Consider the following 54,845-nt stretch of genomic DNA (forward strand, 5'->3'; position numbering starts at 1 on the left):
GGACTCATCGACAAGGTCATGGTTCCGATGATGATCGAGGACGCCTGGGGTGTCGCGATCACCGAGTTCGGCAAGGAGTCCGTCGACAACCTCCTCGCAGCACTCGAGATGTACCAGAAGCGGGGGCTGGCGCGCGACCGGCAGCTGCTGACCGTCACCCGCGTCCAAGGCTTCACCCCGGACGACGCAAACGGTGTCGAGCGCAAGTTCGGACGCTACGCCCGGTTCGCCGGCACCACCACCGTGTCCTCCTACCTCAAGGACCAGCTGGACCGCGGGCAGATCATCTCCGACGACCCCGCCGTCAGGCCGCTGCTCGACAACGTCCTGTTCCAGGTGACAGGCAACTCCGTCTTCGACGAATCCGCGCAGAAACCCAAGAAGCGCGGCCTGTTCGGAGGTGGCAAGCGATGAGATCCCGTGGATTCCCGCAGCTGCGCACCCTCATCGAGGGCATCGACCGCATCCTCATCGGCAAGACCGCTGAGCAGACAGACCCCGGCGTCCGGGAAGGCGTGAACTTCATCGTCCGCCTCCCGACCTGGACGGAGCTTCCTCCGGCGATCAACGTCGGCATGAAGGCGAAGAAGAACGAAGACCTCGTCCTTCCTGCCCGTATCGAGTGGAACGTCCCGCCGCTGGTAATGGTCACCCCCGGCGAGTCCGTCGAGGTCGAGTGGCGCATCACCAACATGGGCCACCGCAAGAGCGGCACCATCACGCTGACCGAGCTCGGTCAGTCGGAGTTGATCCCCGGACAGCTCGACGGTGCGGTGATCGGCACGTTCTCGTCCCGCGACCTGAACCGGAAGCTGACGAAGCTCGTCACCGACGGGCAGTCCGCGAAGTGGGAGGTGCTGAACTCCTTCGAGGAGTACACCCGCTCGAAGATCACCGAGGCTTCCAGGATCCTGGCGCAGGAGTTCTCAGAGCTCTCTGGCCGCTCAATCCCGGGAGTCCTCGACGAGAACGCCATCGACGCACTCCTCGCGGAGATGCTCTTCGGTGAGCGTGAATCGAAGAAGGACAGCTCGATTGTCTCCCGGATGGTTGACAAGGCTCTCGACCCGAACGCGTTCAACGACTACGACCCGGCTCGGTTCTTCACTCTCAACTTGAAAGCCCGAGCGCTCGGAGAAGTCAAGCGCGTCATCGGCGACCCGCACATCGGACCAAAGATCCGACGGGTTCACCGCATGAGTGGGGCCACGACAATCGAAGCGGTTGTCGCGGCGTACAACGAACAGTACCCGAAGGAGCACCTCGGCGCAAAACGGGCGATGGCTGCCCTGACGGCCGGCCACCAGCTCGAGGTGATGGCCGGAGCACTCGCTCCCGACGACGAACTCCGCGACTGGGCCCAGTCCGAACTCGACGCGGTCGAGCCGGATGAGACTCCCGAGACGGAGTCCGACGCATGAGCGCGCCGGTGACTTCGCTCGCTGACGCGAAGACCGCACGGGTCGCTGCGGACCACGAACGAGCCGAGTGGCTCGTGTCTCTGGCGGACGGGTTCAACTCCCAGGCGGACCTCTTCCAGCGTGCCGGAACACTCGGCGGGCGACCCCTGCTGCGCATCCCGTTGCGTCAGGTTCTGCTCGCCACGAAGGGCATCGGAGACCAGAAGGCGGCGCACATCTTGGCGCGCGTCCAGACGGTCCTCGGGGTCAAGATCCCGGTCCGAAAGATGACGGTCGGCTGGCTCCTGGACTCCCGCGCCGGCGGCCGCCGAGCGATGGCGTGGCAGGACGTGACGACCTCTCTGCGGTCAGAACCGTGGCCCGGCTTCCCCTATTCTTCTCGGCTCGTAAACGCCGTTGGGGGACATCAGTCCTCCGCAAACCGAGGAGAACACCTGTGAGCATCGACGTCGCGACCTATTTCGCTGAGCGCATCGAATCCCTGCGCGGTCTGGATGGGGGACACCGCCAGATCGGCTCGTCTCCGCTGGAACGCGGGGTCCACCGTGTGCTGCGTGATTTCAACGGTCACATTTGGGGGTGGTCGAACCAGGCGTGCCGCGCGCACGGTGACCGCGACCTGCTGTTCGCCGAGGATGTGCGCAGCACCATCTCGCTGAAAGTGTGGCAGGCGATCATGAAGGAGCTGACTGACCCGGCCGATCCGGCGATTGTCAACTATTACTCCTACTTTCAGAAAATCGCTCAGCGCACTGCGTTCGCGTTTTTCCACACGTCGGAGCGGTCCGGATTCAGCAACGTGAACGGTGCGTTGCGCCGCACGTCGAAGATCAACAAGACCCGCGGCGAGATGACCATTTCGATGGGCCGTGAGCCGTCGGACGAAGAGGTCGTTGCGGAGGTGAACCGGGTCATGCACGAGACCCGGAAGAACCCGGAGAAGCAGGGTGCCCTGGTCAGCCTTCAGGATGTGCGTGTTGCCACGTCTTCATCGCTTGACGGCATGGTCGCCGAGTACGGCGATTCGATCTGGGAGCCCGTCGTTCACGACGAGGCCGAGCTGTCCTCTGTCGAAGCTCCGTCGTTGATCGAGAGGATCATCGATGAGTGTTTCGACGAGTCTTCGGAGCTGGGCGAGATCGCTCAGCTGTGGATCGGGAACGCTGTTTCCGAGCCGCCGGTGATCCGTACGGAGGTGGAGATTCGTGATCTCGTGTCCCCGAGGGTGGCGTCTGTTGCTGCGCTGATGATCGAGGTGAAGGAAGTGGCACAGCGTGTGTGCATCGACGACTTCGGCATCGACTCTCCCTTTCTCTGATCATTCCGGTCATCACTGACCGGGTCCCGTCACCCACTAACTGGGGGCGGGATTCATCATGCCCGACAGAAGCCGGGAAAACAAATCGCCCCCGAAAGGGGTGAAGCTCGTGGTGTAACCGCTTCGTTGCGGGCACGAGTACATAACTTACACCCCCACAGCGAGGGTAAGTCAAATCAGCCCCGGAAAGGGGGCGCGCAGGGGTGTAACGACGAGGCGGGTCAAGCCGGCCTGCGCATTACACCCCCCCGATCGGGATTACGCCTCGGCGGGGTAGAAGACCGCGACGCCCTTGGAGTTCTCCAGCACCTCCACGTAGGGCTCGACGTCGCCGAACTCCTCATTCAGGGCCGAGTGCGGGTTGCCCTGCTCCTTCGCGTACTCCTCCTCGGAGGCGTACGTCTCGAACAGCCACTCCCCGAACTCCGCGTCGTCCGCCTGCGGGTTCCACGACTGGAACAGCTGCTTCGCCTCCAGGTACGTGTCCGAGGAGCTGATCGCAGCGCGCTGCTCGTTGTGGCCGAAGCCCTCATAGCCGTCGGTGACAGCAAGGGAGAACTCAGGAGCGTCGGAGCGCAGGTGCTCAGGGATCGGCTCGAACTGCTTCGTGAACGGGTTGCGGTGCTGGTCGCGGAGGTGGGCCTTGGCTGGGTCGATGGTGAGGTTGCTCATACCACCTAGGTGTGCGGCTGCTACGAGCCCGGGTTCAGTCGCTCTCTGATCTCGCGGGCCTTCTCCAGCAGGGCGATGACAGTGTCCAGCTGGTGCGGGAAGATCGCCACGTACTGACCTTCGTCGCCGTTATCGACGAGCTGGACGACACCGTCGCCGTTGTCGTCGATCGCGACCACCACCGCGAAGTCCTCAGGATCGCCGCTATCGATCGTGGTGCGGGTGACGATCTTCGTCTGCACCTCGTACGTGTTCACGCTCATTTGGACTCCCCCGGTGTTGTGCTGATGTAGGGGTTAGACATGTGGCGAGGCAGCGCCAGTCACATCGCCTTCATGAGCTCGTCGACCTCGATGACGGAGGATGCGATGTATGAGTTGATTCGAGCGACATGGTCCAGGTGGGTGTCAATGAGGCGTTTGCCGACGCTCATCCCGTTGTCCATGACCCGGGTCCTGTACGCGATCCTCTGGGCGCCTTCGCCGGCGACCACGTTTCCCTGGTGGATCTCGCCATATGCACCGCGGACCTTCTGGTGCAGCCCTGTCAACGTCGCCTTGTCTGCACCGTCGGCGTACTGTTCGAGGAACTCGGCTGCCGCCTTCTCCAACTTCTTGTCGTTCTCGGCGAACTGCGCCTGGATGGTGTCGACGATGGCGACGACGGTCCGCGGCTCGGCGTTCTTGTTCCCGACGACATTCATCTTCGCCTGGTAGCCGCCGTGGGTCGCCGCGAGCTCCAGTGTGGCTGCGTTAGCCTCTCGGGAGTGTCCGATCGCGGCCGCGAGCTCCTGGTTGACGGGGTGGCCGGCGCGGAGTTCAGCGTTCGCGATGGTCCAGAGCGCTCCGGTGCCAGCCTGGTGGATGGCGCGGAGCTTCGACTCTCGCGACCCGGCGGGGTCATAGACGGCCGGCCCGATCTTCGAGGCGCTGACCATGTAGCGCATCTCCGTGGCGGGGTTGCCGTCGTCGTCGAGTTCCTGGATGACGATCTCGCCGGTCGCTTCATCGGTGTACGTCTTCTTGTGCTTGCCGGCCAGGGACACCCAGGAGCCGTCGATCGCGACTGCTCCTTCGGTTCGGCTGTCGGTCACGGCTCGAGGGATTCCGATCATCCGGTTCCGGGTGATGGCTGTCGGCTCTCCGTTGGTGAAGCCGACGTGGGAGGTGAGGATGACGGTGCCGGCCTCCTTCAGTGCGGCGAACGCCTTGGTCTTGGGGAGGTCGGTGAGCGGGTTCCGGACGGGCTCGTCCACCGGGGCGGGCGCTTCAGGCTCGTCCCACGACATCGGCTTCGGGAAGTCTTCGTCGTGGTAGCTGTCCTGGTCGTCGAAGCGGTGGCCGGTCTGTGCTGCGATAGCGGCGATGACCAGGTTGTGGTCGCCGGAGTTGAGCATCGACGCGGACAGGTTCGATACGGCGAGCGGGTGCTCGGCAAGCAGTCGCTCGGCGACCTTGTCTGCCGGCAGGAGAGCACCGTCCCAGAGGTAGTCGTTGATGTTGTCGACGGCGACGTAGTTGGCCTTGATGTCGTCGGCGGAGATCTTGTCGGTGAGGAATCCCGGGGTGTTGAAGTAGACGGCGAACCGTCCGGCGTTACCGCCCCATCCGAGGTCTCCTCGGCGCATCAGTGTGGCGCCGTTCTGCATCTGGTATTCCATGCAGAGTAGGTGTGTGGCTTGGCTACCGGCCGAGGGTCTGGTGCAGGCCCATCCGCAGGAGCTCTGCCTTGAGGCTCTCCTTGCCGCTCAGTGCGGCCAGGGTCTGTGATGTGAGAGCTGCGAACGCCTTGCGACTGCCGGAGAGGTAGGTGAACCCTCGGGGCCCTGTCGCCCAATGCCGGAGGGCGTCGTCTCCGAGCTCGTGCAGCGCCCAACCGAACACCGGTCCCGCAAGCCAGACGGTCTCGCCTGCAGCGATCGGGGCTCGGCCGTCCAGTCGCCAGACGAACTCCTCATCGGAGGGGTGGAGCGGCTGAAGGCTGGCGCGTGTCCAGTTGAGTCCTGCCGCCACGAACTCCCGGCCGCCGATCGAGAGGACCGGGGTTCGCTCCGTGAGTCGGTGCTCGTCTCCGACGATGTCGCCGACGAATCCGGTCAGACTGGCCCTCATGCTCAGTACCAGCCGGAGGACTCAGAGTGAGCCCATGCACCGCAAGGGTCTCCGTAGCGCTCCTGGATGTAGCCGAGCCCCCAGATGATCTGGGTGGCCGGGTTAGTCTCCCAGTCGGCGCCGGCGGAGGCCATCTTGCTGCCAGGCAGCGACTGCGGGATCCCGTACGCGCCTGACGAGCTGTTGCTCGCGGCGGCGTTCCAACCGGACTCCCGGTCCCAGAGGGCGACAAGGCATCCGAACTGGTCCTCGCCCCAGCCGCGGGGAGCCATCATGTCGTGGGCGATCGCCTGCGCACTGCCCGGGTCGGGGGCGAACACCGGCGGGGCCGCGTAGATGGCGACCGGATCCGGCTCGGGCGATGGTACCGGCTCGGGCTTGGGCGCAGGTGGCGGCGGTGGCGGTGGGACGTAGGCGACGACGGTGTAGTTGTCGCGCACCACCTCGGTCGGCGCGGCGCCGGTCGGGACGGTGATCGTCTGCAGTGGTCCGTGGTCGACGGTCGCGACGGTGGTCGGCTGCGAGGGCGCAGCGAACGCCATGGGGGCGAGGGCGATGGTGGCGCCGAATAGGGCGACTGCTGCCAGCGCGCCAGCTTTTCTGGGGTTCACTGCGGGTGCCGGGCGGCGGCTTGTGGTGACGGCGCGGTGCCGTGAGGTTGAGGGCATGAAGTCTGCTTCCGGTCGCGGGGACGCCTCGGCGTGTTCTGTCTGTTGTGTGGGCATGTGGCGGAAGGCGGGTGCCCCGCCTAAGCGGGGCACCCTTGGTGGCCAACGATTTGGGTCGGTCAGCTTTGGTGGGCGATGCTATTGAGAATTGTTCGCAATAGGAATCTGAAGTCCCAATCGCTGTCCCCCAAATGGGGGTCAGAAGTCCCAGTCGTCGTCCTCAGTGGCCTCGGCCTTACCGATGACGTAGCTGGATCCGCTGCCGCTGAAGAAGTCGTGGTTCTCGTCGGCGTTCGGCGACAGGGCGCTGAGGATGGCCGGGTTCACGTCGGTGACGTCCTTCGGGAACATCGGCTCGTAGCCGAGGTTCATCAACGCCTTGTTGGCGTTGTAGTGCAGGAACTTCTTCACGTCCTCGGTCAGGCCGACCGGGTCGTAGAGGTCCTGGGTGTAGTGGATCTCGTTCTCGTAGAGCTCGAACAGCAGGTCGTAGGTGTAGTCCTTGATCTCCTGCTTCCGCTCCTCGGACAGGCCCTCCAGGCCCTTCTGGAACTTGTAGCCGATGTAGTACCCGTGCACAGCCTCGTCGCGGATGATGAGGCGGACCAGGTCGGCGGTGTTCGTGAGCTTCGCCTTGGACGACCAGTAGATCGGCAGGTAGAAGCCGGAGTAGAACAGGAACGACTCCAGCAGCGTGGAGGCGACCTTGCGCTTCAGGGGGTCGTCGCCGCGGTAGTAGCGGGTGACGATCTCAGCCTTCTTCTGCAGGGCGACGTTCTCGGTCGACCAGCGGAACGCCTCATCGATCTCCTTCGTCGAGCAGAGCGTGGAGAAGATCGAGGAGTAGCTCTTGGCGTGCACCGACTCCATGAACGCGATGTTCGTGTACACAGCCTCCTCGTGCGGGGTGATGGCGTCCGGGATCAGGCTGATCGCGCCGACGGTGCCCTGGATGGTGTCCAGCAGCGTCAGGCCGGTGAATACGCGCATGGTGAGCTGCTGCTCCTCCGGCGTGAGGGTCGCCCACGACTGGACGTCGTTGGACAGCGGCACCTTCTCGGGCAGCCAGAAGTTGTTGACGAGGCGGTTCCACACCTCGACGTCCTTGTCATCCTGGATCTTGTTCCAGTTGATGGCCTGGACGAGCTTGTTGTCAGTCATAGGTGGGTTCCTTAGTTGGTCAGGTTGATGCGGAAGGCGACGGTCACCGCGACCGTGATCTGGACGGTGGCGGGCTTGCGGTTCTTGTGGACACGGACGCGGCTGACGTCCAGGTGCTCCGCACCGACCCTGGGCTCGCCGAAGGTGACCCCGTCGGCGAGGAAGGCGGCGGCCTGGGAGCGGGCGTCGACCATGGCGGCGCCGAAGGTGGCAGCGCTCATAGGGCCGAAGTCCTTGGCGTGGATCGTCGGGTGCGCCTCGTCCCAGTCGAATCCGAGGTCGTCGAGCTGGTGGCGCAGCTCCTTCAGCTTGCCCGCCTGGATGAGGAACGTGCTGACCGTGTCGTCGTTCTTGTACGCCGGGTCGGTGCTCACGGGGACGCGCGTGGCGTACGCGCGGCCGGCGTCACCGAGAAGGGTGAGAAGGACGACGTGATTGTCGCTCAGCTCGAAGACCTCCGAGCGGGTGGCGGTGGTGGTGATGTGAGTCATGGAGGCTTTCTGTGGCGGGAGGTCGGGGTCTGAAAGACATGTGGCAAAGCTCGCCTGGTGTCTGCTGACCTGGACCTTGTAGGTGTGTGGCTACGCGGCGTCCACGACGGAGCGGCGTGTCCCCGCGAGGACGGCGGCCAGGTCGATGTACCAGGCGGTCGGATCGTCGGCGAACCCGGGGACCAGGCGGATGACGAGGTCGGAGTCGACGGCGGCGAAGTCGTCGACGGTCTGGCGGGTGACGTAGGCGGAGAGCAGTCCGAGCCCGACATCGGCGACGGTGGATGCTCCGCCGTCCCAGTCGCTCAGGTACGCGGCGGCGTTCTCCGCCGCAACCTCGGCAACCTTTCCGGAGTGGGTCTCGAGCGCCCAGATCTGCGGGTAGATGTCACGGATGCTGACGTGATTACCGGCGGCCTCCGCGACGGTGTTGGTGAGGGCGAGTGCCGTTGCGCGGTCAGTGTCGATGTAGTCGAGGCCTGTCGCTGCGGCAGCCAGAAGGTCGCGGATGTACTCGGGAGCGTCGGTGGCGCCGGCTTCAGCGAGACGTCCGGCGATGGTGCGAGGGAATGCAGTCATACAGTTCTATGCGCGACGGGAGTAGCCGGCTGCTTCCAGCAAGGGTGGAGCCTCGGGCCGCGCCGACACCGAGTAGCGCGGCCCGAGGGGTTCAGGGGGTCAGGGCTTCGGTGACATCTGTCCTGAAGCGACCAGTTGGGCCCAGGCTGCGAGGGTGATGCCGCAGGTGATGACACCGCTGGTGACGAGGCTGGTGAGTGTGCCGTCGTTCACCCACAGCTGCTTGGCGCCGGACTTCTCCTCTTGGAACAGCATGTTCTCCTGAGGCTTCGTGTCGAACAGGTACACCACGACCGCGGTGTCCATCAGGCCGGGCTCCGGGTAGAAGCCGCCGAGCCGGACCGGGTCGGGAAGCACTTCGCAGCCGACCTCCTCTTCCAACTCGCGCTGAGCTTCCTCGACGGTCAGGGCGGTCGCCCAGCCGCGGGGGAACTCCAGAGTGAACGAGTTCGACGCGGGACGGTGCTGCTTCACCAGCCCGTAGTAGGAGACGCCTTTCGCTGTGGCTCGAGGGATCGCGACGACGCCGAGACCAGTGCCGGGACGGACGATCGTGACGGTGCCGGGACGCCCGTCAGGTCGGATGACCGGGGTCTCGTCGACACGCATCTTGTCGTTCTGAAAACGGGTCTCGCTCGGTCCGGTGGGGGTGAAGCCAGGCTCTGTGACGCCGAAGCTCATGGTGTTCCCTCCTCACTGGTCCGGGATTGGTTCAGCTGTCAGACATGTGGCGAATCAGAGCGCGCTGATGTTCCGGCCGGTGGCGACAAGCTGCGCCCAGGCGGCGATCGTGAACCCGCAGGTGATCTGCCCGCGAGAGATGAGCCCCTGCAGGGTTCCGCCGTTCACCCAGTGGTGGATGGCGCCGGAGGACTCCTCGCGGTACGAGTCCTGGTCGAGGAAGACTGCGTCCTCGGTGGTCGTGCAGGCGGCAAGGTAGGTGGCGACGGTAGTGGTGAGCAGCCCGGTGTCGGGGTGGATCGTGCCGATCCGCAGCGGCTCACCGTTCACCTCGCAGCCGACCTCCTCGACGACCTCGCGGGCGGCGCTCACGCTGTCCAGATCCTTCGTAGCTCCACGCGGGAACTCCAGAGACTGACCTCCGATGGGCGGCCGGTGCTGGCTGACCAACGCGAAGTAGGGCAGGCCTCGGATGAAGGTGCGCGGGATGACGACGACACCGTTGCCGGTCCCCGGAGTCACCGTGGTGAAGAAGCCATCCTCGCCGTCCGGACGGACGACAGGGGTCTCCTCCACACGGATGAACTGGTTCGCGAAACGTGGCTCAGCTTCACCTTTGGGGGTGAATCCGTAGTGACGTGTCATGGGCTCGGTGCCTTTCGTTGTGGGCAGGCGGTGAAACCTGTCACACCTCAGGCATGTGGCGAATAACACTCGGTTCTCGCTGTTCCGTCAGTGCAGGTGGGCTGCCGCTGCAAGGAAGCCGAAACCTGCAGCCTCTCCCCTGTACTCGGCGATGAGCTCCGCAGCGACATGTGCGTTCGTCTGAACGTCCGCGATGCGACCTTCCCCGAGATTGCGCAGGAACCAGGCCGAGATTCGCTGCTTGGAGCTGGTCGCGTCGATGATGTTGCCCGGTGCGTTCCTCGCGATAATGGCCGCTGCCGCCTCGGTTTCCGCACGGGCGACCAGCTGGTGACGCTCATTGATGACCATCTTCCCGACCGCCGTCCATCGCATGCCGGCTGAGGGAGCTAGCGCTTCAGCTTCCGCCTGCTCCGCCTCGAAGCGGGTGACAAGTTCACGAAGGCCACCGTCGACCTGGGCGTGTGCTTCTGTGATGTCCACACCCCAAAGGCATGTGGCGGAGAGTCAGTGGTTCACGGGTTCGGATCGTCGTGAACGACGACCCGCGACAACTCCACTGTGCCGTCAGGGAGTCGCCAGAAATGCAGCCGGCGGGCAGCGGCGACGTTCGTCTCCACGCTCACCCGGAAGCACACGGCACCGTCCTCACGGGACCATGGTGCGTTCGCTCCGCCTTCCCCTCGGCGAAGCGGGTGCAGCTTCCGGTGAGCTTGCACCCGACCGATCAGGACATCTACGACGCAGCGAAGCGCTTTCGATCTCAGCTGCGGGTCCAGCTCGTCGACACTGTCGGCGAACATCGGGCCGATCCGGTACTCCGGCAGTGGGGCTTCCGTCTTCTCCGATGACGGCACCCGGTCCACCCAGGCGCCCAGAATCGCATGCCGCACAGCCTCTCCAGCATCTTGGAATGCGTCCGGCCGCCACGTCGTGACGGCCTCGCCGGCGTCCTGCCGGTCGATGCGTCGTGCTCGCGTCGCGGTTGTCCTCAGCCTCTCGCTGAGCTCTGAGACTTTCGTCTGGAGTTGGGCGGCGAGGATCAGGGCTTCTCTGGCTTCTTCGGACCGTTGGGATGAGCGGTTCAGTTCGTTGGTGAGCCCGATGGTTTTCAGTCGCCAGCTGTCCCGGTCGGTGGTCATCACCCTGAGGTCCCGTTCCGCTTTGGACAGCTTGGAGCGGAGCGTGGCGAAGATCTCGTCGGTGCTCTCGACGACCGGTTTTGCAGGTTCCGGGTCGGGTGCCGGGGTTGGTGCGGGTGCCGGCGGCGCTTTCGGTTTGGCGGTGGCTATCCGCTGCATCGCGGTCATGGCGTCGGCCGGGGTTTTCAGCGGTGCGTGGAACAGGAGCGAGTTGTGTCTGGGGAGCCTGGCGGCGGCGTCCTGCAGGTCGAGGATGTCGTCACGTCGGGCTGCGGCGAGGACTGACCAGACCAGCTGTTGGTATTTCTGGCCGGCTTCGTCGGCGTCATGGGCGAGGAACAGTTTCGCTTCGGAGCGGTTGAACTTCCACGCGAGTCCTGCCGGGTAGACCCGCACAGCTCCGCCCCACACCTTGCCGTTGTCGGGCATGTGGTCGGTGAACAGGTAGTTCGGTTGGCCGGCCGGGAGGACGCATACATCAACGTCTGTGCCGCATCCGTCGACGATGGCTCCGGGGTCGAAGAACGGCCCGTGGGCGCGCAGGGATTGCGTGATCACCACGGTGACCCGATCTCGTCCTGGATGCTGAAGATGTTCCGCTAGTTCGCGGACATCGTCCGCCGTCTTGACGAACCCCATGCCCCACATTCTTGCACTGGGGTGTCTGCCGGTGGGGGTGGATCTGTGCGGCGCGTCTCAGGTTGCCGTTCAGTCAGCCCAGACGCGTTCCGGGTGTGCCGGGTAGATGATCTTCCCGTTGAACCAGTTGCCGATCTTCTCCCCGTCGGGGGTGGTGCCGAGCCAGTGCTTGTACCGCCGGTCCTGGTCGAGATTCCGGCCGGTGAACACACCCCATGTCTGGTTGCAGGTGGGGCACTGCCACAGTGCGCCGACGGGGTTGCTGTCCAGTGGCGGGACGGCGCATGGGTGCGGTGTCGGTGTTTCAGGTGTGCTCATCGGGCGTCTCCAGGTCGGCTTCTGGGGTGAGGCATGTGGCGGACGCAGAACCGCCCCGGCGGTTGAGGCTGCCGGGGCGGTTCGTGTGGAGGGGTTCTACTCTGCCGGGGTCTCCGGGTTGGTGGGCTCCTCCGGGTTGGTCGGGCCATCGCCCGGGTTGTCGCCGGGTTCGGTGGGCTCGTCTCCGGGCTCGTCGCCGGGGTTTTCGCCCGGGTTGTCGCCGGGCTCCTCGCCGGGCTCTTCGACGGGGTCAGCCGCGATGATCTGTCCGGTGGTGGCGAAGTACCGGTTGACTTCGAGGTGGCTGTTCACGAGGGCGGTGATGACGTGGCCGATGTCGTCCTCGTCGAGGACGTAGTTCGGACCGTCCTGCCAGTCGATGAGCTCACCGTCGCGGAACCACCGGTAGGTCTGGCCTTCGGGGTTCGCCTCCGGGTCCTCCCAGATGCTGAGGACCTCGCCTGCCTGCTCGGTTCCGTGGAAGCTGGACGCCTCGAGGCTGCCGTCGAACTGGGTGGTGCCTTCGGTGTCGGAGTACCAGGAGCGCTGCTGGTATCCGTCCTTGTTCGCTGTGACGACCACAAACACCGGGTATCCGACGTCGTCGATCGTCTGCGTGTAGGTAGCGGCGTCGGCGCCGGGGATCAGCGTCTCGTAGCTGCGGTACCACTGGTAGGTCAGGGTTGCCCCTTCGACTGCCCAGTCGATTCCGATGACTGCGGTGAGCTCAGCGCCCATGATCCGCTCGCCGGCCGGTGTGGTCTGCTCGTCGCCGACGAAGTACAGCAGCTCGTCGCCGGGGTCGCCTTCGCCTTCACCCTCGCCCTCGCCTTCGCCTTCACCTTCGCCGGGCTCAGCGGCCACGGTCGGGTCGCCGCCTTCGGACGCCCAGGTCTGGGTTTCGTACCCGTCGCGGACTGCTGTCACGGTGGCGGTGATGACGTGGTCGATGTCGGCTTCGGTCTGGAAGTAGCTGCTGTCGTTGTAGGGCGTCTCGTCTTCGGTGAGGATCGGCTCGCCGTCTCGGAACCAGGCGACGTTCAGTTCGTCCGGTGACGGCTGGATCGCTTCGGGCAGTGCGACGTACAGGTCCTCGCCGACGGCACGGACACCGTTGACGTTGGGGGTCTCACCGCCGGTGAAGATACCGGCGAGGGTGTCGACCGATCCGCCTGACACCCAGGACTTCGTGACGTATCCGGCCTTGGCGGCTGTGACGGTGACCTTGATCACGTGGCCACGGTCGGCGGCTTCGAGGGTGTAGCGGGACGTGGTGGCTTCAGCGACCGGCAGGCCGTCTCGTGTCCACTGGTAGCTGATCGTCGGGGTTCCGGCGATGGGGCTGACCGATGCCGTGAGGAGCTCACCGACGCGGTGCTCGCCGGTGATCCCGATCTCGGGGGTGGCGAACACGGACAGGCCCGTGGTCTTCGCGGTCGACGTCAGAGCGAACACCGCGGTTGCGTGCCCGGTCCTCGCGACGGTGACCTTGGCGGTGGTGACGGTCCCGATGTCGGTTTCGGTCTCCGTGTACGTGGCCTTGGTGGCGCCGGCGATGGCCTTCCCGTCTCGGTACCACTGGTAGGCGACGCTGGTGGCTGCCGGGGTGAACACTCCGGGGGTGATGGTGAGGGTGGAGCCGATGATCCGGTTTCCGGCCCAGGTGGGCTTGCCTGTGACGGCCGCTCCTGCTGCTGCCTTCGACTTGTTGGTGGTCGACCATGCACGGGAGACGTAGTTCGCCTTGGCGGCGGTGACCTTGACGTTCACGACAGCGTTGTAGTCGGCGGCGGAGAGGACGTAGGTGGTCTTGGTGGCTCCGGGGATGGCTACGCCGTTCCGGGTCCACTGGTACGTGAACGCGGGAGTGGGGGCGAGCTTGGCGGGTGCCTTGGCTGTCAGGGTCTTGCCGACCTGGAGGGTGCCGGTGAGGCTGGGGACGGTGGTGCCGGCGATCACGCCGTAGGTCTTCACCTTGGGGGACGTCCACGACTTGGAGGCTTTGCCCTTCTTCGCAATGACGCGCACCTGGAGCTGGTGTCCGATGTCGGCGGTGGTCTGCTTGTAGGTGGTCTTCGTCGCCTTCGAGATCGCCTTGCCGTCCCGGTACCACTGGTACGTGGAGACGTAGCCGGCCGGGGTCCACTTGCTGGGCTTGGCGGTGAGCGTGGAGCCGACGGTGTGGCTGCCGGAGACAGTGGGGGTGAGGGCGGCTGCGGCAACGAGGCGCACTTCTGTGTGCTGGTCGCTGGTCTCGGAGTGGATCACGAGGCTGGCATGGGACGGCTGCGGTGTCGCGGCGAATGCTGGTGTGACTGTGCATGCAAGGACGGCTGCGACGGCGGTCGTTGCGACCCCCACCTTCCAGTTCCTGCTGCGTGGCTGTGTGCTAGATGGGTGCATATCGGACGGACATGTGGCGAAAACCCTTTTGTCCCTTGTGGGGACGGAAACGCCCCGGTCAGCCGAAGCCAACCGGGGCGATCCTTGTCACGCCCTAGGTCACAGGGCGCAGGAGACGCATCCGTCGATTTCTGTCCCTTCGAGGGCCATCTGACGGATCCGGACGTAGTAGATCGTCTTGATCCCGGACTGCCAGGCGCGGATGTACGCCTTGTTGAGGTCGCGGGTGGTGGCGGTGTCGGGGAAGAACAGGGTCAGCGAGAGGCCCTGGTCGACGTGCTGTGTCGCGGCGGCGTACGTGTCGATGATCTTCTCGTAGCCGATCTCGTACGAGTCCTGGTAGTAGTCCAGGTTCTCGTTCGTCATGAACGGCGCCGGGAAGTACACGCGGCCGAGCTTGCCTTCCTTGCGGATCTCGATCTTCGCGGCGATCGGGTGGATCGACGCGGTCGAGTTGTTGATGTAGGAGATCGAGCCGGTCGGCGGGACCGCCTGCAGGTAGGCGTTGTAGAGGCCGGTCTTCTTGACCTTCTTCGCCAGCGCCACCCAGTCGTCCTGCGTGGGGATGTCGATGCCGGCGTCCTTGAAGAGCTTGACGACCTTCTTCGTGGCCGGCTTCCACTCCTGCTCGGTGTACTTGGTGAAGAACTCACCGGATGCGTACTTCGAGTCCTCGAAGCCGAAGAACGTCTCGCCCTTCTCCTTCGCGATCTTGTTCGACGCGGAGAGCGCGTGGAACAGGACCGTGTAGAAGTACATGTTGGTGAAGTCGATGCCTTCCTCGGAGCCGTAGTAGACGTGCTCGCGGGCGAGGTAGCCGTGGAGGTTCATCTGGCCGAGGCCGATCGCGTGGGACTTGTTGTTGCCGTTGACGATCGAGGGGACCGAGTTGATCTCCGACAGGTCGCTGACTGCGGAGAGGCCACGGATGGCGACCTCCACCGTCTTGGCGAGGTTGCCGCCGTCCATCGCGAGGGCGATGTTCATGGAGCCGAGGTTGCAGCTGATGTCGCGGCCGACCTCCGAGTAGGAGAGGTCCTCGTTGTAGCTGGACGGGGTGTTGACCTGGAGGATCTCCGAGCAGAGGTTCGACATGTTGATGCGGCCCTTGATCGGGTTCGCAGCGTTCACGGTGTCCTCGAACACGATGTACGGGTAGCCGGACTCGAACTGCAGCTCTGCGATGGTCTGGAAGAACTCGCGGGCGTTGATCTTCGATTTCTTGATGCGGCCGTCGTTGACCATGTCGTAGTAGTTCTCGGTGACCGGCACGTCGGCGAACGGCTTGCCGTACACCTTCTCGACGTCGTAGGGCGAGAAAAGGTACATGTCCTCGTTCTTCTTCGCGAGCTCGAACGTGATGTCGGGGACGACGACGCCGAGGGACAGCGTCTTGATGCGGATCTTCTCGTCAGCGTTCTCTCGCTTCGTGTCGAGGAACCGCATGATGTCCGGGTGGTGAGCCGACAGGTACACGGCGCCGGCACCCTGACGTGCGCCGAGCTGGTTCGCGTAGGAGAACGAGTCCTCCAGCAGCTTCATGATGGGGATGATGCCGGACGACTGGTTCTCGATCTGCTTGATCGGAGCGCCGGACTCACGGACGTTGGAGAGGAGCAGGGCGACGCCGCCGCCGCGCTTGGAGAGCTGCAGGGCGCTGTTGATGCCGCGGCTGATGGACTCCATGTTGTCCTCGATGCGGAGCAGGAAGCAGGAGACGAGCTCGCCGCGCTGCGCCTTGCCGGCGTTCAGGAACGTCGGGGTGGCGGGCTGGAAGCGGCCGGAGAGGATCTCCTCCATGAGGTACTCCGCCTGCTTCTTGTCACCCTGGGCGAGGAAGAGGGCGGTCATGACGACACGGTCCTCGAAACGCTCCAGGTAGCGCTTGCCGTCGAACGTCTTCAGCGTGTAGCTGGTGTAGTACTTGAACGCGCCGAGGAACGACTCGAAACGAGCCTTCTTGTCGTACGCCTTCTTGGTGAGCTCCTTCACGAACGGGACACCGTAGGTGTCGAACGTGCCGGGCTCGTAGTACTGCTTCTCCAGCAGGTATTCGATGCGCTCCTCGAGAGAGTGGAAGAACACCGTGTTCTGGTTCACGTGCTGCAGGAAGTACTCCCGCGCAGCCTCGCGGTCCTTGTCGAACTGGATCTTTCCATCGTTGTCGTAGAGGTTGAGCATCGCGTTGAGCGAGTGGTAGTCGAGCTGTGTGCGATCGGGTGCAGCGATCACGGCTGTTGTTTCCAAAAGGCTTCCAATCCTTCGAGGACGGCCTGTCGGTCGTCCGGGGTTCCAAATACTTCGAATGTGTAGAGCAACGGGACGTTGCATTTCTCTGCGACGATGCGGGCTGCCAGGCAGTACGCTTCGCCGAAGTTTGTGTTGCCGGCGCCGATCACTCCGCGGAGGAGGGCCCGGTTGTCGGGGTGGTTGAGGAACTTGATGACCTGCTTCGGGACGGCTCCTCCGTCGTTCCCTCCGCCATACGTCGGGAGGATCAAGACATGTGGCGACTCCATGACGACGGTGTCGTCCTTCGTCATGACCGGGAGACGGGTGGCGGGCAGGTCGAGGGATTCGACGAACCGGTGGGTATTTCCGGAGACGCTGGAGAAGTAGGAGATGGTGCTCATGCGGGGGCTGAGGTTCTGGGGACGCTTACGCGTCGAGAATGGTGGGGTCGCGGAGGATCTCCAACTCGCGCTCGTCGAACGATCCGGGACGGTACTTGGCGACCATGTTGTCCACGACCTCGTCACGAGTCAGCTCCGGTGCCGCTGCAGCGTCGTTGTCGATCTGTGCCAGGGTCTGCTGGAGTTCGATGAGGATGTCCGCGGCGCCGTACTGGCCCCAGTTCGGGAGAGCCTTGGCGGCGAAGTCGTTGTACGCCTCGACTTCGGGCAGGAGGTTCGCGTTCATCCCGTTTCTGCGGAAGATGGTCTCGCCGCCTCGTCCGTGGTTCTCGACTGTCAGCAGCTTGTCGCCGTTGAAGTACAGCTCAGCTTCGAAAGCTCCCTGAGGACCGACCGAGAAGTCACCGATGTAGCCGGACTTCCGTGGCTTGTACTTCCTGATCTCGTACCCGCCGAGCTGGCCGGGGTTCCGCGGTGCGGTGAGCGGTGCAATTTCAGCGGCCTGCTGGGTCTTCTGGGTGTACAGGCCGGAGCCGTCGTGGGCGGCGCTGTTCACGTCGACGCTCTTCTGGGCGCCGGTCTTCTTCGGAGTGGTCGTCATGCTGCTTAGGTGTGCGGCCGCGAGGAGCGGCGTGTCGGGTTCGGGTGGTGCGAGCAGCCCCGGGCGATCCAATTTCCCGGGGCGTCTCGTGAGTCTTAGGTGCGCGGCTACGGTCGCAGCTGCGGGATGAACGGGGCGAGTCGTTGCCGTTCGGCGAAGCTCAGCAGGTGCGGGAGGTTCACGATGGTCTCGACCGCGTCGGCGGTGTAGTTCGACTGGTGCGGGTCGGTCCAGTCGTTGGCTTCGAGCAGGTCGACGCCGACGAGGGACGCAAGGGTGATGGCGAGCCGGTACACCTTCTCGTGAAACTCGCTGCCCTTCGACACGTCGAAACCCTGTGGGAAGCTGAGGCCGGCAAGCCCCAGGATGTCGAGGGTGTCGACGTTAAGGTTCTCGTCGAGGTAGCGGGCGTAGCTGTTCGTCTCCATGCCACATCCATGTGCGGACTGTTCCGGTTTCGGAGCTCAGGACCCGATCTGCCGTCGGCTGGTCTGGTCGACCGGGCGAGGCCGGGGTGGTGCGACTCCCAGCAGTTGCGGCACCCGGGTAGGGATCCGCCGGCCGCGTCTGACGATCCACAGGATGAGGGTGGCGGCGGCGATGAACAAGACGATGGACAGGATGGTGAACCAGGCGGCGGAGCCGATCACCCATTCGGCGTCCTTCTCGGTGAATGCGTCCCCGGAGTAGGACAGGATCGGGCCGAGTGCGAACGCGACCTGGCCTTCCGTTTCGGTGAATGACCCGTCGTGGCCGGCGGCTCCGTGGTTGATCTCGGAAGTGGGCCCGCGGAGGTCGGGCCTGTCGACGGTCGGGCTTTGCGTGGCAGCAGGAGCTTCAATCGGGGTGTCGGCGGGTTCTGGCTCTTCCTCGACTGGCGCCGGTTCCGGCTCAGGTTCCGGCTCGGGCTCTGGGGCGGGTGCGGGCTCCGGTGCGGGCTCGGGTTCGGGTGCAGGGTTCGGGGCTGGGGCGGGGTTCGGGGCTGGCGCAGGGTTCGGGGCTGGGGCAGGGTTCGGTGCGGGCGCTGCCCCTCCCCCGCCGCCGGACCCTTCAGATGGGTAGCCGGCGAAGATCTGAACCCATTCGAGGCCGCGAGGGTCGTAGCCGATTCCGATGCGGGTGTAGAGGCTTTGCAGGATGTTGTTGCGGTGGCCGGTTGAGCCCATCCATGCGTTCATCACCTGTTTGCCGGAGTCGTAGCCTTCGGCGATGTTCTCTCCGTTGGCTCGCCAGCCGGCGGGGATCCTGGCGGCCCGCCATTCGTTCGTGGAGTGGTCGAAGTCGCCGGAGTCGAAGATGTGCTTCGCCCATTCCTGGGCGATCGCGTCGAGGGTGGGGTCTCGGGTGAGGGCTGGGACTCCGGCGGCTGCGCGTTGCTGGTTGACGATGGTGAGGACGTCGTCCTGCTGTTGGGATGCGTGCAGCGGTGCACCGCCGATGAGGGTAGCTGCGAGGAACGCTGCCGCTGCAAGGAAGGCTGTCAGCCGCGGCCGTCGGCTCCTGCGCGTCGCGTCCACGGTTTCAGCACCACGCCCGGACGGTCGATGCGGTACAAGCCATGCTTGGTGCCTCCTCGTTCCGGGCGCTCCACACGGGAGTCCACGGCGGAGGCATGTGGCGAGAAGCTCAACTGCGGTCGCTGCTCAGCGTCACGGCTCCATGTCTTCATGCAGGACGACGCGGGACAGTTCCACGGTCCCGTCCGGCAGTTTCCAGAAGTGGAGGCGGCGTGCGGATGAGGTGTTCGTTTCGATGTTCGCCCGGTAGCAGATGGCGCCGTCGTCGCGGGTGCGGGGCGCGTCGTCGCCGCCTTCGCCGGTGCGGAGCGGGTGGACGTTCCGGCCGCTGATGGTGCGGGCGCGCCCGGTGATGACATCCACGATGGTACGGAGTGCTTTCGTGCGCTGGCCGTCGTCGAACGTGTCGATCGACTCGGAGAATGCCGGACCGACGATGTAGTCGGACAGCGGGTAGTCGTCCTTCTCGTAGGACGGGACGCGCTCTGCCCAGGCGGAGGTGACCGCGTACCGGAGGGTGCGTTCCGGGTCAGCGAACCATTCCGGCTTCCAGTACGGATCCGCGGCTGCCGTGGCAGGCTTCGGTTTCTTGGTTCGGGCTGATGCGCGATGCACCTCGTCGCGGTCCTGGATGGTGCGGTTCAGCCGGGCGTTCTCCACCCGCAGTTCGCTGAGCTCAGCGGCATGGGCAAGTGAAGCGGCTGTCGCTGCGGACTTCAGGTTGTGGACTGTGGTGAGGGCTGCCTGCAGGGCGGTGCGACGCTCCGCCGGGGTCGGGCCCTGAGGCGTTGGGACCTCGACCGCCTCGACCGCCTCGACCGCCTCGACCGGTGAGGCTGTGGGCGCGGCTGCGACTGTGGCGGGCGACGGGGCGGGCGTTGCCGCAGGCGACAGGCCGAGTGTGGGCGCTGGTGTCGGTGCGGGAGCTACAGGCGCGGGCTTGGGCGTCGGGACGGGTGCCGGCGCGGGAGCGGGCTTCGGCACGGGAGCTGCGCCGAGGCGCGCCGCGAGGGCGGCCGGGGTCGGCGGTGGGGTCGAAGGCTTCGCCGGTGCGGAAGGAGCGGCAGGGGCGGCACGGCGAACCGCCGGTGTTGGCGTGTACTCCGGTGCGAGGTAGCTGGCGGTGATCGCCGCGTCCACGAGCTCGTGGGTCTTCTCTTCTGCCTGGTCTTCGTCGTAGGCGAGGACGATCGGGGCTTTCCGCCAGTTCTGGATCCACGCGTCTCCGGTCGGGTAGACGCGGGCTGCACCGCCGTACACGCTGACGTCCAACGGCATCTCGTCGGAGAAGGTGTACGCGAGCGTTCTACTTGTGATCAGGTACACGTCGGCTGCGGAACCGATTTCGGCTGCGATGCGGTTCGGGTTGAACCGCGGCACCCCGGCCTCGGAAGGGCAGGTGACGACGACTGCGACGCGGTGGCGTGACGGGTTGGTGAGTTCAGCGGCGAGCCCTCGGACGGCTGCTGCATCCTCGATGCGGTACACGTTGCGGGTGTCGACGGCGGTCATCGCGTCGCCCCGTTCCGGGCGACGACGACGTGGTCGGCGGCTTCCCAGGTCTCAAAGACGTTGATCCCGGCTTTCATCGCCCTGCGGATGCAGTCTCGGGTGCCGCTGTTCCTCTCGCCTTCCTTCAGGAACGCCAGGCAGATGTCAGCACCGAGGTCGACCATCTTCTGGTTGCGGGTGAATCCGGCCAGCTTGTCGGTCGGTCCGTTCGGACCTTCCGGCTGCCAGATGGCGGGGTGGATCTCCTCGGTCGCCCGGCCGCGGTTGTCTCGGGCCACCTGGCCGGCGAGCTTGTCGGCGCCGCGGGCGTTCCCGTGGATGACGGTCAACGGCTGGCGACCGAAATCTACCCAGGTCTGGGTGATCGCGGCGGCTACGGTGGAGCGCTGTTTGATCTCTCGGCTGCCGGTGATGAGGACTCGGACGCTCACTTCCGGGCCCCGGTTCCAGAGGCGTGTGACGCCTCTTCCTGAGGGCTGGTGGGGTGTGAGCTGCGCATTGGAATCCTCCTGAGGTGGTGTTCCCCTCCCTCATGTGCGGACGGTCGCGGCTTTGCGTGTCAGGGCTGAGCTGTTACTGCAGTGTCTTGACCAGGTCCTCGACAGAGGGAACGTCTTCGGTCGGGGTGCTGCCGAGCAGGTCGGAGACGTCGAAACCATCGGGGATGGTCACAGCTCCAGGTGCGGTGATCTGCCCGCTGAGCAGGCCGAGGACTCCGCTGCCCGGGCCGGCCTCTCCCCCGGCCCCGAACCCGGAGGTGACGCCGGTGATGATGAGTACCACTGCGTCGACAGCCACAAGCCCGATGAACACGAGAACGGACACCGGCGCGAGGATGCTGAGACGCACGATGACCGCGACCATCACCTTCCCCGCTGACCATCCCGAGTACCGGCCCTGCTCCGCCGCCCAGTAGAGGACGTTGAGGCCAAGAACCACACCGGTCGGGGCGAGGAACACGAGTGGGTTGAAGGCGAACAGCCCTGTCCGGGATCCGAAGACATCCTGCACGTACAGAGCCGCTGACACAGTCAGGATCGCGGCGGCAAAGGAGCCCAACCAGATCTTCGAGGCGGACTTCCGGGCGGGCCGGCTGGGCCGGAGGTCGTCCGCGGCGACGGGCTCGCCGGCCAGGTTAAGGGTGTCTGCTGATTCGCTCACGGAGGTGGGCATGTGGCGTGGGTCTGCGCCACATGCCTATCGGGCATGCCCCCGCAGAACATCACAGCCAAGGATGTGCTGACGGCTGTCCGCCGGAAGCACCGGAAAGACGCCGTCATCCGTGAGGTCGTGGTCGACGACCCGTTCCATCTCGTGATCCTGAACAGGTGGCGGTTGGAGACGAACCCGGCTCGGTGGGAGGGGAAGATCCACCCGTCGGAGGTGGCCCCGTCGATCCCGGACGGGTGGACCCCTCAGGATTCCCCGCCGAAACGGCGGATCGATGCGTTGATCGTCGAGTCCGGCATGCTGACTGCCGTGGAGATCAAGATTTCCCGAGCCGACTTCAAACGCGACGTCGAGGCGAAGAGGCGGGCGTGGAAACTGTTCACGAACCGTTTCGTGTACGCCACCCCGAAAGGCCTGCTGCAGCCTCACGAGATCCCGGAAGGCTGCGGTCTGTGGGAGTTCGACGCGGACGCAGTGAACCCGAGGTCGGTGAAGTCGCACGGGATCACTGTGACGAAGAAGGCGATCGTGAACCATCACCCTGCCGCGTTGCCTGGACAGGTGTTCGTCGCGCTCGCGTACCGGGTGTCGAAATACGAGACGATCGAGGAGAGGCGCAGCTGATGGGCAGACCCAACAGCCCACGACTCGGCGACACATCAGCGTTCCAGATCGCCACCCGCCGCGACCAGTTCGTCCACGCAGCCATCACCTTCCTCGTGAACCGGATCGCATCCCAGCACTACCGCGCATACGTCACTGCCGTGGAGAGCATCGGTGCTGACGCGATCACCAGGCAGGCTGCCGAGGCGGAGGCGCAGGCTGCTCCGGTCGTCGAGAACCGCGACTACGACCTGTGGACCGGTTTCGGAAGCGGTGTCCTCCGCACCCACGCCCGCTCTCAATGCTCAGGGACCCCTTGCTGCCTTCACGCACCGTCCGACCACCCGCTGACCGGTTCGCCGATGTCGTGGCTTGATGACCGGATGATGATGGAACGGATCTGCGAACACGGCATTCACCACCCCGATCCGGACGACCTGGACTACAAACGTCGTGTGCTGAACCCAGCCTTGTACCTCGCTGGAGACTACGAAACCCACGACTGCGACGGATGCTGCGTCCCATCTCGGATAGCCATCCGCTGGCCGTTCCGACGCCACCGACCGTGAGTGGCTTCGGGGCCGGGGCGCGCCGAAGCTGACCGCAGATCCGCCACATGTCTGCACTGAAGTGAGCACCAGTCGTAACCCGGACACGACGGCGACGTACCAGATCGCTGTGTCCAACAACCGACGGAAGAAGCCACGGTTCACCTCCGAGCTGATGGGAGCGGATTCCACCCCCACCGACTTCGAGGACGTCGAGTCCGACGTCGTCATCCCGCGGCTCGGATCTCTGGACCTCCTCCACGTCGCCGCCGGCGCTTTCGGCGAAGGCTGGTCCGTCCGACGGATCGGTGTTTCTGACGGTGCCATGCTCCCCATGGAAGGTGACGTCATCCCGGACAGGTTGCGCCGCAACCTCGGCCGGCATGGGGCGTCGTCGGCGCTGCTCTGGCTGACCGATGAATGCCCAGGCGCCGCGGTCGTGGATGTGACCGTCATCCCAGCGAACGGGCGGGAGTTCACCCTCACCCGCCTCGGCGGGGTGACTGGCGACACCAGCCAGGAAGCGATCCAGCTGCTGCGATCCGTGTGGTCCCAGGTCCGCTGATGTCGGTGGCCGGCCCCATCATTGGAGAAGGCAGGATGCCGGACCGCACGGACAGGATTCCGAAACCAACCATCTTGTGAGGAACATCCTTTGAGCATCACCGCTGAGAAGTCCGCCGGAACCGTCGAGCAGTTCAACGTCACGATCCCCGGAGCGGATGTCGTCTCGGTCACCGCCACCTGGACCCCCGGGTACGACAAGCTGCTGCAGCCCGCGATCGGGTCCGACGGGGTGAACGACATCCTCGAGGAGTGGGAGAAGGCGGCCCCCGGCGCCCGGAAGTACCTGTGGGGCACCACGGAGCGCAGCGACGACGACGCATTCCTGTCCTGGACCGACGAGTCCGGTGTCGTCAACCTGCAGTCCTGGCCGACCGGGAACCCGTCCGACACGTACAACCTGGAGACGTTGGAGCTGCTGCTGCCGGCGTCGCACCTGATCGTCGCCTCAGCCGACTGAGCCGTCCACCCACCCGGACAAGCCCGGCCTGCCCCTACGCAGGTCGGGCTTTTCTGCGCAGAAACCGGCGATGCCGCACATGTTGGTGTGGAACTACACCCTCTTGAAAGGAGTCGACGTGCTCACAACCATCCTCGTCGCCGCCACCCTCACCGTCATCGCAGCTGCTGCCATCGGCTACGCCATCTGCAGCTTGCTCGCCGAGCAGACCAGCCGCCGGTCGGCACGGTGACCGCCGAAGCGCTGATCTCCAACCTGCTCCGCGACCTGGTCGAGCAGATCGAAGCTGTCGGCGCCGCCGAGCTGTCCGCCGGGTTCCTCGGAGGCGACTACGGGTACGGCGCCGAGGTCGACAACGACGTGTTCGAGATGTTCCCGTACTACTCGGGCGACTGCGAATGCGGTCACAACGATGCAGAGTCCTCCTGGATCGACGCGCACCCGCACGCCGGCGACTGCTACCAGACCGAACTGCAGCGACGTCAGGAAGCTGACGAGGCCGCCAACGGACTCCTCAGCGACAACTGGTCCACCATCGCCAGTGACCTCGCTTCCGAGCGGGGCCTTCCCGAGCTCGGATGCGGAATGCACTGCACCTGCGGCCGGGACGACCTCTACGCCGCCTGGGCTTCGGAGAACACGCACTCACCGACCTGCGGTGTTGTGCGCCCGAACTTCCTCCACAAGCCGACCGGCGTCCGCGTCGACTGGTACAAGTACATCGGACGGGGCATGGAGATCACCGCCCCGGAGGCCTTCACGACGAAGGATTGGCTGACGCTGTACCTCGACTGCGCCGAGTCCTTGAACGCTGCAGCCTAGAGGGAGACGTGGACGTCAGCGTCGACGTCTGAAGCATCCACAGCCACAGTGGTCAACCCCGCGGTGCGGGCCACTTCGATCAGCTCACGATGGGATGAGAGCAGCACTCCGCCTTCGCAGAGGAGCAACGTGACGTCCTCCGGCGTGTCACGACCTACCGTCACGACGACGACCCGCTCATAGCTGTTCAGCCCCCGGAGGATCTGCTCGGCGTTGCCTGCCTTCAGGTTCGACAAGACGTATTGGGTGGCGCCCGCTTCGGCGAAAGCGGGGACAAGATCCTCCGCCAGCCAGGTCGGGCCGTCAGCAACGGTAGCCGCCAACCCCAGCTCCCACACAACGGTGGAGTCGGTAGCGGATTCGATGACATTCACTCGGTCTGCCGAGGTTCCCCACGATGTTGTCGTCTGCACATCAGGGAGGCATGTGGCGAGGGATGAAGTTCGGCGCCCCACCCGAAGGTGAGACGCCGAACTGTCATCGTCGGTTCGTGTTCAGTTCACCGTTGCGGTCTGCGCAGACGTCCACGCGGTGTTCTTGTACCCGGTCTTCGTGGCTGTGACGGTGACGGAGAGCTTCGCCGTCTTGTCCGCGACTGCCAGCTTGTACGTCTTCGCTGTAGCGCCGGCGATCGGCGTTCCGTTGCGGAGCCACTGGTACTTGAACGTCGTCGTCGCTGGAGTCCATCCGGACCCAGCTGTTGCGGTCAGCACCTGACCGACTGTGGTGGCGCCGGTGACCGTCGGGAGTGCCGATCCGGTGAACGACGGCTTCTCAGCGACCGTCGCGGTCTGGGCGCTGATCCAGTCTCGGGAGACGTAGGCGGCATTCACCGCGGTCACCTTCACGGTGATCTTCTTGCCAACCTCAGCGTCCTTCAGCGTGTACGTCTTCGCGGCAGCTCCGACGATGTCGACACCGTTCGCGGCCCACTGGTACTTGTAGGAGGTCGGGGCCGGTGTGAGACCCGATGCGGTGGCGGTGAGGACCTTCCCGTTCACTGGGTCGCCGGTGATCGTGGTGGCTGGGGTGCCGACGAACGGGAGCATCGCCCCGACGGCGCTCCCCGCCACTGTCCATGTGGAGGTGGTGTAGCCGGGTGCGGCGGCGGTCACCTTGACGTTGACGACCTTTCCGAGGTCAGCGGCCTTCAGCGTGTAGGTCTTCGCGGTGGCGCCAACGATCGCTTCCGTGCCGGCGAACCACTGGTACGTGAACTTCGGTGCCGGGGTGAGACCGGCCGGGGCGACTGCCAAAGCCTGCCCCACGTTGAACTTCCCAGTGACAGGAGCTGCGAAGGAGCCAGCGAACGAGGACAGCACCCCGACCTGAACCTGGTTGCTGGTCCAGGTGACGCTGGTGACACCGGCGCGGACGGCGGTGACGGCGACGGTGAGCTTCGCGGTCATGTCTGCGTCTTTGACGGTGTACGCGGCGGTTGTCGCCCCGGTGATCAGAGCGCCGTTGCGGTACCACTGGTACTTGAACGAGGTCGGCTTCGGTGCCCAGCCGGCGTCGGGGACGGCGGTGAGTTTGGTGCCCCACTTCACAGGCTCGGTGCCGGTGAAAGTGATGGCCGGCTTGTTCGTTCCGGTGAACGGGCTGATGGGCGGGACGGCGACCGCAGCTGACACCCAGGTGCGGTTCGGACGGCCGGTCACCTTCGCTGTCACGGCGACAGTCAGGTTCTTCTGCAGGTCGGAGGCTGTCAGGGTGTACTTCGCCGCTGTGGCGCCGGCGATGGGTGCGCCTTCACGCATCCACTGGTACGCGTACGAGGTTGGCTTCGGCGCCCAGTCAGTGCCGGGCACGGCAGTGAGCGCCGCACCCTGCAGACGGTCGCCGACGATGGTCGGAAGCTGGTCGCCGAGGAAGCCGGTGCTGGTCGTGACAGTGAGAGTCGCTGTGGACCCGGTGATGGCGTCGATCTTGACGGTCACCCCGGATGCGCCGGAACGGAAGGTGTCACCGGCAGCCCAGACGAACGAGCGGATCCCCGTTGAGACCTGCTTGGGGATGACAACGGATTGGCCTCCAGCGTCCTGCTTCAAGATGCGCACACCGGTTCCGACGCGAGGGCGTTCGTTCGCGCTCGGGTTCGGGTACCTGGTGTACAGGGCGTTCGTGTCGCGGCCGGTGGCGTTGCGGTATTCGACGTAGTAGGTGACGTTCGACACCGGGTCGGTGACCTTGACGCCGCGTGAACCGGATCCGGCTGAGGCGGCGTTCAGCGTGAACTGGTTGGTCCCGGTCGGCGCGGTGACCATGTCGGCGCCCAGGGTGTTCAGGCGTGCCCGCTGCGTGACGTTCAGGGCAGTCAACGTCGGGTTCGATGCACCGTTCAGCAGGTACGAAGCCGCCATCGTGTCGTACAGGTCCCCGTACGCCTGGTCGGAGCAGCCGGAGGTGTAGCCGGCGACACCGTCGACGACAGGGGCTTTGCAGTTGTGGGTGTTGGAGTGTCCGAGGGAGAAGTTGTGCCCGAACTCGTGGGCGATCGTCTGGGCGTTTCCTCCGGGGACGTCAGCCATCCAAACCGTGCCGCCTGAGTTCAACCCGGCCCCGACCGTGGCGAGGCCGATGGCGCCATTGGCGCAGCTGTTCGGGGAGATGACAAGCAGGTGTCGGCCGGGAGTGTTGTAGTAGGTGGATGGGGTCATCCCGAACTTCGCTGCCGCTTCGTTCCACAGGTTGTTCTGGTTGCAGCCTGCGGTGGTGGTGTACCGGCTGACCGGGTTGACCCGTGAGATCCCGGAGATCCCGTTGGACGCCTGGTCCGTCCAGAACTCTGATGCGGTGGCGACGATTCCGTCCACCTGCGCGTCGTTGAATGGGGCGACCTGGCCGCCGGTGGTGACGACAGCGACGTCGACAGTGTGGGTGACGCCCGACGCGGCAGTCACCACTCCCTCCACTTGTATTGCTGCCAGCGGGAGGGGTGTGCTTCCGGTCTCCTCGGTGATCGCCTTCCCTGCTGCGCTGCCGGACTCGACGGTGCCGGACACCCGAATGCCGGCGTCGCTGACCAGGTCGGCATCGGCGACAGCGGTTGCGTCGACATCGGCTCCGGTGGCGGCGTTATTCGGCAGGTCGGCCGGGTCGACGGGCACTTGGCTGCCGTTGGCTGTGACGATGAAGGCAGATCGTTCTGCCCCGTCCGCATTGGGGGTCGTTGCCTCTTCCTGGAGGACGACGAGCTCACCGGACAGGTGCACCTTGACGTCGCCCTGAGGGGCGGTGGCAGCCTGTGCGGGGGTGACTGTCGTGCCGATCAACGCCAAGGAGACCAGCGCTGCGAAGAGGGTCTTCCTCTTCCATGTGGGTGTTGCTGGGCTGTGGCTGAAGTCCCTAGTGGCGCTCATGCTCTTTTAGGTATGTGGCGAAAAGCCGCATGGCCCCTCGAAGAGGCGATTTCGCCCGGCGATCAGTACCAGTTGAGGCTGTTGGAGTGGTCCAAAGCTGAGCAGGGAGACGCGTACCGGTCGGCGATGTATCCAAGCCCCCAGAGGATCTGCGTGCGAGCGTTCGTCTGCCAGTCGGGGCCAGCGGAGGCCATCTTCGAGCCGGGCAGCGCCTGCGGGATGCCGGTGGCGCCGCCGTTCCCGTTGTAGGCGTCCACCCGCCAGTTCGACTCCCGGTCCCACAGGGTGCTGAGGCACTGGAACTCCCCCTCGCCCCAGCCGTACTTGTCGGCGGCGATCCGGCGTGCTTGCGCACGGGCGCCGTCCGGGGTGTTGGCGACCCGTGCGGCTTCTGCTGCGGCCGCGGCATCCGCGGCTGCCTGAGCGGCGACAGCGGCGTCGTGCTCGGCGATGGCGGTGGTGGTCGCCTGGGCGGCGGCGTCAGTGTTGTCGATCAGAGTTTCGATGCGGTCGACGCTGAGAAGTTCGTAGCGGGCGAGGCTGGCGACGTGGTCGGCCAGCTCGGTGGCGTCAACCTTCGAGGCGGCGGCCGCGATGACGGTGTTCGCAGTGCTGAGGGCAGCTTCGGCGGAAACGGAGGCTTTGAACTTGGCGATGTCGGCGTACACACCGAGGTGATCGCGGTCGAGGGAGCCTTGCTGGCTGAGGGTGACGGTGTACGCCTCCCGTTCGGCGCGGAGGTCAGCAGCGTTCGCCATGAGCGGGGCGGAGATCAGGGAGCCGCCGATGAGGGCGGCGGCGGAGATTGTGGCGATGCGGCGGCGGGCGGTTGTGCTCCCGAGGCCGGCGATTCGGTTCTTCAGGGTGATGAGGTCGGTGGTGAGGGTGCGCTGAGGCATGGGGCTCCGATGTTCGAGCTGCCCTGCTGCGGCGACCGGAGTTGATCCGGTGGGCGCTGCCGCACCCTGTCGGGGTGTGGGGTGCGGCGCAGGCTGGTCCAGCCCCTCGCGGGAGGGGCCGGAACCTACATGCGCGGACTCAGGCGGTCTTGGCTGCCTGGGTGCGCAGACGAGCCAGCCCGGAAGCCAGCGTCTCGGTGATCTCCTGCATTCCGCGGAAGGGGACGAAAGCTTCCACATCAGGCTGGAACAGTCGTGCGATGAATGCATCGCCGAGCGGCTCGTACTTCGAGGCGAGCCTCGCGACCATGTCCTTGTTGGCGGAGTGGCTGGCGGTGTGGTGCAAGGACAGGGCGTTGTCGACGAAGTCGGTGAACTTCACCAGCGCGACGCGAGGGTCGGCGATCGCTTCGACGACATGGGTGCGGTACGCGTCGTGCTTCTGGGCGCGAGTGAGCCCGGCGGGGAGCTCCGGGTTGGTGACAGCCTCAACGGTGCGGTACACGGTCGTGCCGAACTCCGTAGCCCAGAACGTCAGGGCGGTGTGTCGAGGGTCGCTGGTCTTGGTCACCGGGGACAGGGCGACGATGTCGTCGACGCAGTCTTCGACGGTGTCATGAAGGATCGATGCGATGATCGCGGCCTGGTCGGTGACACCCCACCGGACCAGCCTGAGGGCCGAGCGGAGCGGGTGCTCGATGTAGTGGACGCGGGGCATGTCGCCGCGGTTCGCGCGGGTCTGGTCCCGGTGAAGGTAGGAAGCGTACGCAATCGCCTTCTCGACCAGGTCGACGTCGTTGCCGGCGGCCTCCGAGGCGAGCAGCAGCTCACGGCTGAGCAGGGTGGCGTCCATCTGCTTCAGCGGCAGGGAGCGGATCATCTCGTCAACAGGTGTGCTTCTCATGTCACCTACATGTGCGGACAGATGCAAGAAGGAGCGGCTCCTGCGAGAGGAACCGCTCCTACTTGGTGCTCAACCGAAGTTGGGCGACGGTAGCCAGCTGGGCTGGACCTTGGCTACGTGTTTGTGTCGGCCGGGGCGACTGTGGAAGCCCACCCCGGCCGGCAGGTCGATTAGTTGAAGGCCGAGTCCGGAGCAGTGGCCACCGAGGGGATGGTGATGACGACGGGGTCGCCCTTTGCGTCCTTGACTGCCGGGAGCGCCTCAACGGGAGTGTTGGGGTTGTCCGACGAGATGTAGAAGCGCAGGGTGTCGCTGACCTTGGAGACGGCGATGTACTCGCTGCCGTCAGCCGAGACGGCAACGTCCACCGACTCGGACGCCTGGATCAGCGAGTCGATGCCGTCGGCGTCAACGCCGGAGACGAGGTCACTGAAGGCGAGGTACTTGCCTTCGCCGGTGTTGGCGACGTACTGAGCGAAGGCGACGGACTCGGCTTCCTTGACGGAACCGAGGGCCTGCTTGCCAGCCTCCTTCTGTGCCCAGGGGATGACCGCGAAGACGGTTGCGGCGATGATGCCACCGACGATGGCGATGACGATGACGCCGACCATGATCGAGGCGAGGTCGATCGCACCCTGCTGCGAGAAGACGGCCTTGCGGAGGCCGAGCTCGCTCTTGCGGGCAGCGAACTGCTCCTTACGAGCCTTCAGGCTGTGCCGGAAAACGTTCATGAATATGGATCCTTTGGTTTTGTTGGCCGCCGTATCCGACGGCCAGTCGACTGCACCCGGTCGGGCGCAACGAAAAGGCATGTGGCGAAAACAGCCGTGGATCCTGCAGGTGGGAAGAATCCCTGTCAGCCGAGGAGCCCGAAAGCGGAGAACATCGCCGTGTACACGAGGACCGCCGGCGGGATGGCGAGGGCCATGAACGGAGCCAGCGGGACGGTGGGCTTCTGCTCACCGTGGGCGCGGATGACGACGGCGACGGACACGACTGCGCAGAGCAGGAAAGTGAACAGCAGCCACATGCACGCGGTGAGTGGTGACAGGGCTGCGAGTCCCCCGGCGATCACGGGGGCGATCTTGATGTCCCCGCCGGCGGCGAACCCGGTCAGCCACCACATGAGGACCATCACGCCGAATGTGCCGGCGGCTGTGAGGGCGGCTGTGATCACGACCGGGTTGTGCGGGGACACCAGCTGGATGGTGATGAGGGCGGAAAGGACCCCGGCCGAGAGAACGGCGTTGTGGCTGTTCAGGATGAGCTTGGTGCGCCAGTCGACGTGGCCGAGGAAACCGGCACCGATTCCGAGGATGACGGTGAGCACGATCATCGGCCATGGCAGCTGGTGTGCGGCCAGGCCTGCGGCTCCGCCGGACAACGCCCCGGAGATCCAAGGTGGAGCTGTCCGGCTGAGCCGGCGCGCTTCGGCGATGTCGTCGTCGAGGTCGGGGTCGAACTGGTCGAAGTCGGCTGGGGCCGTCCCTGCTGCGGTCATTGGCCGGGGATGGCGACGCCGGTGCCGTCCGGGACGCTCACTCCGCCGCCACCGCCGGTGCTGGTCATGTCCATCAGGGCGGGGAACATGGCGTACATCGGGACGATGACAGCGATGATCAGGACGGCGACGATCAGGTAGACGATCCAGTTGACGACAGGTTCCATCGTCTTCTGGAACCCGTCGAGCTGGACGTCTGCTTCCAGGCGGTACTCGGGGCCGAGCTCGCTCATCACTTCGATGGTCTGCCGGACGGACGGGGCGGCGGCCAGCATGTACTTGGCGTTCTCGGGGAGGAGGCGGGTCTGGGCGAACTCGGACAGTCGGGCGCCTTCGGTGCGCATCCGCTCCGCGTGGCGGTAGCAGTGCTCGGCGATCGCTTCGTTGCCGGCTCCGGCGCCGGCGGACTCGAGCGCTGCGGCTTCTCCCATTCCGGTGGACAGGTTGGTGGCGAGGAGCTCGAACAGTCGGCTCGTGGCGGCCAGCTGGACGATGGAACCGATCAGCGGAAGCCGGATCGACATACGGTCGGTGAACACCTGCACGGCGCGGATCTTGCGGCCGCCGAGCCCGTAGAACAGCCCGATGAGGACTCCGACGCCGATGAGGGAGCCGATGACGTACTTGGTGACGTCGGCGACGTTCAGCACGATCAGGGTGAGCGGAGGCGTCTCCGTGTTCAGGGTCTTGAAGGTCGCGAGGAAGCCCGGGATGATCCACGCGGTCGCCGCGAACAGGAACCCCATCGCCATCGTGAACATGAAGCCCGGCTGGATCAAGGAGATCAGCAGCTTCTTCTTTACCGACTGGCCCTGCGACACCAGCTTCGCTGCCTGCACCAGGTTCTTGTGGATGCTGGCTGCGGTGGGGGCGGCTGATACGAGCTCGTGGACGGTGCGAGGGAACACGTCTTCGGAGAGGATCGCCTGTTTGAAGCCGACACCCTCTTCACGCATCGTCTTCGCAGCACGGGTGTACGCGCGGCCGACTTCGTACTTCTTGAACTGCTCGCCGACGATCTCCAGCGCGCGAGCTTCGGATTCACCGACCTTCAGGATCATCGCGAGAGCGCGGAGGCTGCGGGCCAGGAGCTCCGGCTTCGTCTTCCGGCCGTTGTAGAAGGCCATCTTCCGCTTCTCGGGGGTCAGCTGGGCGGTTTGCGACATGGGGTCAGTCCTCGGTTTCGGTGTCATTCACGCCGTGGACGCGGCGCACACCTGAGGCATGTGGCGAACCCCTCAGTTTTCAGCGGATGCCGAGGCCGCGGAGCTTGTCCTCGAGGATCGCGGCGCTTTTCGTGTTCGCCTGGGCTGTCTCCACGGTGATCTTCTCGTCCTTCACGAGCTGGGCGAGGGACTCCTCCATGGAGAACGAGTCGCGGGTGGATTCCAGCTGAGCGCGCATCATGTGCAGGTCACCTTTGGAGATCAGCTCCTGCATGTTCAGGTCGTTGAACATCAGCTCCCGTGCGGGCACCTTGCCGCCGCCGATTTTCGGCACGAGCCGCTGCACCATGACGCCGATCAGCGACTGGCCGAGACGGGAACGGATCTGAGGCTGCTCGTCGGCGGTGAACTGTCCGATGAAACCGTCGAGCGCTTCCACGACGGAGCCTGCGTGGGCTGTGGTGATGACCAGGTGGCCGGTGGTGGCGGCGTGGAGAGCTGCGCGGGCGGTGGCCGGGTTCAGCATCTCGCCGATGAGGATGACGTTCGGCTTGGAGCGGAGGGCGTCCTCGATGGCTGTGGCGTAGTCGGGCGCGTGGATGCCGATCTCACGCTGGGTGAACATCGACTCCTTCGGGGTGTGGACGAACTCGATCGGCTGCTCGATCAGGTAGATGTGCTGCGCGGTGGTGCGGTTGATCAGGTCGATGAGCGCTGCGATCGCGGTCGTCTTTCCGGAACCGGTCGGGCCTTCCACCAGCAGCAGACCGCTGGATCGCTTCACGACGTCCTGCAGTTGCTGCGGCAGGTCGAGCTTCTCGACATGTGGGACATCGGCGGGGATCAGACGGAACGTGCAGGAGTGACCTCCGACGGACTTACGGAACGTGCCACGGACGCGCCAGGTGCCGGTATCGAACGCTTCGGAGGAATGGCCGCGCTCACCGAACGGGTCGAACTCGTTCCCGTCCTCGTCATCGGGGTGGTTGATCTTCAACCACTCCAGGATCTCCCGCTCGGGGATCTGCACAGCGGGATCTTCGTAGTGGGAGAGCTTGTCAGCGGTGAGCAGCCAGATGCCGTCGTTCGGATGAATGTGGATGTCGGAGACCTGTTGGTTGCCGGCCTGGTCGATGATCCAGTACAGGTGCTCTTCGGGTGTCATGGCGGTGCTCTCTTACTTTCCCTGGTCGGTGGTCTGACCGAGAACCTTGCGGATCTCTGCCTCGTCGGTGATGCCTGCCTCGACGAGGCGGGCGGAGTCTTCCTCGAATGTGGACGCTGAGGCTGCGTCGGCTACTTCACGGATCTCACCCAACGGGCGGTTCTCCATGACGGCTTCGATGAGCTGGTCGTTCATGGTGAGGACTTCGTGGATCGGGACGCGGCCGCGGTACTTGTCCAGCGGGTCGACTCCGTCCCATTCCGGGTTGAGGCGGCGGACGAGACGCTGCGACACGATGCCCTTCACGGCGTCCATGACAGCGAGCGGGGAGTCCTGCGCGAGCTCGATGAGGCGGAGGGCTGCGGTGACGTTGTCGTTGGCGTGGATGGTGGAGATGACCTGGCGGCCGGCCTTCGACTGGCGGACGGCGGCGGCAGCGGTTTCGTTGTCACGGATCTCGCCGAGGAACAGGGTGTCGTAGTCGCTTCGGACGAGGAATGGGAGCAGGTCCTTGAAGCCAGCGCCGTTCTTCTCGTCGACCTCCAGCTGGGTGAGGCCGGGAAGGCGACGCTCGACCGGGTCTTCGAGGGTCCAGACGGTGCGGTCTCCGGTCGCGACATGCATGAGGGAGCCGTGCGCGGTGGTGGTCTTTCCGGAACCCATCGGGCCGGCGATCATGACCATGCGGTTCGACGCGGCGAGCATGTCGTAGAACAGGTTGAGGTTCTTCTCGGAGAACTCCAGCTCCTCCAACGGCTTGACCGCACCGCGTGATGGGAGGCGCATGACGAGGGCGTCGCCGCCGTCTTCGGAGCGGAACAGGACGGCGCGGGCCTTGCGCACTTCACCGTCGACGGGGACGCCGTAGATGGCTTCCTGCGGGACGAACGATCCGTCGGACGCGAACTGGGCGCCGGCCTTGAAGATACCCATCACCTTCTGCGCGTCGGCGCCTTCCAGCTGGGCGAACTCCCGCATGGTTCCGTCGATGCGGGCGCGGAGGAGCAGGTGGTCGCGGGCGCCGTTGACGGTGGCGTGGATGTCTGAAGCGTCCATCAGGAGTGCTTCGTTGACCTTCTCGCCGAGCCATGTCTGGGCGTTGACGCCCGTCTCGATGGCGACCTCGCGGCTGCGGTTGATGCGTGCCGGAGTGGACGGGCGGGACGAGCCGAACGAGAAGAACGGGTCACGCTCGTTGACGATCGGTTCGAAGGCAGCACCCGGGTCGACACGCTGGGTGCGCTGCTCCGGTGCAGGCTGGTACGGGGTCGAGTCGTACGGGAGCTCGGCGACAGGCCGAGGCGCCTGAGGCTGCACTGGAGCCTGGTACGCCGGTGCGGGCTGGAACTGCTGGGCAGGAGCGGCGGGGGCCGGCTGCTGGAACTGCGGGTAGGCGGGAGCGGGAGCCTGCACGACGATGACCTGCGGTGCCGGAGCTTCCTCCTTCTTCACCACCTTCTTCTCGCCGAACACGACGTTGGTCGGGCCGAGCCCACCGAACGGGGAGAACGGAGAGTCGGCTGCTGGAGCGGCAGGCTCGGTGACGGCGACGCCCTCCGCCTCAGTGACGGGGTCAGCAGATACTTCGACGGGCTCAGCGATGGGGGCAGCGGCCGGGGTCTCGAACACTGCGGGCGCGTCAACGACAGCCGCAGCGGGCTCCTCGACGACAGGCTCTGCGACGACGGGCGCCTCTTCGGGTGCGAACGTCTGGAACTCGGGAACCTCGACAGGCGCCGGCAGGTCCTCAGCGTTCAGGTCCGCCCAGCCGAACGGTGAAGCAGTGTCGTCAGCGGCGGGCTCGACAACCTCTGGCACGTCGTCCACCACAGCTTCCGGGGTCGCCTTGGCGTCCACGGCGGGGGTCTTCGACTTCTTCCGCTTCAGCCATCCGCGGCGGGCTCGAGGCTCAGTCGCCTCGTCGATGACGGGCTCAGCATCCGGGGTGGGGACGGTGGTCACCAGATCTTCGAATGACGGGAAAACAGGCACGGGCTGCGCGACTTCCTCAGCAGCCTCGGGCTCCGTTGCGACGTCGAGCTCGGTCTCAGCGACGGGCTCGATCTCGGGCTCGTCATCGGTGAGGGACTCGACGTCAGCGGCAGGCTCAGGCTGAGCTTCGGGCTCGGTGGCAGGGGCAACTTCGGGCTCGGCCGCGGCCGCCGGCGCGTCCTCAACCTCAGGCTCGGGTGTGATCTCGGTGTTGGTGGGCTCCTCGACCTCGGGTGCGTTCAGCTCCGGGTCGGTGGTGGCGGCACCCCAGGTGGGAGGTGTCCACGCCGGTGCAGCCCAATCCGGGGTCGCCCAGGCGGGTGCCGCTGCCGACTCCTCGGGAACTTTGTCTTCGCTGGCGGGCTCCTGGACGTCGTCGGCTGCGGGCTCGACACTCTCGACCGGAGCGTCGTCGATGACGTCCTCGTCGGAGGGTCCCTCTGCAGCAGTGGCGGTTGCATCGGCCGTGAGCTGGTCGAACTCGATGACATCGGGCGTCGAGTCATCGGCGAGCTCGACTGCGCTCTCAGCCTCGGGGGCCGGCTCCGTCTCGTCGACAACGGGGATCTGCTCAGTTTCGGTTTCGATTTCAGTTTCGGTCTCGGCCTCAACTGAAACCTCAGCAACGACGATCTCCTCAGCCTGATCGGCGGGCACCTCTGCCGGGTCCACCTCGAAGGCAGGGTCGTCCCACAGCTCGACGAGGTCGTGGTCGGTTCCCTCGTCAGCAATCTCGTCCTCGGCCACGGCGATGTCGTCAGCGACGGTCACCAGTTCGTCCAACGGCCAGAAGGTCGCCTCGAGCCACTCGGAGTCAGCAGGGACAACAACGGTCGCGGGTGGTTCAGCGGCGGTCTTCACGCTGACGCCGATCTTCTCGATCAGGTGCGTGAGGTGCGCGTCGGCGCGCACGTCAAGGACGACGCTCTCTCCGCGCTTCAGGACGGAGCCTGCGGGAAGGTCGTTGCGGGAAGGCTCGACCCGGTGGCGGGGAGGCACGGGGTTGGTGCGCTTCTTCTTGTCGTCGCGCTTCACATACGGGTTAGCGTGTCGAGGTGTCATTGGGGGTACCAGCCAAGGGTTCGGTGTCTTGGGCCGCCGGCCGACGGCAACAGGAAGGCATGTGGCGATTCCGGCTCATGCTGGTGGTGGCGACAGGAACGCGTCGACGTGGGCGATCGGGATCGTCCGTGACGAGTACCGACCCTGATTTCCGAGGTTGTACTCCTCGATGTGGACGGTCTTGTCTGCCAGGTTCACCGATTCGACGTACGCGACATGGTTGGAACCCCACCATGCGACCCAACCGGGTTGGGGGTCGGCGGATACCGGCCAGTGATGGGCTTCCCAGTTCGCTTTCCACTGGGATGCGTCGCCGCCCTGAGGGGTGAGGTCCGACCAACGCCAACGGAGCTTGTTAGAGGTGGCTCCGGCGTCCTGGTTCAGTCGCCAGGCGACGAAGTCGACACACTCCCGGTAGTAGTACCCGATCGGTGACAGGCCGCCGCCTTCATCGTCTGTGAGCGCGTGCGGCCACGGGTAGTCGTCACCGGGCTCCACGCCGAGGGATTTCAGGGCTGCGAGGCGGGCAGCGTGTGCGGAGTCCGCTGCTTCCTGGCGGACCTGCAGTCCGGTGAGGGCGGCGTAGGAGTCGCGGGACACCTTGATGGTCGCTGCTTCCGCGGGGACTTCGATGTGCTGGGAGGTGTCGGCCGCCGGGGATGGTGACCGCTGGTAGTCGTAGCCGGCCGGAGATGCGTTCGCGTAAGCAGGCAGTACGAGCGTGGCGATGAGCAATGTCGATGCGGACACAGCTGTGGTCTTCTTCAGGTTGATCCGAGGTATCCGCAGCTGAGTGATGCGCCTGTGGATGGTCCCGGTGAGCATGCTGGCGCACGCTGCCGCCTCTATGCGGAGGTTCCGCAGGGACGGCAGACGCGCATGTCGGGGTCGGTCGGCCATTTCGCCTTCAAGGCATGTGGCGACCGACCCCGGTTTGGGCGGCTAGAGGCTGGCTGTCTTCCCGGAGACGATGACTTCGTTCGTGCCGGTGGATCCTCCACCGCCGACGCCGCGGACGGAGTCGCTGAGCTCGCCGTCGACCTCAGTGAAGTCCGGGGTGAGGTAGTGCTGGTACATCATCTGCGCGACCCGGTCTCCGGGGGTGACGACGAACACGGTGTCACCGAAGTTGTGGAGGATGACCATGATCTCGCCGCGGTAGCCGGAGTCGATGACACCGGGGGCGTTCAGGACGGCGACGGAGTGCTTCAGCGCGAGACCGGACCGCGAGCAGACCAGGCCGACGGTGTCGGAGGGGATCTCCTGCGCGAAGCCGGTCTTCACGAGGGCGTGCTCGCCAGGCTCGATGAAGTAGTGCCCGGTGGAGCGAAGGTCGAATCCGGCGTCGCCAGGGGTGGCTGCGGTGGGGAGGACAGCGTCGGGGTGGAGTCGCTTGAACTGGACGGGGATGGTGGACATCGGGTGGGCTTTCTGGTTGTGGGTGGTCGGTTCGCCGGTGGGCGCTGACACCGTCATGTGCGGACGGGTCAGAAATCGATCGGGCGGGTGCCGCCGATCAGGCAGGTGTCCCAGTGGGTTTCCGGCATGGTGGTGGAGGTGAAGGTCCCGTGTCCGACATCACCGATGAGGCAGGTGTTCCCGTACCGGACTGAGAACTGGACGGTCTCCTGCATGGTTCCGGCTGTCCCGTTGTGGTCGGTGACTTCCATGACGTCGTCGGGGACGCCTGCCGCACGGAACGCTTGGATGTACGCGGCGCCGTCCATCGCGCCTGTGCCTGCGACTGTTCCTGCGACCCGGTCGAAGAACCGTTCGGCTTGCGCCACCGAGGCTTCCGGGTCGTATGGTTCCGGGACGGCGATGTGGCCTGGGTTCACCGCTGCAGCGGTCGGGGTCGGTTTGGGGGCCGGCGGTTCCGGTGGTTCCGGCATCAGCACGGTGTAGCTGAGCACGGCGGTGGCGATGAACAGGACGGTGACGACGGCGGACAGGATCAGCCTCTTGGTGGCTCGGCTCATCGGATCGTCTCCACCCACTGGTCGAGGAGCGGTTGCACGTCGGCGGGAGCTCCGCCGGCGCGGGGGTAGAACTTCTCCAACGTGGTGTACGCGATCAGACGTTCGCTCCAGGCGGTGAACTTCGGGTTGCAGGAGATGAGGGTGAGGAGGTGATCGAAGCCGAGGTTGTCGGAGTCTGGCCAGTCCTTCAGCACCGACACCTGGGTCCGGTCCACAAGGTCTGAGTTCCGGAACCGGTACTCGTACCAACCGTCGGTTGTCTCGACGTAGACGGGGTCTCCGACGCGAAGCTCGGCGAGGTTGAAGAACGGGGACCCGTACGCGGATCGGTGCGCTGTGATGATGCTGTTGCCGGCTCCACCCAGCGGTGCGCTGCCGATGTAGTGACCGGCGACGCCACGGTCGAGGATGTCGTGCTTGTCGGTGCCTTCGACGATCGCGAGCTTGAAGTCCGTTCCGAGCCTCGGGGCGTAGAGCACACCGATTGTCGTGCCTTGCTCCCACGCGAGGATGTCCTGTCCGGGGAGACGGTATTCCTGGTCGTACAGTTTCGAGGCAGCCTGCGACCCGGCGGGGACCGGGTGCCGCTCGAAGTCGGAAGCCCACGTCTCCGCGGTGGTGCTCGCTTGAACGGCGACGACTTCAGCGGTGGCTTCGTCGGTGGCGACGAGTTTCCAGCCGAGGAACAGCAGGATGATGACCAGGCCGGTGATCAGCAGCTCCAAGCAGACCGCGAAGGGGTCAGCCCGGTGCTGGACGGCGGATGTCATCGTCGTGCCAGGTCGACGTGATGTGCGAAACGGTTGCGGGCCCGGTCACGGACCGCCGCGATCTCCTTCGCAGACAGGCCGTACAGGACGATCAACCCCGCCACGAAAGCAGCCATAGTGAGCGGGATGGCGTACTGCTTGCCGATGAAGATGAGCGCGGCGCAGCAGACGGCGCTGACGATCAGGTAGGACGACATTCGGCGCCAGAACTGCTTCCTGAACAGCGGCGATCGACCCTCCTCAGCGATGAGCCGGTCTTCCTCCCGCAGCCACAGTTCCACGTCGTCCTCGGATGCGAAGGTGATGGGCTCATCGTCGTAGAACACGGCGGATCGACGGTCGGCACCTGTGATGGTCCCGTGGACGGTGGCCGAGGCGCCGGTCTCTGAGCTGGCCTCCAGGTCAGCGGATTCGATGAGCATCATCACCTCTCCGCTGCCGTCGGGGATCAGCACCCAGCGGTCCTTGAGGGCGTCCTCGGTGGCAGTCCACGCGGTCAGTTTTCCGGTCATGCGGCGATCACCGAGCGGACGGAGTCGATCAGGTCGAACGCTTCCGGCCACGCGAACATCCGGGGGCCGGTGACGAACTTGTTGTAGGACTGGTCGTACACGATCCGCTCCCAGGTGGGTGCGAGGAGCCCGTCGATGACAGGCTTGTCGTCGAAGAGGATGTCGCCCTTGATGAGGGTCTTGTCCTGGGTGAGGACGACCCTCTTCACCATGTCCTTGCCAAAGTGCTCGCCGATCGCCCACAGCTTGTCGGACGCGCACGACTCGTTGTAGAGCGCCGGCGTGGAGCAGAACAGCACGTTGACACCTGCGTCGACGAGGGCGCGGATCACTTCGACGGCTCCCGGGAACACGTCGAGCTCGCGGAACAGGCCGGGCCATGCCATCGCCTCGCGGAGAGCGGCGGCTTCGTCGGCTGGGGTGTTGGGGAAGAAGTCCCATTCGTCGCGGGTGCCGGCGTCGGCGATCTTCACGTTCGGGTGGTTGATCCGGGCACGGCGAACGATTCCGCCTTCCCAGTCGAAGATGACACCGTCCATGTCGAACAGGACTGTGAACGGGTCGGTGCTGTAGTCGCGGCCGGAGGCGACATGCCCGGCGATGATGTCGAACAGCTGATCCCAGCTGGTCATCCGGCGGCCGGGGGTGTTCCGGTTGTACGGCTGGTCGAACACCACCTGCTCCCACTCGGGGATCATGCTGCCTGTGATCTCCGGCTTGTCGTCCAGCAGGATGTCGCCGCGGACGACGGTCTTGTCGAACGTGAGGATGGTGTTGGCTGCGACCTTGTCGCCGAAGTTGGCTGCGTTCCACACGAGTTTGTCGCTGGCGCAGCTGGGGTTGTCGGCTGACGGTGTGGTGCAGACGAAGTGGTTGATCCCCCGGTCGTGAAGCTTCCGGAACGCCTTCTGGGCGCCGGGGGTGACGGGGAGGTTCCCGTAGAAGCCGGCGGTGTTCATCGTGGCTCGGAAGGCGTCCCGCTCTTCCGCCGGGAGTGTGAGGTGGAAGTCCCACTGGTCTCGGGTTCCGGCGTCGGCGAACGTCAGGTGCGGGTAGGCGGCACGGACGTCACGGATGAGCCCTCCCTCCCAGTCGGCCATGGGGGCGTCCTGGTCGGAGAGCACGATGAAAGGTGTGGTCATATCCCCCACATGTGCGGATGTTGCCGGGTTTGCTGCATCCAGGCTCAGTTGCCTGCCGCCGTCGCATCTTGCATGGCTGCGTCGAGCACCGTCGCGGTGTCGCACCAGTCGGTGCTGCCGTCGTCAGCATGGACCAGTGGCGGTGCTGCGGCCGGCACGTCCGGCAGGGCATCTCCGGCGTTGGCGGCATGGAAGTCCTTGACGGCAGCGTTGAATGCTGCGGCGGCCAGCGGCCATTCCGTGTCAGCTTCGGTCGCATCCCCTGTCAGCTGCATCGTGCAGCCGTTGGACGCGATGGTGAGCAGCTGTGTCCAGGAGGACATCACTTTCGCGGAACCCAGCACCTTCACCTGCTGCACCCCGGTGACGCCTTCAGCGGCATCCGTCAGGCCGGAGCATCCGGACAGGGTGATGACGGCGATGGCGGCTGCGGCGAGCAGGGCCTTCTTCATGCGGCGGCGCCGTAGGAGTCATGGGCAGCGTTCAGCAGGTCGAGCTGTGCCCGGTGGACACCGTGGCCGACGAGAGGTTCGGTGAGAGTCGCCAGTGCGGGACCGTACAGTCCTGGGCGCCCGGAGAGCTTGCCGAGGAACTCAGAGGTTTCCGGGTCGGCATCGACGGCCGCTTCCGCGGCTTTCCGGTACCAGTAGCGGAAGTCGATGATGCTCTCAGCACAGTCTGCGATGGCTTCCCGGTCGGTTTCGGGGATGCTCTCCAACCATTCCAGGACCTGCTCTGCTGCGCGGTGGTTGAGGACGGTCTGTGGTTCGGCGATGACGCTCATGTGTTCAGGCCATGTGGCGATGGTCCGCCACATGGCTTTCCGTTGTGAGTCACCCCGACATCGAGCAATGGGCGCGGCTGGAACGGAAGTACCAGGCGCGCGACTACGCCGGAGAACCTGACAGGTCATCCGGGTATTTGGTGAACCGCGGATCCGAGATCCTGCTGGTCGCACCGCATTCAGTGAACTCGATCCGCCACGGCGTTGAACGGCCAGCTGATGCCGGCACTGGCGGGCTTGCTGAACTTCTGGGCGCGAAGACGGATGTGAGCGTCCTGACGTTCGCCCGCACAGCCCCGTCCTGGGAGACGTGGAACACCCGTGAGGACGACTTCACCCGCATCCTCCGCGACCAGCTGGGCGGGGTTCGTCTGGTGGTTGTGCTGCAGGGTATGGCGGACAGGCACGGCGTTGACATCTGCGTCGGGCTCGGCCCGGACCCGTCAGAGTTGACAGATCACGCGTCGAAGGTTCTGCTGCGAGCTTTCAACGGGTACGAAGCGTCGGAGAACTTCCCTTTCACCGGGGAGCCTGAGTACACCGTCACGTCGTTCACCCAGAAGACCGGACCGGCGACTGCTGTGCAGGTGGATGTCGCGGCTGTCCACCGGGACTTCGCCGCCAGCGCCAAGTCTGGGGTTCGAGCTGTCGCTCGTTTCACTAGCGCTCTCACATCACTGCAGCATCACCTCGGCTCGGACTGACGCCACCCGTCAGTTCTGGGCGGCGACCTGAGCTGCGATCACCCCTGGCGGGCCCGCTGACAGTGGCCTCCATGACTCCAGGACGCCGACGGCGGCGATCCGTTCACGTGATGAGTACAGCGGATTGCAGGTTGTGAGGGTGATCAGACGTTCGGTCGGCTCTGCTCCCTCGGCTCCGGGGACCGGCCAGATGACGTCGATCTTGTCAGGGCTGATGATCCGCTCCGACCGGAACCGGTAGGTGTACCACCCGTCCGCGGTCTGCACGATGATCGGATCCCCCGGAACCAACTGGTCGATGAGGTGCATCGCACCTCCGTACGCGGACCGGTGCCCGGCGATCGCGAAGTTACCCGTATCACCCGGCATCTGCGTTCCGGGGTAATGCCCTATTCCCAGGTCGAAACTGTTCAGCACCTCGGCGCCGAACCCTTCCGCGATCGTCCTCCGATAGTCGGGTCCGTAACGCGGGACGTACAGGACAGCGAATGCTGTTCCTGCCTGCGGTGCCTCTCCTACGGTGGGGTCTCCGAACTCGGCGCTGTGTGGGGTGACATCCTCACTCGCGGCGGCGATCCACGCTTCTGACTGCGCTGCAGCAGCATCCGACTGGTGGGTTGCGTAGGTGACGTCCTGCCAGCCCAGCTTCCAGCCGACGAACATCAGCAGAAGCACTGCGCCGGAGATCAGCACCTCGCCGATGGCGGTGCAGACCAGCGTGAATGTCGAAGGCTTCATGTTCACCACATGTGCGGATCAGAACGGATCCGCCTCCCGAAGTTGTGCCGCCACATGCCTGAATGGTGGGAGCGGATGACGCGCCCGACCCTTTTCGCCGTCCTTCCCTCATCGGAGCCTTCGTGACCGACTACCAGTACCCCAGCGTCTTCTTCCCCGCCCGGCCGCAGTTCGCAGTCACCGTCCCGGACGACTGGTCCCCGCACCTGACCGACGGGGTCGAGTTCGCTGTTGTCCGCGACGCCGAGGAAGGGGATGGCGGTTTCCGGCCGAACGTCTCCGTCACCATCACCCGTGTCATCGGCGAAGCGGACCTGACCGTGTTCGCCACCGAGATCGGCACATCCCTGTCTGAAGTACCGTCCGTGCAGATCCTTGGCGCCGAACTCCGCGAAGTCCTCGACAACCCCGGGATCCGCATCGAAATGACGTTCCCGCACCCGAGCCTCGGCGAGCCGATCTTCCAGGCGATCAACGGCACCGTCATCCAGCACGACCTCGTCGCAGACCTGATCACCATCTCCGGGTGCTGCACCGTGGAGCAATCTAAGGAGCTCCTCGCAACCATCCGCGAGATCGTCGAGTCAGCCCGGCTCGAGTAGGAGCACCCGCAGCCCGGCCGGGGGCACGGCACGCACCGTTTGCCACATGGCTCACAGCTGACAACCAGCCGGCACGCAGTCGTGTCCGGCCGAAGCTGGAAGGCCACCGATGTTCCGCAAGCTCTACCGACCGCTACCCACCTTGGCAAGCCTGCGTGCTGCGATCGATCTCGCCTCGATCATGGTGGGTGTCATCGTCATCGCCATCATCGGTGCGATCATCGCCGCCAGCGTCTTCACCGTGATCCCCTGGTCCCAGGACGAGAAAGCGAAGGTGGATCTGACTGCGGTCAAGGACATCCAAGCCATCGCCAAGCTCCCGGCTCCCGGCGGTGTCGGAAGGTACCTGGAGACCGCCGACCTGACCAGCGGAGCCCTGGCCGGGTTCGAAGGTAAGAAGGTCGACGACCCCGGCACTCTGCTGGTCACCACCGACCAGGACGGCACCTGCTACGTCGCCACCTCTCGGTCCCAGTCCGGCCAGGTCGTCTGGTACGTCACCGACAAGAACCCAGCACCCCAGAAGACCGCCATCGCCCCTGACTACTGCGGCATCGACGTCGTCCAGCAGGGCGAAGACACCCCCGGCCCCGGCAGCGGCCCCAGTGGCGGCGGACCAATCACACCAGTCGGAAACCCCGGCGACCCGGCCGTCGATGTGGACGGATACGTGCCCACAGGGCAGCCCAACCCGACCGTATTCGCTGACCGCAACGGTGGCGGCCTCGGAACCAACCCGTCCGGCGCCGGACCGTCACGCTCCTACAACGTCACAGCTGTCATCGGCGGGCCTGGCCCGTCGAACCCTGCACTGCCGGTGATCACCGAAGCGCCAAGCGACACCACGATCTCCGATGTTCACGCATGGATTGGCACGAAGGAAGTCTCCGTCACCCAGTCAGGTTGGTTCCTGATGAGCGGCAACGCGAGCGCTGTGGTCATCGGGAACAACAACTTCAAGGTCGGTTCCGGATGGAACTCCACCGTCAGGTCATGGTGGGAGGACGGCTACCTGTCCTTCAAGGTGGGCGGCGGACAGCCGAACATCATGCGCATGAACGGGGCAACGTCACCCATGCTCGACTCCCTGTCGAACGACTACGGTGAGGACTTCGTCTGGCCGGCCGTCGCTGAGGCCACAGCGGCAAGGTCGGGCGTGAGCGACTGGAGCTACGGAGCCGGCTTCGAAAGCTTGTTCAGCACTGTCCGGCCGTTCACCCCCGCCGACATCAAGTCGTTGCCGTTCCTGAAGAACATCCACGCGACCGGCGGCGCAACCATCAACCTGACCAACGGTGTCATCCACCTGGCCGACGGACGGAACCTGTCGTTGGCGAAGGACCTTGCCTACTTCGACTCGTCGGAGCCGTGGCTGACGATGAGGACCTTCTCCGACGGAGACGGACAGTTCACGTCCGTCACCACCGTCGTCAACGAGGCCAAAGCACTGAAGGGCATCACCCGCGCGGAGCTGCTCGGCGCCACGATCACATTCGAGTCGAACGGCACCAACACCATCAAGCTGGTCGACAAGCACTGGTACGACACCAAGTTCAACCGGAACTGACACTGTGAAAAACGAAAGGCTCACCTGCGAAGGTGAGCCTTTCGTTTACGCCAATCCGAGGCTGACCATGTCAGCTCCGGTGCTGGCGATCGCGAGCAACAACGTGTCACGGCTGGTGACGATCCGCGGCTCGTATCGGAGCGGCATTCTGGCCTCTTCCGGTGTTCTTGCCGCCTTGATGTTGTTGCATCGAAGGCAACTCGAGATCGTGTTCGTCCAGGTGTTCGGGTTCCCCTTCACCCTGGATCTCGGCATGATGTGGTCGATTGTCATCGCCCCGGTGCGGCCGCAGTAGGCGCACCCGAGCCCGCGGTCACGTTCGATCACGCCGGAACGGGTCCACGGCTGAACCATGTACTTGTAGGGAACACGGACCATCTCTCTGAACTGCACCACGCGGGGCACCGGGAACTCCGCCGACGCGGACTTGAAAGTCTGGCCGGGGACAGCTTCGACGATGGATGCGCGCTCGCGCACGAGGTACGCCATGGCTCGGCGGAGAGGAACGACACCCAGCGGTTCGAAGCTGGCGTTCAAGACGACTACGGCGGACACGATGGGGGCTCCTTTCATCCCAGAGGCGTGCGTGTGTTCAGTTGTGAGGCATGTGGTGAACGCACAGTGGATGAAGGAATTGGAGGCGCCTACGGGACTCGAACCCGTGTGCCCGCTTTTGCAGAGCGGTACCTAGCCTCTCGGTCAAGGCGCCATGGTGGCCGGCCCAGGTTTACGGGCGGCCGATCGCCTCAGCGGCGACCTGGTCGGCTTCCGACCCAGTCGGCTTCAGGGCTCTCCGGGCGACGGATGCCAGTCCGGTGTAGACGGCTCCGGCGGCAGCTGCGGCCAGTGCGACGCTGCCGGCCCCGACATCAGCTCCGGCTCCGGCGGCGAGGATGCCGACGGTGAAGCCGGCGCCCATGACACCGGCGGCGTGGGAGGTGATGGCGACGGAGTGGCGTTGCGCCCAGGTGCTGTTCTTGTGCGCTGCCTGGTGGATCCGGTAGTACCGTTCCACCTCGGTGTCGCGTTCCCAGCCGGTGAGGTCTGGACGGTCGGTGTCGACGGCAGTTTCAGCCCACGCCCATGACTTCTGCTCGTCACGGCTCGTGGGTGCCTGCAGCTCGTATCCGTGCCGGGCGCGGCGGGCGGCGTACCGTCCGCTGTTCTCGGTGGATCCGCGCAGGATCCCGTCCTGGTCTTCCCACACTCCGGCGTGATCTGTCATGGAGCGTAAGTGTGTGGGCTGTTCAGGCGACCCTGCCGAGCCACTCCTCGATCGCCTTGATGGGGACGGGCGTGAAGTCGTGAGCGTCGACTCCGACGTGGAACTGGCGCGGGTGGGTGCCGTCGGTCGCCTGCGTGGCGTGGGTGTGTCCGTGGACCAGCGGGAGGCCGGTGTCGACCGGCCGGAGCTCCGCGTACCGTTCGATGTCCTTCCGGGAGTCGCCGACGTACGGGTAGTGGGAGAGCAGCACCCGACGGCCGCCGATCTCCGCCTCCATGACCTCGTCGAGGATCGTCCAGCCGTACTTCTCGTAGAGACCGCGTTTCTTCTCGATCTCACGACCTTCGTCGAAGGCGTGGGAGACACGGTCGTGGTTGCCGGGCAGGATGTACTTGTCTCCGTGGAGGGCACCGGTCAGAGCCAGTGACTCCTCCAGTGGTCCCATGGCGAGGTCGCCGAGGTGGATCACCCTCTGGTGGGGGGCGACGGCTCGGTTCCAGCGGGCGACGAGCTCACCGTTCATCTGGCCGGTGGACGTGAAGGGCCGACTGGCGAACTCGATGATGCGGGCGTGGCCCCAGTGGTGGTCGCTGGTGACGTGGTGGAACTCGAAATCGATCAGGCTGACCATGCGAAGGCCTTTCCCGCCTCCTGGACGGAAGGCGTTGCGTAGCGGTTGTTGGCTCGTTCGATGAGCTGGGTTTCGAAGTCGCGAAGGTAGCTGTGAACAGCCACCTCTTCCCGGGCAGGGAAGCCGCGACCCATGAACTTGACGGCGAGGGCTTCGCTGACGAGTCGGCGGACGAGGTCGCTGCTGAAGCCGCGTACTCGACCGTTGTGTGCGATAGATGGGTGCATGTCGCAGATGGACTTCAGGTCCACGTCCGGGATCTCGATCCCCCAGTCGGCGCGGAGGTCTCTGTTGATCTCGCTGACTTCGGTGATTTCCAGTTCGGTGCTGCTGCGACGTTGGTTGTTGCTGTAGTACATGGGTGGGGTGGGCTCCTCTTTCATCACCCACATGTGCGGCACCGGCAGGAAAAGCGTAGGAAGGCTCAGGGTTTCAAGCTGAGCTTGAAGGTTTCTACCCGCCGAACGAGGAGTGTCCGATCGAGCTGGACTTCGCGCCGGACCCGAACCCGCCGGACTTGCCGGCCTTGGAGGTTCCGCCGAAGCCGCCCTTCAGCGAGGTCTTCGATCCGACCTTCGACCCGGCCGGAGCGGCGGGGGCGACGTCGGGCTGGACCGCGGCGCCGGGTGCGGCGAACCCGCCAGCCTGGACCGGAGCCCATGACTGGACGCGGGGCGAGTCCCAACGGGATCCGCCGAACAGGAGCGGGCCGAGCCAGATGAAGCTGCCGCCGGCGTGGTGGTACGTGTTCCCGTACTTCTCGCTGGACTCGCACAGCTTCTCCGGGCTGTCGGAAACGGTCTCGCCGTCAGCTTTCAGCTTCGCGATCTGCTCAGTGACATCCGCGATGCAGTCTTCCTTCGACTTGTACGTGGGGCGTTCCGTGCCGTCTGCGACGACGTAGTTCTTCCCGTCGGCGCCGGGCATGACGATGCCTTCCTCGGGGACGGAGGAGCAGCCGGCGAGGGCCAGCATGGCGCCGGCGACACCGATGGCGGTGACGGTCTTGGCGATGGTCTTGTTGCGGTCGGCGGCGATGCCGGAGATGGTGAGGGTGCCGCGGCGGGTGGTCACAGTTCCTGTGCTCCTAGTTCTCGATGAAGTGGGGGACGAACTCGGCGAGGTCTCCGGTGATCGGGCCGCTGGTTTCGCGGATGTCGATCCCGGCGGGGGTTTCCCCGACGACCCAGGAGCCGATGATCACGGTCTTGCCGTTGAGGCGGGCCAGGTTCGCACGCTTCTGGAAGATGAACCCTTCCTCGCCGTACGCGCCGGGCTGTGCCACGTCGACGGAGCCGTCACCCTTGTACACGGTGACGTTCGCGCCTTCACGGCCGAGCCTCGGCTTTGAGACATGTGGCGTACCGCGGAGCTTCTCCGGGCTCTCGTACGTCGCGAGCAGGTTCGGGTGGTTCGGGAACATCTCCCACAGCACCACGAGGAGCTGCTTGTTGCTGAGCAGCATCTTCCACAGCGGCTCCACCCACTGGGTGTTGTCCTTGGACGGTTCCAGGAACCCGGCGAACTGCTCCTCACGCATCCACTCCCACGGGTACAGCTTGAAGATGTGGGTGATGTCCTGACCGTCGGAGTCGACGAACTGGTTCCGGTCGGCGTCGTACTCGACGTCCTCCATGAAGATCAGCTTCGGGGTGAACCCGGCTTCCTTCGCGGTCTCAGCCATGTACGCCACGGTGTCGGCGTCCTCGATGATCAGGTCACCGTCGCCGTCGTCGTGCAGCGATGCGAGGTGGAGGACGGTGCCTTCCGGCAGGTTCCAGCGTTCCTCGCGGATGTGCTTCCACTGCTCGACGAGGAGCTCGTGGATGGCGTTGAACTGGTCGGCGTTCTCGCCGCGGACCTGGACGAGCCACTGCCACTGTGCAGCGGCGGACTCGACGAGGCTGGTGGGGGTGTCGGCGTTGAACTCCAACATCTTGATCGTGGAGCCGTTGTCGTAGGCGAGGTCGAACCGGCCGTACACGGTCGGGTCGTCGTTGTCCCAGGAGTCCTTCACCAGCTGGCGGAGGCGTTCCGGGATTCCGAACTCGGCGAGGCGGTCCTCGCGGACGACATGCTCGACGGCGTCCATGCACCGGTCGAACAGCTCCTTCGTCGCAGCTGCCAGCTCATCCACCTCGCGGGAGGTGAAACCGTACGCGTTCACTTCGTTCCAGTACGGACGTCCGCCTTCGGACTCCAGGTCGTAGAACGAGAAGCCGATCTGGTCGAACTGCTCCCGCCAGTCGGGACGGGCGGGGGAATCGATGCGACGCACAGTGTTCCAATCGTGTCATGGCCACAGCCTGCGGAATGCAGCGCTGTTGTGGACTTGGCCGGGTTCGCACCGACCGTTTCCGCTCCCCCGCCTGGATTCGAACCAAGGCCTGAACAGCTCCAAAGGCTGCCGTGCTACCGCTACACCACGGGGGATCACTTCTTCTGGACCTACATGCGCGGATCCCGGCCGATTGTTCGGGCAGCTGTCACCCGGACTGGGTTTTGTCGGCCGTCTTCGCCCGCCGGTAGTGTCGGGCGACCCGAAAGGACCCGAACCTCATGGACAACGAATCCGTCAAGGACGACGCCCAGGCACCAGCAGCCCCTTCGGTGGCGCCGGCGCCCGCGACAGCCGCAGCGCCGAAGGCTCCACGGGCATCCAAGCCGCGTGTGCCAGGCGCGCCAGCCAAGCCGAAGTCGGCCGCGAAGCCGAGGAAGAAGCTGTCGAAGACCGCCATCGCGTTGATCGCCGTATCCGGCGTCGCCGTCCTCGGGTGGGCTTCGTTCGCTGTCGCCGTCAACGTCGCCGCGAACACGAACGATGAGCTCGTCCACGTTCAGGCTGACAACACGAAGATGTCCGGGGAGAAGGACGACCTGATCGGCGACCTGACCGAGATGACGGCGTCACGGGACCAGTACATGAACGCGTCCGACGCTGTCGCCAAACGGGAAGAGGCTGTGAAGGTCAAGGAGACGGCGCTGCAGACACGGGAGGACGCCGTGAAAGGCCGCGAGGATGCGGTCACCGGTGCGGAAGCCCGTGTGGCGCAGACCACATTGAAGGACGGGTACTCCTACATTGTCGGAGTGTCCATGGAGCCCGGCGTCTACGAGGCGACGTCAGCGAGCGGCACCTGCTACTGGGAGATCAACACCTCCGGCACCAACGGGTCCGACATCGTCGACAACGACCTCGGCGCGCAAGGGCTGATCCGTGTCACCGTCAGCGGCGGACAGGACTTCAACTCCTCCCGCTGCGGCGACTGGAAGAAGGTCGGCTAGACCAGCTACCAGAGGTTCGCTTCGGTGCGGCTGATGTCGAACCCGTGCCCGGATGAGGCCCGATCACAGGTCATGCCGTCCTCGCGGGACACGCACACCACTCCCCCGAACGTGATCGACTTACCGTAGTCCAGAACGGCGACGGTGTCGTCATAGGTGCCGCGGAACGGTTCGTCAGTCCGGCAACCGAACTTCACCGGGTCGTCACCGACACCTTCGACGCTGCCGACCATGTGGCAATGCTCGCTCGGCCGTGGCCCCGGATCGAACGTGAACTCCTTCGCCTTACAGCCCCAGAAATCCCAGTCGGTGCCCGCCTCGAAGATGGTGCAGACGATGTTCCGTGACGGGCTGACGAAGTCAACGCCGTCGCCTCCAGTCTCCGACATGTCCATGAACAGGCCAGGGTTCACCGGGACGACAACCTCGGCGGCCGGCGGGTCGGTCACCAGCTGTTCCGGGGTCTCGGTGGCGACTGGTGGCAGCGTCTCGGTCGGCGCCGGGACGCTGGTCGAGGTTGGTTCGGTGGCCGCCGGCAGGTCGACCCCAGTGGAGGGGGTCGGAGCGGAAGAGGCGCCGGCGCATCCGGTCAGGATGACGGCAAGCGCCCCGACCGTGGCCAAGGAGATGAGGGTGCGGCGCAAGAAGGTTCCTTCCAGTCTGCGGTGACGCAGGTGGGACATGTGGCAGAGCCTCCGCGATCCTCTCAGCTGATCCGTTCGACGTGCGCGAAGACGGCAGGCCAATCGTTGTGGTCGAAGTTCTTCTCACCGGTGTGGTGCGTGAACCGGTACACGCCAGGGGTCACGTCCACGACGGGCATCGTCCACGGGAGGTCGGCGGGGTTGGCTCCGTTGACCATCCACTCAGCGAGCTCTTTGAGCCGGTAGGAGTTGTCGTCGTCCAGGTCCGGCTTCGCCAGCCAGGTGGTGAGCTTGCCGAGCCAGTCGTCGTAGTCGGCGATCGAGTACGCCCACAGGTCGGTGCAGATCGAAGCGAGCTCCGTACCCTCCGGGTTCCCGTCCTCCCCCGGTGCGAGCTCGGAGTCGAAGTGGCTGATGATGAACCGGTCTTCGCCGGTCCGGATCAGTGACGGGCTGGAGTTCAGCACCGGCCCGTACGCACACCCCTGCTCAGCCATCTCGCGGGTGGCGCGAGCCTGGCCAGCGACGGAGTTGTAGTCGGAGCGTCCCTCGCCCACTGTGTCGAAGTCGTAGAGGGGGCGGAGGTCGTCGCTGACGATCAGCTTCCCGCTGGGGACCGACAGCTCGATGACCGTCGTCAGACCGTCAGGCATCGAGCATTCTGACGCGGCGGCCAGTGAGACCGGGTCGCCGTTATCGTCCTCGACGACGGCCCAGGACGGGTAGGCGTCGCACATGTGGCAGGAGAACACGGCACCGTACAGCTGTGGCTTGAACCAGGTGGTCCCGCCATCCCTGACCAGTCCGGACTGCTCTGCGACGATCTCGTTACGAAAGCGACCATGAATGTGCATGTGGCCACGCTCGTCAATCGGCAGGCCGGTCAGGTCGCGGCTGGGGATGGTGATGTCGGACACGTGGTGAATCTCCTTCATAGGTGCGGTGGTGGAACGTACCGGGGAGACCCGGGCCCGAAGGCCCGGATCAGCCCTTGACGCAGAGGAGCGTCTGCAGGTGCTCGACAACCTCGACCAGGTCGGACTGGGCGTCGATCACACTGTGGATGTCCTTGTACGAGTCCGGCAGCTCGTCGAGGATCCCCGCGTCTCGGCGGGACTCGATGGTCCCGAGCTGGCGGGCGATCTCCGAAGCGCCGTCGTCGTCGCCTCGGAACAGGTCCTTGGCCTTGTTCCGTGAGAGTCGGCGGCCGGCGCCGTGAGACGCGGACTGCATAGACAGGTCGTTGCCGAGGCCGCGGACCACGTACGAGCCGGTGCCCATCGATCCTGGGATGAGAGCGAGCTCTCCGCCGCCGGCGCGGATCGCACCCTTCCGGGTGACGAGCATCTGGCGGCCGTCGATCTCCTCCTCCGCGACGTAGTTGTGGTGGACGTTGATGGGCTCGTCGAATGTGACGCCCTTCGCCTCGAAGTGCTTGGCGACCTGCTCCTTGAACAGGCCCATCATCACTGCGCGGGAACGGAGCGCGAACTCCTGCGCCCACTCGAGGTCGTGACGGTATGCCTTCATCTCCGGGGTGTTTCGGAAGAACACCGCGAGGTCGCGGTCGGGCAGGTCCTGGTTGTGCGGGAGTGCCTTGGCGATCGCGATGTGGCGCTCTGCGAGCTCCTTGCCGATGTTGCGGCTGCCGGAGTGCAGGGTGAGCCAGATCTGGTCCTTCGAGTCGGAAGTGACCTCGATGAAGTGGTTCCCGCCGCCGAGGCTTCCGAGCTGCGCCTGGGCGCGGCCTTCGAGCTTCTGAACGCCCGTGTGGAGGTCGCGGAACGATCCCCAGAAGTTGTCCCAGCCTCGGTCGAGTCCGAGGCGTCGGACGTTCACTGCGGTGTCATGTCCGTTGAATCCGACGGGGATGGCCTTCTCGATCTTCAGGCGTAGGCCATGCAGGTCGTGAAGGTCGGACACGGTGAGGCTGGTTCGGACAGCGGAGACGCCGCAGCCGATATCGACGCCGACGGCGGAGGGGCTGATCGCCTGCTCCATCGCGATGACGGATCCGACGGTCGCTCCTTTTCCGAAGTGAACGTCCGGCATTACGGCCAGCTTATGTACCCATTCCAGGGCGGCGATGTTCCGCAGTTGCTGCAGGGCGACCTGCTCGATGTCGTGCTCGTGAGCCCAGAGGAGGGTCGGTGACTTCGCCCCGCGGAGCTCGACGGGGAACTGGTGTGTCGTGTCGGACATGGTGGCCGTCCTTTCGTTGTCGGTCATGTCGTGCTGGTCCGGCGATCGGTTCGCCGGGTCGGTTCCCTGCCGTGGAGTCGAACCACGATCCCCGCTGCAGCGGAGCTCTGCCGTTGAGACTTAGCAGGGAAGTTGTTGGGGCCGTCGGATGGCTACCACCTTCATGTGCGGCATCCGGGGAAACGGCGGAGCTGATGCGCTGTAGCCCTAGAGGCTGTCGAGGAACCTGCGGATGCCGGCCATGTCGGCAGGCGTAAGCCCGACGTACGGATTCGGCTCCACGAACAGGTGCGGGATGCCCGCGGCTTTGGTGCGGACGGCGTCGCCGTGAAGTCGGATCTCAGTGTCTTCCGCCCAGATGAACGGGGTTGGTGAGGTGTCGAGGTCGGCGGCGATCACTGATGCTTTCCAGTAGCCGGCGCCGACGAATCCTTCCCTCTTCCTCAGGCCCGTGTATTCAGGGATTCGGAGCCCGGTGAGGCGGTCGTCGAACAGGTCGACCGCGGAGAGGATCTGGTCGTCGTAGTTCCAGGTGGACAGCCACACCGGTTCCAGGTTGTAGTCGGCGATGACCTGGGCGAGCTCGTCGATGAGCTGAGGCGCCCAGACGATCCGGTAGGCACCAGCACGGAAGCCGGTGCGGACCACCACGGCGGTTGCTCGTCTCCCCCAGACGGTCTCCGGGTAGTCGGCGTTGATGACGTCGTCGAAGTCGAGATACAGGCGTGTGCGTGGCATTGCCGTGATCCTCTCGTTGTTGTGCCCCCGGCAGGGATCGAACCTGCGGCATACCGCTTAGAAGGCGGTCGCTCTTCCACTGAGCTACGGAGGCCTCCCGGCCTAGTAGCCGAAGATGGTCTTGTCGCCGGTGTAGTGGTTCCGGATGGTGTCAGAACCCCAGCCGCGGCTGTCGCCGGCAGGGAACCCGAGTCGTTCGCTGAGGAACGCTGCGGCTTCATCGTCGACGTTCACGGTGTCGATGTCGTATCGCTGGTAGCGCTCGTCCGTGATCCAGGACGCGACCACTGCCTCACCGAATCGAAGCTCGACGGTCGCGAGTTTGATGTCGAACTCCTGCTGGATGTCGCGGATAAGGATGGCAGCGTCAACCTGGCTGACGCCGGCGTTGAGGAAGTGCGACAAAGCCGGTTCGAGGTGAGGGGCAAGCTTGGACAAGATTTCTCCTTCGTTGAGGGCCCCAGGTCGGAGTCGAACCGACGAACTTCCGCTTTACAAGAGCGTTTGCTGCGGTCAACCGGCGTGTCATACCTTGACCTACTCCACTGTGGTGCATTCTCATTTGCAATACCTCACCATCGTGTTACTTGAC

The 54,845-nt window shown here is 65.2% G+C and carries 64 protein-coding genes and 3 tRNA genes (1 of these 67 cut by a window edge); 13 read left to right on the top strand and 54 right to left on the bottom strand.

Annotation, left to right across the window (positions count from 1 at the left end; translation table 11 throughout):
* The 4 genes in view from ASF30_RS12765 to ASF30_RS12780 are tightly spaced (each overlapping or abutting the next) and all read left to right on the top strand, a layout consistent with a single transcriptional unit that may run on beyond the window.
* Positions 1-414, top strand: the end of a protein-coding gene (locus ASF30_RS12765; RefSeq protein WP_055907119.1) for a ParA family protein. The gene continues 1,794 nt to the left of window position 1, outside the view; 414 of the gene's 2,208 nt are visible here — the last part of the coding sequence; its start codon lies beyond the left edge, outside the window; the stop codon is at positions 412-414.
* Entirely contained in the window at positions 411-1,421 is a 1,011-nt protein-coding gene (locus tag ASF30_RS12770) for a hypothetical protein (RefSeq protein WP_055907122.1), read from the top strand. Before ASF30_RS12765 ends, ASF30_RS12770 begins: the two co-directional genes overlap by 4 nt.
* A complete protein-coding gene (locus ASF30_RS12775) occupies positions 1,418-1,861 on the top strand; it encodes a hypothetical protein (protein ID WP_055907124.1) in 444 nt (147 codons plus the stop codon). Before ASF30_RS12770 ends, ASF30_RS12775 begins: the two co-directional genes overlap by 4 nt.
* Complete coding sequence (locus tag ASF30_RS12780; protein ID WP_055907126.1) at positions 1,858-2,739, top strand: hypothetical protein; 882 nt, start codon at positions 1,858-1,860, stop codon at positions 2,737-2,739. Before ASF30_RS12775 ends, ASF30_RS12780 begins: the two co-directional genes overlap by 4 nt.
* 258 nt (positions 2,740-2,997) lie before the next feature.
* Here ASF30_RS12780 and ASF30_RS12785 read toward each other — a convergent pair whose 3' ends face one another.
* The 22 genes from ASF30_RS12785 to ASF30_RS12885 all read right to left on the bottom strand — a co-directional run bounded on the left by ASF30_RS12785 (position 2,998) and on the right by ASF30_RS12885 (position 21,673).
* On the bottom strand, positions 2,998-3,411 hold the full coding sequence (locus tag ASF30_RS12785; RefSeq protein ID WP_055907128.1) for a hypothetical protein: 414 nt from the start codon (positions 3,409-3,411) through the stop codon (positions 2,998-3,000).
* A 20-nt stretch (positions 3,412-3,431) separates the two neighbouring features.
* A complete protein-coding gene (locus ASF30_RS12790; RefSeq protein WP_055907130.1) occupies positions 3,432-3,674 on the bottom strand; it encodes a hypothetical protein in 243 nt (80 codons plus the stop codon).
* Positions 3,675-3,733: 59 nt separating this feature from the next.
* Entirely contained in the window at positions 3,734-5,071 is a 1,338-nt protein-coding gene (locus ASF30_RS12795; protein ID WP_157497359.1) for a hypothetical protein, read from the bottom strand.
* Positions 5,072-5,093: 22 nt separating this feature from the next.
* The gene (locus ASF30_RS12800) at positions 5,094-5,522 is read right to left on the bottom strand and encodes a hypothetical protein (RefSeq protein ID WP_055907136.1); all 429 of its coding nucleotides are present in this window, start codon (positions 5,520-5,522) and stop codon (positions 5,094-5,096) included.
* Positions 5,523-5,524: 2 nt separating this feature from the next.
* A complete protein-coding gene (locus tag ASF30_RS23355) occupies positions 5,525-6,190 on the bottom strand; it encodes a lytic transglycosylase domain-containing protein (RefSeq protein ID WP_235480326.1) in 666 nt (221 codons plus the stop codon).
* Positions 6,191-6,388: 198 nt separating this feature from the next.
* Complete coding sequence (nrdF, locus tag ASF30_RS12810) at positions 6,389-7,351, bottom strand: class 1b ribonucleoside-diphosphate reductase subunit beta (RefSeq protein ID WP_055907142.1); 963 nt, start codon at positions 7,349-7,351, stop codon at positions 6,389-6,391.
* Positions 7,352-7,362: 11 nt separating this feature from the next.
* A complete protein-coding gene (locus ASF30_RS12815; protein WP_055907145.1) occupies positions 7,363-7,842 on the bottom strand; it encodes a hypothetical protein in 480 nt (159 codons plus the stop codon).
* A 90-nt stretch (positions 7,843-7,932) separates the two neighbouring features.
* Positions 7,933-8,421 carry a hypothetical protein gene (locus ASF30_RS12820; protein ID WP_055907148.1) on the bottom strand — a complete coding sequence of 163 codons (489 nt, stop codon included), beginning with the start codon at positions 8,419-8,421 and terminating at the stop codon, positions 7,933-7,935.
* Positions 8,422-8,520: 99 nt separating this feature from the next.
* The gene (locus ASF30_RS12825) at positions 8,521-9,102 is read right to left on the bottom strand and encodes a hypothetical protein (protein ID WP_055907150.1); all 582 of its coding nucleotides are present in this window, start codon (positions 9,100-9,102) and stop codon (positions 8,521-8,523) included.
* Positions 9,103-9,156: 54 nt separating this feature from the next.
* Positions 9,157-9,747, bottom strand: a complete 591-nt coding sequence (locus ASF30_RS12830; RefSeq protein WP_055907153.1) for a hypothetical protein — start codon at positions 9,745-9,747, stop codon at positions 9,157-9,159.
* Positions 9,748-9,834: 87 nt separating this feature from the next.
* Positions 9,835-10,230 carry a hypothetical protein gene (locus ASF30_RS12835; RefSeq protein WP_055907156.1) on the bottom strand — a complete coding sequence of 132 codons (396 nt, stop codon included), beginning with the start codon at positions 10,228-10,230 and terminating at the stop codon, positions 9,835-9,837.
* 32 nt (positions 10,231-10,262) lie between these two features.
* Positions 10,263-11,447, bottom strand: a complete 1,185-nt coding sequence (locus ASF30_RS12840) for a hypothetical protein (RefSeq protein WP_157497361.1) — start codon at positions 11,445-11,447, stop codon at positions 10,263-10,265.
* A 150-nt stretch (positions 11,448-11,597) separates the two neighbouring features.
* Complete coding sequence (locus ASF30_RS22785; RefSeq protein ID WP_157497363.1) at positions 11,598-11,846, bottom strand: hypothetical protein; 249 nt, start codon at positions 11,844-11,846, stop codon at positions 11,598-11,600.
* Between the two features lie 96 nt (positions 11,847-11,942).
* The gene (locus tag ASF30_RS12845) at positions 11,943-14,207 is read right to left on the bottom strand and encodes a hypothetical protein (RefSeq protein ID WP_055907162.1); all 2,265 of its coding nucleotides are present in this window, start codon (positions 14,205-14,207) and stop codon (positions 11,943-11,945) included.
* 141 nt (positions 14,208-14,348) lie between these two features.
* Positions 14,349-16,496, bottom strand: a complete 2,148-nt coding sequence (nrdE, locus tag ASF30_RS12850) for a class 1b ribonucleoside-diphosphate reductase subunit alpha (protein ID WP_442914959.1) — start codon at positions 16,494-16,496, stop codon at positions 14,349-14,351.
* Positions 16,478-16,882, bottom strand: coding sequence for a class Ib ribonucleoside-diphosphate reductase assembly flavoprotein NrdI (gene nrdI, locus ASF30_RS12855; protein ID WP_055907165.1), 405 nt, complete (start codon positions 16,880-16,882; stop codon positions 16,478-16,480). The genes nrdE and nrdI overlap by 19 nt, the downstream gene beginning before the upstream one ends.
* 25 nt (positions 16,883-16,907) lie before the next feature.
* On the bottom strand, positions 16,908-17,483 hold the full coding sequence (locus tag ASF30_RS12860) for a hypothetical protein (RefSeq protein WP_055907168.1): 576 nt from the start codon (positions 17,481-17,483) through the stop codon (positions 16,908-16,910).
* Between the two features lie 107 nt (positions 17,484-17,590).
* The gene (locus tag ASF30_RS12865) at positions 17,591-17,911 is read right to left on the bottom strand and encodes a hypothetical protein (protein WP_055907171.1); all 321 of its coding nucleotides are present in this window, start codon (positions 17,909-17,911) and stop codon (positions 17,591-17,593) included.
* A 36-nt stretch (positions 17,912-17,947) separates the two neighbouring features.
* Entirely contained in the window at positions 17,948-19,000 is a 1,053-nt protein-coding gene (locus ASF30_RS12870) for a CAP domain-containing protein (protein WP_055907174.1), read from the bottom strand.
* A 132-nt stretch (positions 19,001-19,132) separates the two neighbouring features.
* Positions 19,133-20,512 carry a hypothetical protein gene (locus tag ASF30_RS23185; RefSeq protein ID WP_055907178.1) on the bottom strand — a complete coding sequence of 460 codons (1,380 nt, stop codon included), beginning with the start codon at positions 20,510-20,512 and terminating at the stop codon, positions 19,133-19,135.
* Entirely contained in the window at positions 20,509-20,943 is a 435-nt protein-coding gene (locus tag ASF30_RS12880; RefSeq protein WP_055907182.1) for an SLOG family protein, read from the bottom strand. Before ASF30_RS12880 ends, ASF30_RS23185 begins: the two co-directional genes overlap by 4 nt.
* Positions 20,944-21,085: 142 nt before the next feature.
* The gene (locus tag ASF30_RS12885; protein ID WP_157497365.1) at positions 21,086-21,673 is read right to left on the bottom strand and encodes a hypothetical protein; all 588 of its coding nucleotides are present in this window, start codon (positions 21,671-21,673) and stop codon (positions 21,086-21,088) included.
* 45 nt (positions 21,674-21,718) lie between these two features.
* Here ASF30_RS12885 and ASF30_RS12890 point away from each other — a divergent pair, with 45 nt between their 5' ends.
* From ASF30_RS12890 to ASF30_RS12910, 5 genes are all read left to right on the top strand, one after another.
* Positions 21,719-22,306, top strand: a complete 588-nt coding sequence (locus tag ASF30_RS12890; protein WP_055907188.1) for an MmcB family DNA repair protein — start codon at positions 21,719-21,721, stop codon at positions 22,304-22,306.
* Entirely contained in the window at positions 22,306-22,854 is a 549-nt protein-coding gene (locus tag ASF30_RS12895) for a hypothetical protein (protein WP_055907191.1), read from the top strand. Before ASF30_RS12890 ends, ASF30_RS12895 begins: the two co-directional genes overlap by 1 nt.
* A gap of 61 nt (positions 22,855-22,915) precedes the next feature.
* Positions 22,916-23,398, top strand: a complete 483-nt coding sequence (locus tag ASF30_RS12900; protein WP_055907194.1) for a hypothetical protein — start codon at positions 22,916-22,918, stop codon at positions 23,396-23,398.
* Between the two features lie 90 nt (positions 23,399-23,488).
* On the top strand, positions 23,489-23,857 hold the full coding sequence (locus ASF30_RS12905) for a hypothetical protein (protein WP_055907197.1): 369 nt from the start codon (positions 23,489-23,491) through the stop codon (positions 23,855-23,857).
* Between the two features lie 228 nt (positions 23,858-24,085).
* Positions 24,086-24,679, top strand: coding sequence for a hypothetical protein (locus tag ASF30_RS12910; protein ID WP_055907201.1), 594 nt, complete (start codon positions 24,086-24,088; stop codon positions 24,677-24,679).
* Here ASF30_RS12910 and ASF30_RS12915 read toward each other — a convergent pair.
* The 17 genes from ASF30_RS12915 to ASF30_RS12995 form a co-directional block, all read right to left on the bottom strand.
* A complete protein-coding gene (locus ASF30_RS12915) occupies positions 24,676-25,053 on the bottom strand; it encodes a hypothetical protein (RefSeq protein WP_157497367.1) in 378 nt (125 codons plus the stop codon). The genes ASF30_RS12910 and ASF30_RS12915 overlap by 4 nt on opposite strands.
* A 120-nt stretch (positions 25,054-25,173) precedes the next feature.
* Entirely contained in the window at positions 25,174-28,041 is a 2,868-nt protein-coding gene (locus tag ASF30_RS22795) for a zinc-dependent metalloprotease family protein (RefSeq protein WP_157497369.1), read from the bottom strand.
* Between the two features lie 62 nt (positions 28,042-28,103).
* A complete protein-coding gene (locus ASF30_RS12925) occupies positions 28,104-28,940 on the bottom strand; it encodes a hypothetical protein (protein WP_055907209.1) in 837 nt (278 codons plus the stop codon).
* A gap of 139 nt (positions 28,941-29,079) precedes the next feature.
* The gene (locus ASF30_RS12930) at positions 29,080-29,844 is read right to left on the bottom strand and encodes an HD domain-containing protein (protein ID WP_082467767.1); all 765 of its coding nucleotides are present in this window, start codon (positions 29,842-29,844) and stop codon (positions 29,080-29,082) included.
* A gap of 170 nt (positions 29,845-30,014) precedes the next feature.
* Positions 30,015-30,575 (bottom strand): hypothetical protein, encoded by a 561-nt coding sequence (locus ASF30_RS12935; RefSeq protein ID WP_055907213.1) that lies wholly within the window; start codon positions 30,573-30,575, stop codon positions 30,015-30,017.
* A 125-nt stretch (positions 30,576-30,700) separates the two neighbouring features.
* Positions 30,701-31,345 (bottom strand): hypothetical protein, encoded by a 645-nt coding sequence (locus ASF30_RS12940; protein ID WP_055907217.1) that lies wholly within the window; start codon positions 31,343-31,345, stop codon positions 30,701-30,703.
* Positions 31,342-32,511, bottom strand: a complete 1,170-nt coding sequence (locus ASF30_RS12945; RefSeq protein ID WP_055907220.1) for a type II secretion system F family protein — start codon at positions 32,509-32,511, stop codon at positions 31,342-31,344. The genes ASF30_RS12940 and ASF30_RS12945 overlap by 4 nt, the downstream gene beginning before the upstream one ends.
* Positions 32,512-32,590: 79 nt before the next feature.
* Positions 32,591-33,676, bottom strand: a complete 1,086-nt coding sequence (locus tag ASF30_RS12950) for a type IV pilus twitching motility protein PilT (RefSeq protein WP_055907224.1) — start codon at positions 33,674-33,676, stop codon at positions 32,591-32,593.
* A 12-nt stretch (positions 33,677-33,688) separates the two neighbouring features.
* Complete coding sequence (locus tag ASF30_RS23360; RefSeq protein ID WP_055907227.1) at positions 33,689-36,703, bottom strand: ATPase, T2SS/T4P/T4SS family; 3,015 nt, start codon at positions 36,701-36,703, stop codon at positions 33,689-33,691.
* A 102-nt stretch (positions 36,704-36,805) separates the two neighbouring features.
* Positions 36,806-37,555, bottom strand: coding sequence for a CHAP domain-containing protein (locus ASF30_RS12960; RefSeq protein WP_055907229.1), 750 nt, complete (start codon positions 37,553-37,555; stop codon positions 36,806-36,808).
* 117 nt (positions 37,556-37,672) lie between these two features.
* Positions 37,673-38,206, bottom strand: a complete 534-nt coding sequence (gene dut, locus ASF30_RS12965) for a dUTP diphosphatase (protein WP_235480327.1) — start codon at positions 38,204-38,206, stop codon at positions 37,673-37,675.
* Positions 38,207-38,217: 11 nt separating this feature from the next.
* The gene (locus tag ASF30_RS12970; protein WP_055907231.1) at positions 38,218-38,709 is read right to left on the bottom strand and encodes a DUF6993 domain-containing protein; all 492 of its coding nucleotides are present in this window, start codon (positions 38,707-38,709) and stop codon (positions 38,218-38,220) included.
* A complete protein-coding gene (locus ASF30_RS12975) occupies positions 38,706-39,479 on the bottom strand; it encodes a sortase (protein WP_055907234.1) in 774 nt (257 codons plus the stop codon). Before ASF30_RS12975 ends, ASF30_RS12970 begins: the two co-directional genes overlap by 4 nt.
* Positions 39,476-39,991, bottom strand: a complete 516-nt coding sequence (locus tag ASF30_RS12980; RefSeq protein ID WP_055907236.1) for a hypothetical protein — start codon at positions 39,989-39,991, stop codon at positions 39,476-39,478. The genes ASF30_RS12975 and ASF30_RS12980 overlap by 4 nt, the downstream gene beginning before the upstream one ends.
* Positions 39,988-41,133 carry a 5' nucleotidase, NT5C type gene (locus ASF30_RS12985; RefSeq protein ID WP_055907238.1) on the bottom strand — a complete coding sequence of 382 codons (1,146 nt, stop codon included), beginning with the start codon at positions 41,131-41,133 and terminating at the stop codon, positions 39,988-39,990. Before ASF30_RS12985 ends, ASF30_RS12980 begins: the two co-directional genes overlap by 4 nt.
* A 44-nt stretch (positions 41,134-41,177) precedes the next feature.
* Positions 41,178-41,585, bottom strand: a complete 408-nt coding sequence (locus ASF30_RS12990) for a hypothetical protein (protein ID WP_055907243.1) — start codon at positions 41,583-41,585, stop codon at positions 41,178-41,180.
* Complete coding sequence (locus ASF30_RS12995; protein WP_157497371.1) at positions 41,582-41,917, bottom strand: hypothetical protein; 336 nt, start codon at positions 41,915-41,917, stop codon at positions 41,582-41,584. The genes ASF30_RS12990 and ASF30_RS12995 overlap by 4 nt, the downstream gene beginning before the upstream one ends.
* A gap of 44 nt (positions 41,918-41,961) precedes the next feature.
* Here ASF30_RS12995 and ASF30_RS13000 point away from each other — a divergent pair, with 44 nt between their 5' ends.
* The gene (locus tag ASF30_RS13000) at positions 41,962-42,621 is read left to right on the top strand and encodes a hypothetical protein (protein ID WP_157497373.1); all 660 of its coding nucleotides are present in this window, start codon (positions 41,962-41,964) and stop codon (positions 42,619-42,621) included.
* 9 nt (positions 42,622-42,630) lie between these two features.
* Here the strand turns inward: ASF30_RS13000 and ASF30_RS13005 are convergent, their stop codons facing one another.
* Entirely contained in the window at positions 42,631-43,359 is a 729-nt protein-coding gene (locus ASF30_RS13005) for a class E sortase (protein ID WP_157497375.1), read from the bottom strand.
* A 122-nt stretch (positions 43,360-43,481) separates the two neighbouring features.
* Between ASF30_RS13005 and ASF30_RS13010 the strand changes: the two genes are divergently transcribed.
* Positions 43,482-43,961 (top strand): hypothetical protein, encoded by a 480-nt coding sequence (locus ASF30_RS13010; RefSeq protein ID WP_157497377.1) that lies wholly within the window; start codon positions 43,482-43,484, stop codon positions 43,959-43,961.
* Between the two features lie 109 nt (positions 43,962-44,070).
* Positions 44,071-45,528 (top strand): hypothetical protein, encoded by a 1,458-nt coding sequence (locus ASF30_RS13015; RefSeq protein WP_055907258.1) that lies wholly within the window; start codon positions 44,071-44,073, stop codon positions 45,526-45,528.
* 45 nt (positions 45,529-45,573) lie between these two features.
* On the opposite strand, the gene ASF30_RS23525 is transcribed toward ASF30_RS13015, so the two are convergent.
* The 8 genes from ASF30_RS23525 to ASF30_RS13055 all read right to left on the bottom strand — a co-directional run bounded on the left by ASF30_RS23525 (position 45,574) and on the right by ASF30_RS13055 (position 49,817).
* Entirely contained in the window at positions 45,574-46,101 is a 528-nt protein-coding gene (locus ASF30_RS23525; RefSeq protein WP_055907261.1) for an HNH endonuclease, read from the bottom strand.
* A gap of 62 nt (positions 46,102-46,163) precedes the next feature.
* Positions 46,164-46,237 (bottom strand) — tRNA-Cys (locus ASF30_RS13025).
* Between the two features lie 18 nt (positions 46,238-46,255).
* Positions 46,256-46,753 (bottom strand): hypothetical protein, encoded by a 498-nt coding sequence (locus tag ASF30_RS13030; RefSeq protein ID WP_055907263.1) that lies wholly within the window; start codon positions 46,751-46,753, stop codon positions 46,256-46,258.
* A gap of 22 nt (positions 46,754-46,775) precedes the next feature.
* Positions 46,776-47,384, bottom strand: coding sequence for a metallophosphoesterase family protein (locus tag ASF30_RS13035; RefSeq protein ID WP_055907266.1), 609 nt, complete (start codon positions 47,382-47,384; stop codon positions 46,776-46,778).
* The gene (locus tag ASF30_RS13040; RefSeq protein WP_055907269.1) at positions 47,372-47,743 is read right to left on the bottom strand and encodes a hypothetical protein; all 372 of its coding nucleotides are present in this window, start codon (positions 47,741-47,743) and stop codon (positions 47,372-47,374) included. The genes ASF30_RS13035 and ASF30_RS13040 overlap by 13 nt, the downstream gene beginning before the upstream one ends.
* Positions 47,744-47,837: 94 nt before the next feature.
* Positions 47,838-48,458, bottom strand: a complete 621-nt coding sequence (locus tag ASF30_RS13045) for a hypothetical protein (RefSeq protein ID WP_055907272.1) — start codon at positions 48,456-48,458, stop codon at positions 47,838-47,840.
* Between the two features lie 13 nt (positions 48,459-48,471).
* Positions 48,472-49,662, bottom strand: coding sequence for a glutathionylspermidine synthase family protein (locus tag ASF30_RS13050; RefSeq protein ID WP_055907274.1), 1,191 nt, complete (start codon positions 49,660-49,662; stop codon positions 48,472-48,474).
* Between the two features lie 82 nt (positions 49,663-49,744).
* A tRNA-Gln gene (locus ASF30_RS13055) sits at positions 49,745-49,817 on the bottom strand.
* A 126-nt stretch (positions 49,818-49,943) separates the two neighbouring features.
* Here ASF30_RS13055 and ASF30_RS13060 point away from each other — a divergent pair.
* On the top strand, positions 49,944-50,669 hold the full coding sequence (locus ASF30_RS13060; protein WP_055907277.1) for a hypothetical protein: 726 nt from the start codon (positions 49,944-49,946) through the stop codon (positions 50,667-50,669).
* Between the two features lie 5 nt (positions 50,670-50,674).
* Here the strand turns inward: ASF30_RS13060 and ASF30_RS13065 are convergent, their stop codons facing one another.
* From ASF30_RS13065 to ASF30_RS13085, 6 genes are all read right to left on the bottom strand, one after another.
* Positions 50,675-51,313, bottom strand: coding sequence for a DUF6636 domain-containing protein (locus ASF30_RS13065; protein ID WP_055907280.1), 639 nt, complete (start codon positions 51,311-51,313; stop codon positions 50,675-50,677).
* Between the two features lie 62 nt (positions 51,314-51,375).
* The gene (locus ASF30_RS13070; protein WP_055907285.1) at positions 51,376-52,230 is read right to left on the bottom strand and encodes a hypothetical protein; all 855 of its coding nucleotides are present in this window, start codon (positions 52,228-52,230) and stop codon (positions 51,376-51,378) included.
* 67 nt (positions 52,231-52,297) lie between these two features.
* Positions 52,298-53,515 (bottom strand): RtcB family protein, encoded by a 1,218-nt coding sequence (locus ASF30_RS13075; RefSeq protein WP_055907319.1) that lies wholly within the window; start codon positions 53,513-53,515, stop codon positions 52,298-52,300.
* Between the two features lie 207 nt (positions 53,516-53,722).
* On the bottom strand, positions 53,723-54,253 hold the full coding sequence (locus ASF30_RS22285; RefSeq protein WP_082467773.1) for an HAD domain-containing protein: 531 nt from the start codon (positions 54,251-54,253) through the stop codon (positions 53,723-53,725).
* Positions 54,254-54,275: 22 nt separating this feature from the next.
* Positions 54,276-54,347 (bottom strand) — tRNA-Arg (locus ASF30_RS13080).
* An 8-nt stretch (positions 54,348-54,355) separates the two neighbouring features.
* Positions 54,356-54,691: a hypothetical protein gene (locus ASF30_RS13085; RefSeq protein ID WP_157497379.1), complete on the bottom strand. Its 336-nt coding sequence runs from the start codon at positions 54,689-54,691 to the stop codon at positions 54,356-54,358.
* Positions 54,692-54,845 lie beyond the last annotated feature (154 nt).

Source organism: Leifsonia sp. Leaf264, assembly GCF_001422325.1.
Taxonomy (GTDB): Bacteria; Actinomycetota; Actinomycetes; order Actinomycetales; family Microbacteriaceae; genus Orlajensenia.

What these genes read in the sequence shown, in the direction of transcription:
- ASF30_RS12825 (WP_055907150.1), bottom strand. Translation starts at nt 9,102, where the DNA reads ATGAGCTTCGGCGTCACAGAGCCTGGCTTCACCCCCACCGGACCGAGC.
- ASF30_RS12960 (WP_055907229.1), bottom strand. Translation starts at nt 37,555, where the DNA reads ATGCTCACCGGGACCATCCACAGGCGCATCACTCAGCTGCGGATACCT.
- ASF30_RS12890 (WP_055907188.1), top strand. Translation starts at nt 21,719, where the DNA reads ATGCCCCCGCAGAACATCACAGCCAAGGATGTGCTGACGGCTGTCCGC.
- nrdI (WP_055907165.1), bottom strand. Translation starts at nt 16,882, where the DNA reads ATGAGCACCATCTCCTACTTCTCCAGCGTCTCCGGAAATACCCACCGG.
- ASF30_RS12950 (WP_055907224.1), bottom strand. Translation starts at nt 33,676, where the DNA reads ATGACACCCGAAGAGCACCTGTACTGGATCATCGACCAGGCCGGCAAC.
- dut (WP_235480327.1), bottom strand. Translation starts at nt 38,206, where the DNA reads ATGACGGTGTCAGCGCCCACCGGCGAACCGACCACCCACAACCAGAAA.
- ASF30_RS22785 (WP_157497363.1), bottom strand. Translation starts at nt 11,846, where the DNA reads ATGAGCACACCTGAAACACCGACACCGCACCCATGCGCCGTCCCGCCA.
- ASF30_RS12930 (WP_082467767.1), bottom strand. Translation starts at nt 29,844, where the DNA reads ATGAGAAGCACACCTGTTGACGAGATGATCCGCTCCCTGCCGCTGAAG.
- ASF30_RS13060 (WP_055907277.1), top strand. Translation starts at nt 49,944, where the DNA reads ATGGACAACGAATCCGTCAAGGACGACGCCCAGGCACCAGCAGCCCCT.
- ASF30_RS12800 (WP_055907136.1), bottom strand. Translation starts at nt 5,522, where the DNA reads ATGAGGGCCAGTCTGACCGGATTCGTCGGCGACATCGTCGGAGACGAG.
- ASF30_RS12770 (WP_055907122.1), top strand. Translation starts at nt 411, where the DNA reads ATGAGATCCCGTGGATTCCCGCAGCTGCGCACCCTCATCGAGGGCATC.
- ASF30_RS12945 (WP_055907220.1), bottom strand. Translation starts at nt 32,511, where the DNA reads ATGTCGCAAACCGCCCAGCTGACCCCCGAGAAGCGGAAGATGGCCTTC.
- ASF30_RS22285 (WP_082467773.1), bottom strand. Translation starts at nt 54,253, where the DNA reads ATGCCACGCACACGCCTGTATCTCGACTTCGACGACGTCATCAACGCC.
- ASF30_RS12820 (WP_055907148.1), bottom strand. Translation starts at nt 8,421, where the DNA reads ATGACTGCATTCCCTCGCACCATCGCCGGACGTCTCGCTGAAGCCGGC.
- ASF30_RS12940 (WP_055907217.1), bottom strand. Translation starts at nt 31,345, where the DNA reads ATGACCGCAGCAGGGACGGCCCCAGCCGACTTCGACCAGTTCGACCCC.
- ASF30_RS13040 (WP_055907269.1), bottom strand. Translation starts at nt 47,743, where the DNA reads ATGTACTACAGCAACAACCAACGTCGCAGCAGCACCGAACTGGAAATC.
- ASF30_RS12775 (WP_055907124.1), top strand. Translation starts at nt 1,418, where the DNA reads ATGAGCGCGCCGGTGACTTCGCTCGCTGACGCGAAGACCGCACGGGTC.
- ASF30_RS12925 (WP_055907209.1), bottom strand. Translation starts at nt 28,940, where the DNA reads ATGCCTCAGCGCACCCTCACCACCGACCTCATCACCCTGAAGAACCGA.
- ASF30_RS12865 (WP_055907171.1), bottom strand. Translation starts at nt 17,911, where the DNA reads ATGGAGACGAACAGCTACGCCCGCTACCTCGACGAGAACCTTAACGTC.
- ASF30_RS13005 (WP_157497375.1), bottom strand. Translation starts at nt 43,359, where the DNA reads ATGAAGCCTTCGACATTCACGCTGGTCTGCACCGCCATCGGCGAGGTG.
- ASF30_RS12790 (WP_055907130.1), bottom strand. Translation starts at nt 3,674, where the DNA reads ATGAGCGTGAACACGTACGAGGTGCAGACGAAGATCGTCACCCGCACC.
- ASF30_RS13030 (WP_055907263.1), bottom strand. Translation starts at nt 46,753, where the DNA reads ATGACAGATCACGCCGGAGTGTGGGAAGACCAGGACGGGATCCTGCGC.
- ASF30_RS12985 (WP_055907238.1), bottom strand. Translation starts at nt 41,133, where the DNA reads ATGACCACACCTTTCATCGTGCTCTCCGACCAGGACGCCCCCATGGCC.
- ASF30_RS12970 (WP_055907231.1), bottom strand. Translation starts at nt 38,709, where the DNA reads ATGAGCCGAGCCACCAAGAGGCTGATCCTGTCCGCCGTCGTCACCGTC.
- ASF30_RS12895 (WP_055907191.1), top strand. Translation starts at nt 22,306, where the DNA reads ATGGGCAGACCCAACAGCCCACGACTCGGCGACACATCAGCGTTCCAG.
- ASF30_RS22795 (WP_157497369.1), bottom strand. Translation starts at nt 28,041, where the DNA reads ATGAGCGCCACTAGGGACTTCAGCCACAGCCCAGCAACACCCACATGG.
- ASF30_RS12980 (WP_055907236.1), bottom strand. Translation starts at nt 39,991, where the DNA reads ATGACCGGAAAACTGACCGCGTGGACTGCCACCGAGGACGCCCTCAAG.
- ASF30_RS12935 (WP_055907213.1), bottom strand. Translation starts at nt 30,575, where the DNA reads ATGAACGTTTTCCGGCACAGCCTGAAGGCTCGTAAGGAGCAGTTCGCT.
- ASF30_RS23185 (WP_055907178.1), bottom strand. Translation starts at nt 20,512, where the DNA reads ATGACCGCCGTCGACACCCGCAACGTGTACCGCATCGAGGATGCAGCA.
- ASF30_RS12785 (WP_055907128.1), bottom strand. Translation starts at nt 3,411, where the DNA reads ATGAGCAACCTCACCATCGACCCAGCCAAGGCCCACCTCCGCGACCAG.
- ASF30_RS12975 (WP_055907234.1), bottom strand. Translation starts at nt 39,479, where the DNA reads ATGACATCCGCCGTCCAGCACCGGGCTGACCCCTTCGCGGTCTGCTTG.
- ASF30_RS13035 (WP_055907266.1), bottom strand. Translation starts at nt 47,384, where the DNA reads ATGGTCAGCCTGATCGATTTCGAGTTCCACCACGTCACCAGCGACCAC.
- ASF30_RS12795 (WP_157497359.1), bottom strand. Translation starts at nt 5,071, where the DNA reads ATGGAATACCAGATGCAGAACGGCGCCACACTGATGCGCCGAGGAGAC.
- nrdF (WP_055907142.1), bottom strand. Translation starts at nt 7,351, where the DNA reads ATGACTGACAACAAGCTCGTCCAGGCCATCAACTGGAACAAGATCCAG.
- ASF30_RS13075 (WP_055907319.1), bottom strand. Translation starts at nt 53,515, where the DNA reads ATGTCCGACACGACACACCAGTTCCCCGTCGAGCTCCGCGGGGCGAAG.
- ASF30_RS23525 (WP_055907261.1), bottom strand. Translation starts at nt 46,101, where the DNA reads ATGAAAGGAGCCCCCATCGTGTCCGCCGTAGTCGTCTTGAACGCCAGC.
- ASF30_RS12830 (WP_055907153.1), bottom strand. Translation starts at nt 9,747, where the DNA reads ATGACACGTCACTACGGATTCACCCCCAAAGGTGAAGCTGAGCCACGT.
- ASF30_RS12990 (WP_055907243.1), bottom strand. Translation starts at nt 41,585, where the DNA reads ATGAAGAAGGCCCTGCTCGCCGCAGCCGCCATCGCCGTCATCACCCTG.
- ASF30_RS13015 (WP_055907258.1), top strand. Translation starts at nt 44,071, where the DNA reads ATGTTCCGCAAGCTCTACCGACCGCTACCCACCTTGGCAAGCCTGCGT.
- ASF30_RS12995 (WP_157497371.1), bottom strand. Translation starts at nt 41,917, where the DNA reads ATGAGCGTCATCGCCGAACCACAGACCGTCCTCAACCACCGCGCAGCA.
- ASF30_RS12860 (WP_055907168.1), bottom strand. Translation starts at nt 17,483, where the DNA reads ATGACGACCACTCCGAAGAAGACCGGCGCCCAGAAGAGCGTCGACGTG.
- ASF30_RS12815 (WP_055907145.1), bottom strand. Translation starts at nt 7,842, where the DNA reads ATGACTCACATCACCACCACCGCCACCCGCTCGGAGGTCTTCGAGCTG.
- ASF30_RS23355 (WP_235480326.1), bottom strand. Translation starts at nt 6,190, where the DNA reads ATGCCCTCAACCTCACGGCACCGCGCCGTCACCACAAGCCGCCGCCCG.